The sequence below is a fragment of the Marinomonas flavescens genome, assembly GCF_004352835.1.
GTDB lineage: Bacteria > Pseudomonadota > Gammaproteobacteria > Pseudomonadales > Marinomonadaceae > Marinomonas > Marinomonas flavescens.
The window spans coordinates 57672-115342 of record NZ_SJSB01000002.1 but is presented as its reverse complement, the minus strand read 5'-3'; the positions used below and the strand labels follow the sequence as shown (position 1 = coordinate 115342).

Annotated in this window: 53 protein-coding genes (2 of these 53 cut by a window edge); 16 read left to right on the top strand and 37 right to left on the bottom strand. The window is 44.0% G+C overall.

What is annotated here, in order from left to right; genetic code table 11:
- The 3 genes from E0D70_RS02655 to E0D70_RS02645 all read right to left on the bottom strand — a co-directional run.
- Positions 1-146, bottom strand: partial view of a hypothetical protein gene (locus E0D70_RS02655; protein WP_133010729.1) — the start only. It extends 205 nt beyond the left edge of the window; only the first 146 of its 351 coding nucleotides appear in the window; the start codon lies at positions 144-146; its stop codon lies beyond the left edge, outside the window.
- 276 nt (positions 147-422) lie between these two features.
- A complete protein-coding gene (locus E0D70_RS02650; protein WP_133010728.1) occupies positions 423-803 on the bottom strand; it encodes a hypothetical protein in 381 nt (126 codons plus the stop codon).
- A gap of 110 nt (positions 804-913) precedes the next feature.
- Positions 914-1231 (bottom strand): antibiotic biosynthesis monooxygenase family protein, encoded by a 318-nt coding sequence (locus E0D70_RS02645; RefSeq protein ID WP_133010727.1) that lies wholly within the window; start codon positions 1229-1231, stop codon positions 914-916.
- Positions 1232-1727: 496 nt separating this feature from the next.
- Between E0D70_RS02645 and E0D70_RS02640 the strand changes: the two genes are divergently transcribed.
- Positions 1728-2126: a VF530 family protein gene (locus E0D70_RS02640; RefSeq protein WP_133010726.1), complete on the top strand. Its 399-nt coding sequence runs from the start codon at positions 1728-1730 to the stop codon at positions 2124-2126.
- 233 nt (positions 2127-2359) lie between these two features.
- On the opposite strand, the gene E0D70_RS02635 is transcribed toward E0D70_RS02640, so the two are convergent.
- A complete protein-coding gene (locus E0D70_RS02635) occupies positions 2360-3091 on the bottom strand; it encodes a DUF6969 family protein (RefSeq protein WP_133010725.1) in 732 nt (243 codons plus the stop codon).
- 182 nt (positions 3092-3273) lie between these two features.
- Here E0D70_RS02635 and E0D70_RS17470 point away from each other — a divergent pair, with 182 nt between their 5' ends.
- Entirely contained in the window at positions 3274-3447 is a 174-nt protein-coding gene (locus E0D70_RS17470) for a hypothetical protein (protein WP_165942853.1), read from the top strand.
- 1075 nt (positions 3448-4522) lie between these two features.
- Here the strand turns inward: E0D70_RS17470 and E0D70_RS02625 are convergent.
- From E0D70_RS02625 to E0D70_RS02605, 5 genes are all read right to left on the bottom strand, one after another.
- Positions 4523-4786, bottom strand: a complete 264-nt coding sequence (locus tag E0D70_RS02625) for a type II toxin-antitoxin system RelE family toxin (protein ID WP_133010723.1) — start codon at positions 4784-4786, stop codon at positions 4523-4525.
- Positions 4773-5006: a ribbon-helix-helix domain-containing protein gene (locus E0D70_RS02620; protein WP_133010722.1), complete on the bottom strand. Its 234-nt coding sequence runs from the start codon at positions 5004-5006 to the stop codon at positions 4773-4775. Before E0D70_RS02620 ends, E0D70_RS02625 begins: the two co-directional genes overlap by 14 nt.
- Before the next feature lie 323 nt (positions 5007-5329).
- On the bottom strand, positions 5330-6022 hold the full coding sequence (locus tag E0D70_RS02615) for a transglycosylase domain-containing protein (protein ID WP_133010721.1): 693 nt from the start codon (positions 6020-6022) through the stop codon (positions 5330-5332).
- Positions 6001-6495, bottom strand: a complete 495-nt coding sequence (locus E0D70_RS02610; RefSeq protein ID WP_133010720.1) for a hypothetical protein — start codon at positions 6493-6495, stop codon at positions 6001-6003. Before E0D70_RS02610 ends, E0D70_RS02615 begins: the two co-directional genes overlap by 22 nt.
- Before the next feature lie 1258 nt (positions 6496-7753).
- Entirely contained in the window at positions 7754-8095 is a 342-nt protein-coding gene (locus E0D70_RS02605) for a zinc ribbon domain-containing protein YjdM (protein WP_115897478.1), read from the bottom strand.
- 73 nt (positions 8096-8168) lie between these two features.
- On the opposite strand from E0D70_RS02605, the gene E0D70_RS17685 reads away from it, so the two are divergent.
- Entirely contained in the window at positions 8169-8300 is a 132-nt protein-coding gene (locus E0D70_RS17685) for a hypothetical protein (RefSeq protein ID WP_276312838.1), read from the top strand.
- A 12-nt stretch (positions 8301-8312) separates the two neighbouring features.
- Here E0D70_RS17685 and E0D70_RS02600 read toward each other — a convergent pair whose 3' ends face one another.
- The gene (locus E0D70_RS02600; RefSeq protein WP_133010719.1) at positions 8313-9812 is read right to left on the bottom strand and encodes a mannitol dehydrogenase family protein; all 1500 of its coding nucleotides are present in this window, start codon (positions 9810-9812) and stop codon (positions 8313-8315) included.
- A 21-nt stretch (positions 9813-9833) separates the two neighbouring features.
- Positions 9834-11537: a purine-cytosine permease family protein gene (locus E0D70_RS02595; RefSeq protein ID WP_133010718.1), complete on the bottom strand. Its 1704-nt coding sequence runs from the start codon at positions 11535-11537 to the stop codon at positions 9834-9836.
- Positions 11538-12293: 756 nt separating this feature from the next.
- Here E0D70_RS02595 and E0D70_RS02590 point away from each other — a divergent pair.
- The gene (locus tag E0D70_RS02590; protein WP_165942852.1) at positions 12294-13328 is read left to right on the top strand and encodes a family 16 glycosylhydrolase; all 1035 of its coding nucleotides are present in this window, start codon (positions 12294-12296) and stop codon (positions 13326-13328) included.
- Between the two features lie 172 nt (positions 13329-13500).
- Here the strand turns inward: E0D70_RS02590 and E0D70_RS02585 are convergent, their stop codons facing one another.
- The 3 genes from E0D70_RS02585 to E0D70_RS02575 are packed head-to-tail and all read right to left on the bottom strand — an operon-like array spanning position 13501 to position 16592.
- Complete coding sequence (locus E0D70_RS02585) at positions 13501-14715, bottom strand: MFS transporter (protein WP_133010716.1); 1215 nt, start codon at positions 14713-14715, stop codon at positions 13501-13503.
- 33 nt (positions 14716-14748) lie between these two features.
- The gene (locus tag E0D70_RS02580) at positions 14749-15534 is read right to left on the bottom strand and encodes an ABC transporter ATP-binding protein (protein WP_133010715.1); all 786 of its coding nucleotides are present in this window, start codon (positions 15532-15534) and stop codon (positions 14749-14751) included.
- A gap of 2 nt (positions 15535-15536) precedes the next feature.
- A complete protein-coding gene (locus tag E0D70_RS02575) occupies positions 15537-16592 on the bottom strand; it encodes a FecCD family ABC transporter permease (protein ID WP_165942851.1) in 1056 nt (351 codons plus the stop codon).
- A 231-nt stretch (positions 16593-16823) separates the two neighbouring features.
- On the opposite strand from E0D70_RS02575, the gene E0D70_RS02570 reads away from it, so the two are divergent.
- The gene (locus E0D70_RS02570) at positions 16824-17906 is read left to right on the top strand and encodes an ABC transporter substrate-binding protein (protein ID WP_133010714.1); all 1083 of its coding nucleotides are present in this window, start codon (positions 16824-16826) and stop codon (positions 17904-17906) included.
- A 94-nt stretch (positions 17907-18000) separates the two neighbouring features.
- Here the strand turns inward: E0D70_RS02570 and E0D70_RS02565 are convergent, their stop codons facing one another.
- The 15 genes from E0D70_RS02565 to E0D70_RS02495 form a co-directional block, all read right to left on the bottom strand.
- Positions 18001-19236 carry an MFS transporter gene (locus tag E0D70_RS02565; RefSeq protein WP_133010713.1) on the bottom strand — a complete coding sequence of 412 codons (1236 nt, stop codon included), beginning with the start codon at positions 19234-19236 and terminating at the stop codon, positions 18001-18003.
- Between the two features lie 9 nt (positions 19237-19245).
- Entirely contained in the window at positions 19246-19680 is a 435-nt protein-coding gene (locus E0D70_RS02560; RefSeq protein ID WP_133010712.1) for a MarR family winged helix-turn-helix transcriptional regulator, read from the bottom strand.
- Between the two features lie 177 nt (positions 19681-19857).
- Positions 19858-20370, bottom strand: a complete 513-nt coding sequence (locus tag E0D70_RS02555; protein WP_133010711.1) for a glycine cleavage system transcriptional repressor — start codon at positions 20368-20370, stop codon at positions 19858-19860.
- Between the two features lie 161 nt (positions 20371-20531).
- Positions 20532-21581 carry a class I SAM-dependent methyltransferase gene (locus E0D70_RS02550; RefSeq protein WP_240536944.1) on the bottom strand — a complete coding sequence of 350 codons (1050 nt, stop codon included), beginning with the start codon at positions 21579-21581 and terminating at the stop codon, positions 20532-20534.
- 1 nt (position 21582) lies between these two features.
- On the bottom strand, positions 21583-22191 hold the full coding sequence (locus E0D70_RS02545) for a gamma-glutamylcyclotransferase family protein (RefSeq protein ID WP_133010709.1): 609 nt from the start codon (positions 22189-22191) through the stop codon (positions 21583-21585).
- A 177-nt stretch (positions 22192-22368) separates the two neighbouring features.
- Positions 22369-23889 carry a DHA2 family efflux MFS transporter permease subunit gene (locus E0D70_RS02540; protein WP_207923185.1) on the bottom strand — a complete coding sequence of 507 codons (1521 nt, stop codon included), beginning with the start codon at positions 23887-23889 and terminating at the stop codon, positions 22369-22371.
- A 9-nt stretch (positions 23890-23898) separates the two neighbouring features.
- Positions 23899-24963, bottom strand: a complete 1065-nt coding sequence (locus tag E0D70_RS02535) for an HlyD family secretion protein (RefSeq protein WP_133010708.1) — start codon at positions 24961-24963, stop codon at positions 23899-23901.
- 61 nt (positions 24964-25024) lie between these two features.
- Positions 25025-25444 (bottom strand): MarR family winged helix-turn-helix transcriptional regulator, encoded by a 420-nt coding sequence (locus tag E0D70_RS02530; protein ID WP_133010707.1) that lies wholly within the window; start codon positions 25442-25444, stop codon positions 25025-25027.
- A gap of 224 nt (positions 25445-25668) precedes the next feature.
- Positions 25669-27303, bottom strand: a complete 1635-nt coding sequence (locus tag E0D70_RS02525) for a tannase/feruloyl esterase family alpha/beta hydrolase (RefSeq protein ID WP_133010706.1) — start codon at positions 27301-27303, stop codon at positions 25669-25671.
- 207 nt (positions 27304-27510) lie between these two features.
- Positions 27511-28401, bottom strand: coding sequence for a heme o synthase (gene cyoE, locus E0D70_RS02520; RefSeq protein ID WP_133010705.1), 891 nt, complete (start codon positions 28399-28401; stop codon positions 27511-27513).
- A gap of 57 nt (positions 28402-28458) precedes the next feature.
- Positions 28459-28779, bottom strand: a complete 321-nt coding sequence (gene cyoD, locus E0D70_RS02515) for a cytochrome o ubiquinol oxidase subunit IV (protein ID WP_133010704.1) — start codon at positions 28777-28779, stop codon at positions 28459-28461.
- Positions 28780-29391, bottom strand: coding sequence for a cytochrome o ubiquinol oxidase subunit III (cyoC, locus tag E0D70_RS02510; RefSeq protein WP_133010703.1), 612 nt, complete (start codon positions 29389-29391; stop codon positions 28780-28782).
- A 2-nt stretch (positions 29392-29393) separates the two neighbouring features.
- The gene (gene cyoB / locus E0D70_RS02505) at positions 29394-31373 is read right to left on the bottom strand and encodes a cytochrome o ubiquinol oxidase subunit I (protein ID WP_133010702.1); all 1980 of its coding nucleotides are present in this window, start codon (positions 31371-31373) and stop codon (positions 29394-29396) included.
- Positions 31373-32362, bottom strand: a complete 990-nt coding sequence (cyoA, locus tag E0D70_RS02500) for a ubiquinol oxidase subunit II (RefSeq protein WP_133010701.1) — start codon at positions 32360-32362, stop codon at positions 31373-31375. Before cyoA ends, cyoB begins: the two co-directional genes overlap by 1 nt.
- Positions 32363-33322: 960 nt before the next feature.
- Positions 33323-36187 (bottom strand): FAD-binding and (Fe-S)-binding domain-containing protein, encoded by a 2865-nt coding sequence (locus tag E0D70_RS02495; protein WP_133010700.1) that lies wholly within the window; start codon positions 36185-36187, stop codon positions 33323-33325.
- A gap of 331 nt (positions 36188-36518) precedes the next feature.
- On the opposite strand from E0D70_RS02495, the gene E0D70_RS02490 reads away from it, so the two are divergent.
- Positions 36519-37295, top strand: a complete 777-nt coding sequence (locus E0D70_RS02490; protein ID WP_133010699.1) for an FCD domain-containing protein — start codon at positions 36519-36521, stop codon at positions 37293-37295.
- A gap of 69 nt (positions 37296-37364) precedes the next feature.
- Here the strand turns inward: E0D70_RS02490 and E0D70_RS02485 are convergent, their stop codons facing one another.
- Positions 37365-38675 (bottom strand): MATE family efflux transporter, encoded by a 1311-nt coding sequence (locus E0D70_RS02485; protein WP_133010937.1) that lies wholly within the window; start codon positions 38673-38675, stop codon positions 37365-37367.
- A 406-nt stretch (positions 38676-39081) separates the two neighbouring features.
- Here E0D70_RS02485 and E0D70_RS02480 point away from each other — a divergent pair, with 406 nt between their 5' ends.
- Together E0D70_RS02480 and E0D70_RS02475 are read left to right on the top strand one after the other, a co-directional pair.
- Positions 39082-39285 carry a hypothetical protein gene (locus tag E0D70_RS02480; RefSeq protein ID WP_133010698.1) on the top strand — a complete coding sequence of 68 codons (204 nt, stop codon included), beginning with the start codon at positions 39082-39084 and terminating at the stop codon, positions 39283-39285.
- Entirely contained in the window at positions 39286-39720 is a 435-nt protein-coding gene (locus E0D70_RS02475; RefSeq protein ID WP_133010697.1) for a group II truncated hemoglobin, read from the top strand. It begins immediately after the preceding gene.
- Here the strand turns inward: E0D70_RS02475 and norR are convergent.
- Positions 39717-41303, bottom strand: coding sequence for a nitric oxide reductase transcriptional regulator NorR (gene norR, locus E0D70_RS02470; RefSeq protein ID WP_133010696.1), 1587 nt, complete (start codon positions 41301-41303; stop codon positions 39717-39719). The genes E0D70_RS02475 and norR overlap by 4 nt on opposite strands.
- Before the next feature lie 210 nt (positions 41304-41513).
- Here norR and hmpA point away from each other — a divergent pair, with 210 nt between their 5' ends.
- Positions 41514-42707, top strand: a complete 1194-nt coding sequence (gene hmpA, locus E0D70_RS02465; RefSeq protein ID WP_133010695.1) for an NO-inducible flavohemoprotein — start codon at positions 41514-41516, stop codon at positions 42705-42707.
- Between the two features lie 47 nt (positions 42708-42754).
- Here the strand turns inward: hmpA and E0D70_RS02460 are convergent, their stop codons facing one another.
- From E0D70_RS02460 to E0D70_RS02440, 5 genes are all read right to left on the bottom strand, one after another.
- Positions 42755-43930, bottom strand: a complete 1176-nt coding sequence (locus tag E0D70_RS02460) for a GNAT family N-acetyltransferase (protein WP_133010694.1) — start codon at positions 43928-43930, stop codon at positions 42755-42757.
- Positions 43931-43932: 2 nt separating this feature from the next.
- Positions 43933-44739, bottom strand: coding sequence for a shikimate dehydrogenase (gene aroE / locus E0D70_RS02455; protein WP_133010693.1), 807 nt, complete (start codon positions 44737-44739; stop codon positions 43933-43935).
- 67 nt (positions 44740-44806) lie between these two features.
- The gene (gene hemF / locus E0D70_RS02450) at positions 44807-45748 is read right to left on the bottom strand and encodes an oxygen-dependent coproporphyrinogen oxidase (protein ID WP_133010692.1); all 942 of its coding nucleotides are present in this window, start codon (positions 45746-45748) and stop codon (positions 44807-44809) included.
- A gap of 185 nt (positions 45749-45933) precedes the next feature.
- Positions 45934-46872, bottom strand: coding sequence for a lauroyl-Kdo(2)-lipid IV(A) myristoyltransferase (lpxM, locus tag E0D70_RS02445; RefSeq protein WP_133010691.1), 939 nt, complete (start codon positions 46870-46872; stop codon positions 45934-45936).
- Between the two features lie 132 nt (positions 46873-47004).
- Positions 47005-47595 carry a TetR/AcrR family transcriptional regulator gene (locus E0D70_RS02440; RefSeq protein WP_133010690.1) on the bottom strand — a complete coding sequence of 197 codons (591 nt, stop codon included), beginning with the start codon at positions 47593-47595 and terminating at the stop codon, positions 47005-47007.
- Positions 47596-47741: 146 nt separating this feature from the next.
- Here E0D70_RS02440 and lpdA point away from each other — a divergent pair, with 146 nt between their 5' ends.
- Positions 47742-49142 (top strand): dihydrolipoyl dehydrogenase, encoded by a 1401-nt coding sequence (gene lpdA / locus E0D70_RS02435; protein ID WP_133010689.1) that lies wholly within the window; start codon positions 47742-47744, stop codon positions 49140-49142.
- A gap of 239 nt (positions 49143-49381) precedes the next feature.
- Entirely contained in the window at positions 49382-50794 is a 1413-nt protein-coding gene (locus tag E0D70_RS02430) for a diguanylate cyclase (protein ID WP_240536942.1), read from the top strand.
- Positions 50795-50839: 45 nt separating this feature from the next.
- Here the strand turns inward: E0D70_RS02430 and E0D70_RS02425 are convergent, their stop codons facing one another.
- Positions 50840-51172, bottom strand: coding sequence for a hypothetical protein (locus E0D70_RS02425; protein WP_133010688.1), 333 nt, complete (start codon positions 51170-51172; stop codon positions 50840-50842).
- 174 nt (positions 51173-51346) lie between these two features.
- On the opposite strand from E0D70_RS02425, the gene E0D70_RS02420 reads away from it, so the two are divergent.
- The 5 genes from E0D70_RS02420 to E0D70_RS02400 form a co-directional block, all read left to right on the top strand.
- Entirely contained in the window at positions 51347-52363 is a 1017-nt protein-coding gene (locus E0D70_RS02420) for an Ldh family oxidoreductase (RefSeq protein ID WP_133010687.1), read from the top strand.
- A 528-nt stretch (positions 52364-52891) separates the two neighbouring features.
- Complete coding sequence (locus E0D70_RS02415; protein ID WP_133010686.1) at positions 52892-54355, top strand: NAD-dependent succinate-semialdehyde dehydrogenase; 1464 nt, start codon at positions 52892-52894, stop codon at positions 54353-54355.
- A 104-nt stretch (positions 54356-54459) separates the two neighbouring features.
- Complete coding sequence (gabT, locus tag E0D70_RS02410) at positions 54460-55737, top strand: 4-aminobutyrate--2-oxoglutarate transaminase (RefSeq protein ID WP_133010685.1); 1278 nt, start codon at positions 54460-54462, stop codon at positions 55735-55737.
- A gap of 332 nt (positions 55738-56069) precedes the next feature.
- Positions 56070-56360 carry a DUF3413 domain-containing protein gene (locus E0D70_RS02405; RefSeq protein ID WP_133010684.1) on the top strand — a complete coding sequence of 97 codons (291 nt, stop codon included), beginning with the start codon at positions 56070-56072 and terminating at the stop codon, positions 56358-56360.
- On the top strand, positions 56347-57671 hold the 5' portion of the coding sequence (locus E0D70_RS02400) for a sulfatase-like hydrolase/transferase (protein ID WP_133010683.1). 64 nt of this gene lie beyond the right edge of the window; 1325 of the gene's 1389 nt are visible here — the first part of the coding sequence; the start codon lies at positions 56347-56349; its stop codon lies beyond the right edge, outside the window. Before E0D70_RS02405 ends, E0D70_RS02400 begins: the two co-directional genes overlap by 14 nt.

Below are 57671 nucleotides of genomic sequence, written 5' to 3'. Positions count from 1 at the left end.
ACACCTTCATAAGTAACATCACGACATGAAACATGGCCTTCACTGCAATTTACATTAACAGTAATCCTATAATTATCAGTCGTTAATGTTGCTGCTGTCGCACTCACGCCAAATAACAATAAGCACAAGAATAAGATTTTTTTCACTCTATTTTCCATGGTTTATACCGCCTCATTTCGAGATAAAAAATGGTTGGCTAGCATTAGCCACGAAGGAGCGAATTGGATAAGTTCCATGGCGGCTGCCTGTAATGATCACGCGCCAATTATTACTCGCAAAAAAATGCTAGAAACCTTTTAAAGTCTATTATCGAACTTGAAATAGGCAATGGAACTGAAGAGAACTCGATTTTAATTGCACGGCTCCGGTATCCTTACGGCATGTTACGAGGCAGTAGAGCTTCTCATTCTCAACCAATCCAATTAATGCCGCATATTATTACTTATGGGGGCGTTTTCAACATTTAAGCGAGCATCACAACCAAAAATAATTTCTCCGTTACTTTCTCGGATCCAGTGCTTCCCGACAGCTCGCGGATCATTCGCAAACTTAGATTTTTTACGTTTAATAAGGCGCTTTATTTCTAGCTTGGCCGGTTTAGGCATTGTTTCCGTAAGTTCCAGCAACTCCATTTCAAATGTTGAATCTTTTTTCCAAGAATCCATTACAACAGCATTCCAAACCGTTATAACCGTTTTCATTACTGCCTCAAATTCTTCTTTTGTATGGCCAGTAGGTAAACCTGCAATGATGCTTTTTCCAAACTCTAGGAGAGTTTGAGATATTTTGTTATTCGGAATCATAATACCCACATTGATTAAATTGCTAACGCTACGTTAAGCGACTAATAATTGTTGGCTAAAACCAATAGGAACGAATGGAGCCAACTATTTTTTCTTGATTGAAACGCTTCTTATATACCGTAATCTCGCTCAACTTTTGAAATTCGAACTTTAAAAGATTCATACCATAACTTACGACCAGTTTTTTGAGCTTCTAAATGCTCTGCATTAGCCTTCCAAGCTTTAATTGCGCCTAAATCAGACCAATAAGAAACGGTTATGCCAACCTCTTCTCGTGCTGACTCCACACCCAAAAAACCTGGTTGTTGTTCTGCTAATTCAACCATTCTATTTGCCATGTCTCCATAGCCATTGTCACCTTCAGTTCGTGTCGAAGTGAATATCACAGCATAATATGGTGGTTTAGGCGTATTCGCGATCACTGACATTGGTGCTCCTAGGCATCATGCCCTGTGAAAAGGTAAAAAATGGTTGGTTAAAACTAGCAACAAATCGGAACCTAGCCAACTATTTTTGTTCCGTTTAAAGTCCTTATATACGGGCTGACACCACGAAATATTCAAGTCTATTCAGTACTTTTTTCCATTACCACGGCATAAATCATTGCGCCCTCGTTTACCTACTTTCTGATTCCTCAACTTTTTAAAATCATTCGATTACCAATTTAGAGGCGTCATTTACTGCTAGCATAGGCGAGCGAAAGTATTCCAAAAAATTTTCATTGCGAGGAAAACATGACTCCTGCCAACAAAATACTGTTAACTTGATATCGCCATATGGTGAAAGTAGAAATAGATTTTATAGAGGCTCGTCTTGCATGGTTCTTTGCCCAAAAGAGCACTCTGCTATGTTTTGTATAGGCAGTGACAGGTATGATAGCCATAACAATCCCTATTAGATTTTTAGACTTTTCCGGACGCGACCATGACTGATGAGATAAATTACGAAAACAACCCACTACACGGTCTGGGTTTAAAAGACTTGTTAACACAAATAGTCGATCATTATGGCTTTGATCTTCTTTACGCCTACCTGAATATAAATTGCTTCAAAACGAATCCGAGCATTGAATCCAGCGTAAAATTTCTCAAGAAGAGCGACTGGGCGCGTGAGAAAGTGGAAACTTTCTATCTGTATAAATTTAAAAACTTGCCTCGTGTTTCATCTGAGCAGTTTGCCATCTCCCCTAGATACCGAGTTATCCCTGAAGGACAGACTCCTCGCGAACCTGCTGAATTGAGTTTGGAAGACGCTGAGCGCATGCGAGAAAGACAAGCACAAAAAGCAGCTGAATACGGTAAAACGAAAAACTATCGCAGATAGTTAAATAGTGGCTGACTGAATATATGACGCCTCAATAGAGGCTAAGAAGAGTTGGTTAACGTCGGTGACGAAGGAGTAAAAACTAACTGTTTTTGCTCTTTACACGACCTATTATGTTTTTTTCTATCTGTCTTTTTAGCTAGCAAGAACCTAATGCTTCTTCCAAATACACTGAAAAAATCAAAATTACGCCTCGATCAGACTCTTTGTTAACGAGCTCTGTAACCTTGTGCCTAAAAAAGCTGCTTCACCCATTCTTCAGGTGTAATTGAAAAAGCACCGGTAATCTCTAATTCTCTATTTTCTAGTATGTCGTCATTCGGATTCTTTTTTTCTGCTGCGGCAATTATTTTGTCTCTGTGTTCCAGTAGCGCAACGATGTGTGGACGGAACAGAACAAAAAAAGCGGTTATCCACTGATTTACCACTAGATTGGGAAAAGCGTGATCGATACAAAAGTTGTCCAGCAAGGCAATCGTGTCTTCTGCGCTATACCATGTTTGATCTGTTACCCAACGATTAGTGGCAAACAGGCCAATGGGAAAGCCTTCATCGTCCATCGAAATTCCAATAAAATGCGCCAGTGCATTATCCCCTAAAGGCCACGGCTCAGAACGTTGGTAGCCTTCCATTGGTTTAATGTGATCTGGAATGGATTGGGCTCGAAGAAACGTATGGAAATGGCCGTGTTCTTGATCCATGCCTCTATGGTTATGATAGTAATATTGGCTGTGCGTTTCAGAGTCATAAACATCATCTTGAGGATAGTGACTCATTTGGTAAAAAGTCCCTTGTCCTTTTAATATTTCACCAACAATATTTTGACCACCTTTATTTAATAATCGATAACATTCTTTTATTTTTTTTGATGCACTCTCTAATTCATCAATATTTTTTATCTTATTGATATTTGGGCTTTCAAGAGGAATCTCATTTTCAAGGGCAGACCAAGAAGATACATTCATAATAAGTTTTTTATATTATAGATAATAAATAAAACACAGACTTTTATTAAAAGACTGTGTTTCTTGAGTAAGGTAATTATATTAAATACTTTTTATAAAGTAAAAGAGCCTATTTTTTTGCTGCGCAAGGATTTTTAGCGGCACATGGGTTAGCTGAACAAGGGTTTTTAGCGGCACATGGATTGGCTGAACAAGGGTTTTTAGCGGCACATGGGTTAGCTGAACAAGGGTTTTTAGCGGCACATGGGTTAGCTGAACAAGGGTTTTTAGCGGCACATGGGTTAGCTGAACAAGGGTTTTTAGCGGCACATGGATTGGCTGAACAAGGGTTTTTAGCGGCGCAAGGATTAACGTAAGATGATTTTGCTTTTGCGCTACATGGAGAGCAAGAAGCGTAAACAGGAGCTCCGCTTAGAAATGCACATGCTACACCGACAGCAACAACAGCTTTTTTATTCTTTAGTATGTTTTTCATTTTCGTTACCTTATTAAAAATTAATGATGTTTTTTATTAAAATATTCAGTTTCAGAAATTCTGACTTGCCTGGTTTTATTAAGTTCAAATTATTTTTTATTTAATTGTCATTAGCCATCAGCTAAATGTCATATAATTTTCATAAAAAAAGCAAACAATGTGCATTACCTTTTATCTTATTTTCTTTTCAAAAAATATGACTTTGAGTGTTTTATTAAGTTCAAAATATTTTATATTAATTTTATTTAATATATTTAAAGGTAAATCATTTCCATTTTTTATAGAGAATAGAGTGTGTAAATCTAAGTGGTTTTCCTCATGTGAGAAAGCTAGACGATACGATGAATCACAGCTAAATCAATGGCGGTTTCGTTGGATTTTAGAGCGATATTGCTTGGTGCTGTGCAAGCTAAGCTCCTCAGCCTCAGCCTCAGCCTCAGCCTTCCAGAGTGGCACTTGTGCCTTAACCGATATGATGCTGATAACAACAAAGCCTAGCGTTACTCACCAGCTCACGCGGCTTCAATCGAAGTTGTTAATGCTAATAAATAGGTTCGCTCAGAAATACCTAAAATAACAGCCTATACAGAAGCTATTTTGTCAGAACACCCAGATACCGAGTTATTCCTGAAGGCCAGATCCCCTGCGAAACGGATGAATTGAGTTTGGAAGACGCTGAGCGCATGCGAGAAAGACAGGCAAAAGCGACTGAATACAGCAGAACGAAAAATTATCGCAGATAGTTAAAAAGCGCGTATTTAAATGTACAGAGGATAATTTGTTGTGCGGTATTAATCAGAATCAATTTACTTTAGCAGGATAAAGCAGGTTTGACTCTTTGCATAAAAAAGAGCCATCTGGCTCCGCTGTAGAGAATAATAATGATTAGAAAAGAAATAAACGGCAGACACGAGGATATTGGTACTAACTGTTATAAATCCGGTGGCGGGCTCTTGTTAGTCTTTTTTATAAACGCTTGAGCGGTGGGCTACTTTGATGACATTCACGACTAAAACCTTATCTCGGATTTCATAGATAATACGGTAAAGGCCTTGTCGTACTCTATAGTTTTCTTGCCCAGATAATTTTATACAGCCTTCTGCTCTAGGGTTCTCAGCCAAAGACTCAATACAGTGAAGTATTTTAGTTACTTCTTTGTTTGGAATACTTCGCAAATCTTTAGCAACTGATTTTTTGAAGGTGATTTTATATTTTGCCATGTTTCTTCAGATCGTTAAGCAAGGCTTCGTAGCTAATTTCTTCTTCTGCAACACGGCTTGAAACGGCGTTCAAATCCTCTTGATCTTCTTTCATCAGCAGACGCACCGCTTCATCAATCAACTCGGATACAGATACATTCGTAGAAGCTGCACGCATTTTTAATGCTTGGTGAATTTGTGGTTCAAAGTAGACCGTTGAACGTTTCGATAAGTTACTCATTAGCACTCTCCTCTATCAAGAACAACATTATAGCACTATAACGTTGTGACGCTACTTCAGATCAGACAACTAACAACGACTTGAGTGGGTGTAGTAGGTAAACCACCTTTAGCCTACGGCTGCTTTTATGCCCAGAGTTGAATGACTTTTTTTCTAGTAAGGCTAAGTTTTTGGATTTGATGGCTTTTATAGACGCCTCTCTTGGTTAGATCTTTGTTAAATGACGAGCGTTAGCGAGTCCGGTGGAGACCACACCTAAAAGGCACCTGACCTCTTATATTTTAGAGAGTCATAGGAACTAAAAAATAGCTAAGAGACTGTATTTATTCGCTTTTATAGATGCCTGTCTTGGATGAGCGATACTTACTCCCAAAGCCTGGCTCCGTCTTAAGCTCTTTGTTAGTAGACTTATATTGACGCATAATCCATGTTGTTCTATTAAGGTGCTTTGTAGCCCAAACTTGAGATTTCCTTTTCGGTTGCGGGTATTTGAGCCGTGCAATAACACCAGCATAAAAACTTAAATCATAAGAAGTTGGAGCTAACCGGTCAAATAGCGCGGGGACTCCTTGCATGTTAGCACCAAAGAAACCGATCGACAGGTAGCTTTCTGCAACTTGACGCTTAGTAAGCCTTAAACACACTAAATGGGAAAGTAATTGCTCAAGCCATTTCCTTGTCAGAGTTCTTTCATAGCGCCCAACAACAGTGCGTACAAACTGTTGTTCAATGGTGCTAGCTCCTTGAAGTTGGCCTCTTAAAATAGACAAAATTGCTCTAAAAATACCTATATAATCTACACCAAGATGGCTCAGACCTCTTTTATCTTCGCCAATATAAAGGCATTGAATTAATTCTTGTGAATACGTTTTATTGTTTGCGTGAACGGCATTAATACATTGTTTGTAATAAGTCCGTACGTTTCCGAAATTAAACAAGTAGCATAATATCGCTACAGCAATCATCGGGAGAGACATTAACAAATACACCAGTCTTAAAACGGTTCTCTTTGCCAACTGGAAGCCCCTTCTTGATCTGCTACAAACGAGCAGAATTGACCACCTAATAATCGCTTGTTTACAGTCAATGTAAAATAGTTCGTTGACTCACGACCAGCGCCTTGTTCGCTAACATGCATATGGACTCGGTCTTTGCTGAAATAGTTTTTCTCATATGCACCTGTCAATGTTCCTCTTGAACGACTTTTTCCTACGTATTCACGTTCACCCGTACTAGATTTTTCGTAAACTTTTTCAACAGTACCGTAAAGGTGGTTACCCTCTCGCCAAACAACACAAATGTAACGTAACTCCATATCTTTATAGGGATTGTAAGCTGTTTTTTCAGTAATCATTTTGAAATGCCACTTGCCGGTTACATCAGCAACTCCAAAAAAACTCTCACGTACCCAAAAGAAGAATACGGCTAAAAAAATACCACCAACAAATGTTGAGGCAGTCCCAACTAAGAAGCTTTCTAAAATGTCCATATTTCTCCATTCTACTAACACCTAAATAAGGTGCGCCGTTCGTGTACTCGGTTTTAACAGGGAATAAAAAGAGGGTGTTATGTGAGGCTTAACCATCTGTTAGTCGCTTTTCTTTCATTCCTTTGTCTAGAAAATGTAACCTGTGTCTATTGAGATTACCAGCGTGCTTTATGGCTTTTTGATTGTTTGGTTCTGGCTATCCAGTCCGAGGTGGAAGTCAGGTCAAAGCCCTTTTTGAAACAGTGTTTATGGCCGTAGGAAGCTTGTGAGGGCAAAAAGGGGTTCGACCCTTGAGTGTTGGTGTCGAGCAGAAAAAAGGGCATTTGTGATCTAAAAGGGGTCAGATCCCTTTTATCTTTAAATACGTGAAGCGTAATAACGTCACCGATCATTTCGACTTTAACCGATGATTGGCTTTAGATAATCTCCAGTTATTGGCCTAAAGGCCAACCCACAAGTAAATCGCATTCATTGAGTTTTGTGGCCACCAGCCGAGGTATTTATAAAGCTTCATAACATCGCCGATCATTTCAACTTTAACCGATGATTGGCTTTAGATAATCTCCAGTTATTGGCTGCTCTTTTTTAGGTATTCCAACAACAAGAGCTAGTTCCAGTGCACCCCATCCTAGCCTTCCCCTTGGAAGAAAAAGGGGAAGGGACAGTACAAGCCAGTAGCATCAAGTGAGGCGGTTTATACAAATGAGACCATCACAGCGATAAATAAGTCCATTCGATGCAACGAAGTTGCGCGACTTGATGACGTTTCCGAGGCAGTGTTTGATACTTTACCTCCAAGCTAATTAAGCTTCTAAACACCTTCCTTAAATGATCGACGTACAAGCATTTTAATATGCCACGTAAATCATACGCTAAAGGTCTTAAAGAGATTTTTTGGTTACTTTTTTATCAATTGAAAAAAGTTACACGCTCAGCAGAGCGGAATAAAAGTCGGGAAAACAAAGCATTAGAATGGAATCCATAAAACCAACAACCTAATCCTAGCCTTGGAAAAGAAAGGGGAAGGGACAGTGCAAGCCAGTAGCATCATGTTAAGTGGTTTACATGAAATACCGAGGTGGAAGTCAGGGTCAAAGCCCTTTTTGTCGCGGTGTTTATGGTTGTAGAAAGTGAAGAGGGCAAAAAGGGGTTCGACCCTTGGTTATCAAGTTGTTCTGCAAGTAGCCTGCGCTAAGGTCAGACCTAAAAGGGGTCAGATCCCTTTTAGGTCTGGATAAAAGGGATCTGACCCCTTTTATCAAGCTGAGGCTTTTTTGACGAATTGAGATTTCAGCATCATGTCACCTGCGCCGTCTACTTTGCAGTCGATGTCGTGGTCGCCGTCGACTAGACGTTTGATGGTCGCTTTGGTGCCGATTTTAAGCACTTGTGAAGAACCTTTTACTTTAAGGTCTTTCGCCAAGGTAACTTTGTCGCCTTCTTGAAGCAGTTTGCCGCTCATGTCTTTGATGACTAATGCGTCTTCGTCTACTTCCACTTCGTTCGGGTTCCACTCGTGTGCGCATTCCGGACAGATCAGCATGGCTTGATCTTCGTATACGTATTCTGAGTTACATTTAGGGCAATTTGGAAGACTCATTGTTGTCACTACCTCGAGGTTGGCTGTAAAAATTTCGCGCATTATACCCTTATTTTCACTATGGTTTTTCATCTTGCCGAAAAAATTATTTCTCGATGCGATTTTGCTGAAAATGGAAGGGCGGTTAGAGATAGAAAAACCGACCCCAGCTGACGCCAAAGATCGGTTTTCTGAACGCGCTATTTACGCGGTATTCACGCTCTAATTACTGCATTGTTTAGGCAACTAAGGCGTCTTTTTCAAGCATGGTTTGCATTTGCTCGGCAATGTTTGGGTTGGCGTAAAGCCCATCCAACATGGCAACGTAGACGTCGGTAAACGCTGTGCTCTGAGCAAGGTCACCAAACACATCTGTTAGTTTAAGGAAGGACAATTTGTCTTCCTGTGAGCCCGCTGCGGCAGTGTGTAGCTCTGCTTTCATGTCGTCGACAATATCCAGCGCTGCGCCGTTTTTGTTAACACCTTTGTCTGAGTAGTAACACCACGCGGCGATGACCAAGGCCGCAAATTTGATGCTGCCGCCTTTTGCCATGTTTTCTGTGATGGTCGGGATCAAGAACTTAGGCAGTTTAGACGAGCTTTCTAGGCAGATACGCGCCAAGTTGTCTTTCACGTTCGGGTTACCGAAACGCTCGATCAGGGCGCTTTTGTAGTTTTCTAGATTAATACCTTCAACGGGCGCTAGAACGGGGGTGGCTTCTACGTCCATGAAACGACGTAAATAAGTCGCGAATAATGGATCAGCAACACAACCATCAATGGTTTGATGACCGTGAATAGAACCTAATAAACCCAATACAGAGTGACCAGCGTTCAGCAGACGGATCTTCATGGTTTCGTAGGGCGTGACGTCTGGCACAAATTGCACGCCAACGTTTTCCCATGCTGGACGACCATTGGAGAAGGTGTCTTCGATAACCCATTGGGCAAACGGTTCACACACTACTGGCCACGCATCGTCTACGCCAGACGCTTGCAGTGTGGCAATGTCTTCCGGTGTTGTGACGGGCGTAATACGGTCTACCATGGCATTTGGGAAGCGAACTTCTTGTTCAATCCATTTAGCCAAGTCTGCGTCTTGTTTCTCAGCGAACGCTAGCAGCATTTTGCGCGTCATGTTGCCGTTATGCTGGATGTTGTCACAAGACTGTATTGTAAACGCTGGTAAGCCTGCTGCTCGGCGTTTTCTAAGCGCTTCTGTTAGAAATCCAAACACCATTTTTGGATCTTGTGGATTTTCTAAATCGTGCTGAACATCTGGGTTGGTAAAATCAAATTCATTGGTCGCAGGGTTAAAGTTGTAGCCCCCTTCGGTGATGGTCAAAGAGACAATTTTGGTGTCTGCACTGGCCATTTTGTCGGTTACCGCTGCGGCGTCATCCACACTCAACATGAAGTCGATGATGGAGCCAATAACGCGATTTTCGATTTTGCCATCTGGGTGCTTAACAACCAAGGTGTAAAGGTAGTCTTGCTGCTTAAGAATATCACCGATTTTACGATCCGCTTCGCGCAGACCAACGCCACAAATACCCCATTCGGTGGTGCCTGTTGTGGCTAATAATTCATCGGTGTAAAACGCCTCATGCGAACGGTGAAAGCCACCGATACCAATGTGTACAATCCCTGCTTTTAGCTTGCTACGGTCATACGTCGGTGTAACAAACGAGTTAGGCAAGCTTGCTAGGTTGCCTTGGTTCAATGGTAATAATGTCATTAAGAAATCTCGCAATATTAGTTAAGCTTGAAGTGCTTTTTGGCGTCTTAAGACCCAATAGGCTGCTGTGAAATAAATGACTGTGCAGACAAAACCGTAGGTATAAAATATTTCGCGGTTCGCTAAATAGGCGGTCATGTTTTGGCTGCCAAACATGGTGAAGAAAGCCAACCCTAATGTGACGGCTAAGCTGATCCACGTAATCGTTCCCAGCGTTTTAGACAACAAGGAGGTATCTTCTACGATGGGGCTGGCAATGCTCGCTTGATGCTCATGGTAGGCTTCAACAAGTTTATCGTGCTTATCCATGGCGGCTTTTTCTTCTGTGTAATCTTTGTCCGCTCCGTAACGCTTTGCGAGCAATGTATAAACAATGATAGTGACGACCCAAGTTGGTAAAAATAGGTAGTAAAATGACATGACATTTAGCGTATTTAAGCCAAAACCAAACACCAAGCCAATCCCCCACGATGCGATCGCTGGCGTGCTGTGTGTCAATTTTTGGAAACTTACCCAATAGCGGCTAAAACCAATTTTTGGGAAAATAACGTGCTCTGCAAATACGATCGCACCCACTGGAACAACCAGCAAACCCGCGTAAGTCAGTAGCGGCAACATTTGGCTAAATACGAAAGGGAAACAAGCCACAACCATAGTCACAAGCCCAACTGCCAACGTGGCTTGTTTTCTTGAGTAGCGTGTGAAAATTGCCTGAGCGGCCAATCCTGCTCGATACAAATTGGCATTGGCGGTTGTCCAACCCGCAATAATCACAATAACGAAACCAGAAAGACCCAACGCCTGAAACGCCACATCACCTGGGTCCAATGCAATAATACTTTTCTTAACCAGTACTGCTGTGCCAGCGCCCATGATGCCAGCTGAGATCCAAGCAAGGTAATGACCAAACAGCATTCCAGAGCTCGTCGCCATACCGTATATGGGTTTTTTGGCATAGCGTAACAACGCCATATCGATTAGACCAAAATGGGTGATCGTGTTCGCCGCCCATGCAAAACCAATGACTTCTAGCAAACCAATACCCGGTTTCCCAAACGCATTTACGCCCGTCCAAATAGACTTGTCACCAATGGTAAGAAAGTCTGAAAAGCTATGCAGCAAGGTCGTCCCTAATACCGACTGAGCCAATGCAGGCATAATAACGAGAGCACCAGAGCCAAACATCACAAACAGCCAAGGGCCACAGATACCAGAAAACTCCGACACGGCTTTAAAACCATACATGGCGACAAACACCACGACCGCACCCACAGCCAATACCACCAGCACAAACAAGGAATTGGTTGGGTACCAGTTAAGTTGAGCGGGAATATTAAATAAATACCTGACAGCGGTACTCGATACGGTAATCATCGCCGCCGATATGACGGTGAATATGATGACGTTTGCCCAGTTGTAGAGCTTGGTCATCGACTTGCCAGCGATTTTTTCTAAATAGGTATAAAGGCTAAGGCGTGTTTGAGTCGCAATAGGAGAGGTAATTAACGTCCAGCTTAAAATAGCAAGAATGTTACCGATCAAGAGACCTACGAGAATGTCCATCGTCTTCGCGCCCAACGCAACGAAGGTGGCTCCAATAACAAATTCTGTCGCGGCTACATGCTCACCGGCATACAGCCCTAAAAAATGTTTCCAACCATGTAGGTTGTGTTTTGCGATAGGCAATTGCTCTTCGCTAACACCGTCTAATTTTTCAAAATTCATCTTTTATCTCATTATTTTTTTAATTTAGATTAGCAAAAGATACGAGGCCATCAGCCGGAGCGAAGCGGCTTTCACGTCATGTCTTTTGTTGATAAATAGCGCTACATCGACCTCAATCTGGTTTGGTACTTACGCTGTGAATGGCAAAAAAAATTGGCTTTATAAGCCGGTCAGACAAACGTTAAAAAAACGTAGGTTGAATTATTGAGAAGGGGAGAAAATAGATAAATACAACAATAACTTACAAAAAAAACGCCGTATTTATGCCGTCAAAGAAGAGTATTGCTATCGTCTTTTCATGCTTACTGCTAGCTCGTAAGCCCCCATCAGAGAAAACCATTTCTAAACCAACCGTTCTGAGGGTAGGGAGTTTAAAAAGTAGTCTTGAAGTAAACAAATACAATAAATAGGAAATAGTAATACTATATTGACTAAAAATACTAATTTACTAAATAAGTAGTACTTTTATGACACTAAAATTTAATATTTTTAATTAAAGGTACTTTTTAGTAACAGTGTGAGCTTGTAAAGATTAAAAATAGATCATTATGGTCAATTTTTAATCTTCTCTGCGTGTTTTTCCTAAAAAAATTGATTATTAATTAATCTATTGCCTCTTAAAAGTAACGTTATTCTATTGTTTTGATCGCTAAATTAGCCCGTTTTTCGACATGAAAAAGTGTATTTTATTCGACACAAACATATGAATATAATAAACATCATATGTTTACAAAATATAACAAAATGAGGCTATCAATGAAAACAAATATAAAATGCGCAATTTCCCTCAAGACAATGGCACTCATCATGGTGCCTATTGGAGTATCAGGGTGTGCAGTCGATCAATATTCAGGCACACCGGTTGCAAACTCTCATAGCCCAGAACAAGTTCAGGGCAACGTGCCTAACGGCAGTCCTAAAGATTGGGTCCTAGTTCCTAGCCTATCTGACGAGTTCAACGGCACTAAGGTGAATACTTCTAAATGGGATATCAGCCCTCAATCTTGGGGCGCTTGGACTTGGAAAGCAGATAACACGAAAGTAAATAGTGGCAATCTTGACATCACGATGCGCTACGACGACAACCCTAATGCGACATTACGGACATCGCTTTATACGCCGTTCCATGCCCACACTTACTTCTCATCGGGTATTCTTAAGTCTAAAGCAACGCAAGTGTTTGGATACTACGAAGCTCGTATCAAGGGTGTGGCTAAATTCCCTGGATCTTCTCCTGCGTTCTGGCTATACAGTAACAACGTCACTGACGAAGCGGCAGGATTTTTAAAACACGATGATAACGAACAAGCGTATTCAGAAGTAGATATCGTCGAAATGCAGCAACACGCTCAAGACTCACATATCCTTGATATGCATGCCCCATACCAAGTCATGAAAGATGGTAAGGCAACTTGGGTTCGTAATGCTCAGCAGCTACCGTATCTCGATCATCCACATGTTAATGGTAATTTCGACCCAGCCGCGGCATTTCATGTTTATGGCGCTATGGTTGAGCCCGATCGAATTACTTACTACCTAGACGGTAAAGAAGTAAATAGCTTGGCGAATACGAATTGGAACCGCCTGCCTATGAATCTCGCTTTGTCTTTAGGTCTACGAGCGCCAAACTTACGCTATAGCACAGCAAGTAACCCTTGCCCTAATAACCAGCGTCGATGCGGTAGACCACCAAAGCTTAACGCTAATGGCGGTGTAGACGGTTACCCAACAACAATGCAAGTTGACTGGGTACGTGTTTATAAGAAAAAACCTGGAACTAGCCCTTACTAAGCATTTCGTATTGATTTGACTAATACGCAATCGATAAAGAGGAGCCCAGTCGTTATTGATGGGTTCCTCTCATTCAGACAGATTACATTGTCTATGCCATCGGAAAAAGTATGGCGCACGGCTAGTTATTCGCGATACCTCGCATGGTAACGCCTTAGCATTCTTAACGCGCTTAGCCAGTAAGCCGACGCACCTGACGATACAATCCCAGTCCTGCGCACACGCCGATGATGGCCAGACCAATCCACATCCATTGGCGATTCAGGCTCTCAATCGACAGCAACCAACCAATGCCAACATTCCCCCCGAATGCCGCAATGCCACCGATGCAAGAATATAAGCCGTAGTAGCTGCCTAACTCGGATTTATCACAAAAACGCGGCACAAAAGAGCCCAGCAACGGCAACACCAACATAGAGCCCAAACTGAACATCACACCATAAGCGATGAAGTTTAACCAAGGGGCGCCATCAAAGGAGATCAGAAACCAAAGAAACGAGCCACCCATTAAGACCAGCCCAAGTCCCATTGCCTTGGCGTTGCCAATCGACTGAGACACCCATCGACTGATCGGCATTTGCAGTGTGATACCCAGAATAGACGTGGTCATAAACACCCATGTAATGACATACGATTCCAGTCCACGGGCGTCGACTTCATTTGGCAATGATAAATACAGCTGATGAAAGAACAGATGAAAGGCACAGGCAAACAGAATAAATTGCATGAAGGCGCGGTTTCGCAGCATGCTTTTCCATTGCTGCCAAAAACCTTGCTGAGCAGAAGTGCGCTTAGGTTGATCAGCCAATACAGGCAGATAACGCCATTGAATCAGGAATAAGCCGAAAAACAATAGCGCCGCACTCAAACCCACCCACATAAAACTCACGGCCACCAGCGAAATGCCCAATAGAGGGCCAAGAAACATCCCCGCTTCACTGGTCCAGTTTTGCATTGCAAAAATACGATCGCGGCGAACTTGATCCGGTGCTTCGTAGGCCAAATAGGCATTGCTTGAAGGGGTAAATAACGCCCCAGCAAAACCGGTAAAAAAAGCGCCAAGCAAGAGCAGTGGCAAGCTTTGCGCGAGACCCAACAAGACAAACCCGACCACTCGAACCAAGCAGCCCAGCAAAATCAAGCGCTTATAACCTAGGTAATCGCCCAGCGTACCACCGACCAAAAACAGCCCTTGCTGACTCAAGACACGCAAACCAATTACCAAGCCAACGTACCATGGGGTGAGTCCCAATACGCGCTGAAGATGGTCCGCGAGATACGGCAACAGCATGTAAAAGCCAAGATTAAAGCTAAAACCATTAATAACTAAGACACGGCTCGCTGCGGATAACTGACGCCAATCGGTCAGAAAGTAATTTGCCTTCATAGCAGTGCGCTTACCGTTTTAGAGTCGTTAAAATCATTTGAGAGCCGCATGATGTCCGTTGCGCTGAGTACGAACAAACGGCACACCGGCGCTGTCCAGCATCACCTCAGCGGTCACACCGTAAACCTCATGCACCAATTCAGGCGTAAGAATGTCTTTTGGGGCACCTTGAGCGACCAGCTTTCCGTCTTTTAACACCAATAAATTATCAGCGTATTGGGCCGCTAGGTTCAGATCATGCAAAATCATAATCGATACCCAGCCATGCTGTTTGGTGTTCTTATCCAAATGATCCAATAGGACCTGCTGGAAATGCAGATCGAGCGCACTGACGGGTTCATCCAACATCAATATTTTTGGTTGGCGCATCAAGGCTTGAGCAAAGAGCACCATTTGGCACTGACCACCACTGAGTGTCCTGACATCGCGATTCGCCAAATGCAGCAAGCCGATTTGATCCAATGCCTGCAAAGCGGCTTCTAATAAGCGATTACCAAGCTTCAACGACAAGGCATCAAGCTGCCCAAGTAGCACCACTTCCAACACACTCAAGCCTACGTCTAACCGAATGTCTTGGGGCATGTAGCCAAAGCGCCGACGCCATTTACTTAACTGCTTGCGGTTTAATGGCTCACCATCAAAATACACATCGCCTTGTTGTGGCTGCACATCGCCAAACAAGGTTTTTAGCAGGGTGCTTTTGCCGGTGCCATTGGGGCCAATGATCACATGGGTTTGTCCTGCCTTTAGGGAAAAACTGATGTCATTCGCCAGCACAAGGTCATCAAACGCTAAGTGTAAATTTCGAATTTCTAACATGACTAACGTTTCTTCCCGATGATCAACCAAAAGAAAAACGGCACGCCAATAATCGCGGTAACAATACCGATAGGGAACAAAGAGCCAGGCACAATGGCTTTAGACAACACAGACGCACTGGACAATAAAAAGGCGCCGACTAAAAAGGACAGCGGCAAAAAGTAGCGTTGGTCTTCACCCACCAGCATGCGTGCGATATTGGGTGCAACGATACCAATAAAGCCAATAATGCCGACAAAACTGGTCGCGGTGGCCGTCATAATAGCCACTATGATTAAGGTTTTCAGGCGTAACCGCGTGACATTAACTCCCAGACTTTTGGCGCGTTCTTCACCTAGGCGCAATGCCGTTAGCTTCCATGCATCTTTCAGCAAGACCAAGACACAAACCAAGGTAACACCCGCGGTGATAGCCACATTCGACCAAGTGGCTTTGGTTAGGCTACCAAACAACCAAAACAAGATCTGCTGGCTTAACTCTGGCGACGACACAAACTGCACAAGAGACAGCAAAGACTGGAACAAAAAGAGCAGGGCAATACCCGCGAGAATCAACTGACCAGACGTAATATGACGCATCATGGCAAGGCCAAACAATAAGCTAGCCGACAACATACAACACACGAAAGCACCGATCGGAACGGCAATTTGCGAGCTCATACCAAGAGAACCCAAGTACAGCATTAAAGCCGCACCAAAACCCGCCGCGGCGGCCATTCCTAAAGTATACGGACTCGCCATTGGGTTATTCAGCAGGGTCTGCATTTCCGCCCCGCCAACACCTAGAGAACCTCCGACGATCACGGCCATCAGGGCAATAGGGAGGCGCAAATTGATCACAATCATTTCTGTGATATGCGATACCTCAACAGGAAAACCAAACAGGCTGGCTAGGGCATTCGATACCTGCGAAATACCAAGCAAAGAAGGACCTGTGGCGATATCAAATACAAAAGAAAACAGTAACAGCATTAAGAGACAAGCAATGACAAACCAACGTCGTTTTTCATAACGGCGCTGAGCATTAACGGCCTCGGTAACAAGAGTGGTATTGATCATTATTTTGTCATCTGCATTACGAAAATGTCGCTTAAGAAAATCAGGGGGCTAGCGATATAAGGTAAATATTAATCGCCCTTATTTTGTAAGGTCTTTATAAACAAACAACAAAAACAAATGATAATTGTTTGCATCTCTATTGTAATTCAATATAAACTCCGCACAAGCTTTCATTCATATTTTTAATCAATTCTATCTTTTAAAATTGAATAACTAATCGAGAATTCTTTCATGATCCAGATAATGCTTAGCCTTTTTGTCCTTATGTTCGCATCATTAAGCCTTGCGCAAACAACGACAATTACCGATGTACTTGATCGAAAAGTCACCTTTAACGCACCAGCACAACGGGTCATTGTGGGATTTTATCCTGAAGATTACATGGCCATTGGCACCGAAGCGGCTTATGACAAGGTGGTCGGTATGTCTAAATATATTTGGCAGGCACGCCCAGCAAATTGGGATATGTATGTGAAACATCGCCCTTCGTTGGCGACTATCCCTGGCATTGGTCGGGTGGATACTAAGACCTTCTCGATTGAAAAAGTCATCAGCCTTAATCCCGATCTTATCATGCTGGCAGATTGGCAGTTTAAAGGCTTAGGCAGTGATATACAGCGTTTGGAAAGTGCGGGGATTCCGATCGTTGTCGTTGATTACAACGCACAAACATTAGCTCGACATATGAAAAGCACACACATCATTGGAGTCATCACCGGTCAACAAAAACGCGCAGCAATGATTGCCGAAGAGTACTCAAAAAATCTTAAAATGGTGACCGAACGATTGGAAAAAGCCAACTTACCTAAGCCAAGGATCTATACCGAATTCGGCGCTTCAGGTGTCAATGAAATCGGCTACACCTTTGGTAAAAATATGTGGGGAGCGATTGCCACTATGGCCGGCGGAGACAATATTTCTGCGCCTTATGTTGAATGGTGGGGAAAACTTAACCCTGAGCAAATACTTGCTTCTGACCCTCAAGTTATCGTGATCACAGGCTATGAAAAAGGCAATGGAGACGATGCGATGATAATGGGGCAAGGCGTAGATGAAGCGGTGGCTAAAGCACGCCTTGAGGGTTTTAAACGTCGTACTGGTTGGTCTAGTTTATCGGCTATTAAAAACAATCGCATGTTTGCCGCATACCATGGTGCCTGCCGTACTATTCTAGATGGCGCCATGATTCAGTTCTATGCCAAAGCCATGTACCCAAAATTGTTTAGCGATTTGAATCCTGAAGCCGCCTATAAAGACTTCTACAAGAAGTACCTTCCGGTTACTCCTGAAGGCACCTTTATGATCTCGCTATAAACCATAGCGGCGATTTACGAATCATAAATAAAACCGATTAAGTTCAGTTACTTAATCGGTTTTTATTTGATCAAAAAATAAATAAGATGGCGTTTTATCGCGCTTCAGCCGCCTTTTCTTGGCTTTGTTTGCGCATAAACCAAAACCCTAATGCTGCTGCCGCAAAGCCGAACACGCTGCCAATACCAATCCCCCAACGGGCTCCTAAAAAGTCCGATATTGCCCCCACTACAGGGCCACCTATCGCGGTGCTACCCATGGCTGTTGCTAACACTACAGACATAACACGACCACGGTATCGGCGCTCAGTAGACAGTTGCATCAGCGTATTACTTGATGTCATAAACATCTGTAAGCTCAGACCTAGGAATACCAGTGCGACAATAAAACTCATGAAATTTGGACTTAACGCGGCAAAAGCACTACTGACGGCAAAGCCAGCAGCGGCTAATGTCAAAAGAAACATTGTCGGTTTTGTTCGGCTTGCTGTGACCATAGCGCCCGTTATTGAACCTATCGCCATGGTTGAAATCAACATGCCATATTGTGCCGCATGGCCTTTAAATACATGCACAGTCATGGACGATAAATACACCGCAAAATTCATTCCCAAGCTGCAGATCAAAAAAGTCATGATGAGCTGAATTCGCATCGTGGGATGAGCAGAAATATAACGAAATCCATCCAGAAAACTGGATGCCGATCTCGTTTTTCCCACTGAAATTTCTTCTTCCTTAACCGGTAAGCGCGCTTTTAATAAATGTAAGGCGACTAGCATTGGAATAAAAGAGACGGCATTCAATAGGAACACCCAGCCAGCGCCTATCCAAGCAATCAGCAAGCCCGCGATAGCAGGGCCAACCAAACGAGCAGTGTTAAAAGACAAAGAATTTAGCGAGACCGCATTGGTTAACTCATCTTCACTGACCACATCTGAGACGAAGACTTGTCGCGCGGGGGCATCAAAGGCGGCAACACAACCTAGACCGAACGCACAAACACACACTTGCCAGAGCTCAACATGATTACTCAATACCAAAAAGCCCAACACGAGTGCCAACATGGACATTAGGCATTGAGTAATAAACAGGAGTTTACGTCGGTCCACCCGATCTACCGTCCAGCCAGTAATGGGCAATAAAAGAATTTGCGGTGCAAATTGTAAAAATACCACCAAGCCTACCGCAGAAGCATTCTTATCAGAGAGCTGAGAAATAACAATCCAATCTTGAGCGGTACGCTGTAGCCAAGTTCCAACATTAGAAAGAACGGCCCCACTGAACCACAGTCGGTAATTGGGATTCGATAATGAACGAAACGTATTAATCAATCATTCCACCTAGTCTTCTGACACTAATTTTTTCAACGCGGGGAGCGCTAACTGAAGGGCTTTAATTTCTTGTGCGTTAAGGTGTTCAGCAATGCGTTGCTGCAACCACTCTTCTTTTATTAACAGTTTCTTTTCTACTTTTTCCTGAAAAATATTGGTTAAAGACAGCAGAGTTTTACGCCCATCTTTAGGATCAGGATGACCGGTGATATAACCGGCTTCTTTTAAAGACTGTACTGTGGCGCCCATTGATTGGGTACGAACACCTTCTAGCGCGGCTAATTCAGAAACCGTCGAGACAGAGTGTCGATATAAGTATCTCAGCACATGTTTTTGGGACCAGTTCAGGTCAGCATCATTAGACTTTTCTTTGAGCTTGCGATGAATTAACCCAACAATTTGGTGTAAATCCATTGCCAAGGGGGAATGTGCTTCTTGAGGCATTAGAAAACAGCTCCAGTAATTAAGCAGCTAAACTACCAAGTTTGGCTGCTTAATTAAAGTCCCAGAAGGGCAAAGCACAGATGTTTCCACAGATGGGATAACTATGAGTAAAACGTGGTTTTTCAAAGACAGCTTTTCAAAGAAAACTATTTTCCAAGAAGCTATTTTCCACGAAAGCTAGAGACTTTCTTCTAGCTCAATCATCAGGTCACTACCAATGCCTTCCAATGCTTCTTCGAGATCCAAGAACGCAAGGTCCGCTGGAATATGCAGCACCATATCCGCTTTAAAAAGCATTTCTGAGCTCATCGGAGCTGGCTCACACGTACTGGAAAGTTCTTTGATATTAATCATCAGAGAATGGAGAATTTGAGTCACTTCTTTCACTATGCCCGGCTTATCATTACCCACGACAGACAAGCTAATGATTTTCCCTTTTTCTGCTACCACCTTGGCGCTTTCCACAATCACATTCAAACCGAGCTGATCAAATGTTTGTAAGGCGCTTATCAAACTCGCTTCATGCTCTTCTGAAACAGACACGGTTAAGATGCCAGCAAACTTGTCCGCTAAATGCGCCATACGGCTTTCTAGCCAGTTGCCATGATGCTCTCGCACCGCTTCTGAAAGGCGTTCTACTAAACCGGGTTTGTCTTCACCAATAAAGGTCAGTACTAATTGCTTAGTCATAATCTGCTCCCGTTACTTATTTGTATTCTGTTGGAATGCATGCATGGTGTGAATATCTAAAGTCTAGACTACTGCCTTTGAGAAAGAATGCAAAAAAAACCGCATAAAAAGGCGACCGAAGTCGCCTTGTGTTGTCATTTTTCTGAAGATCGTTTTTTCAATTAGCGTTTCTTCGGCTGTCTACCGTGATAAATAGAGTAACCTTTATCGCGCAATAAACGCGTATGGGAACCTAGAGCGGCGTCTAGTATTGGCGGGTAACGCAAAAAGTCGTTAGCCACAACAAACAACTCACCGTTCAAAGTTAGGTGTTGTTTTACCGTCATAAAGAACTGTTCGGCAATACTATAATCCGTATTAACACCGCTATGGAATGGCGGATTAGTGACCACATAATTAAAGCGCCCTTTCACCTCTTTTAAACCATTAGAGGCGATCAAGGTCAGTGCATCAGATGCGTCGTTGGCGGCAAATGTTAACTCGGTCGCTTTCAGTGCAAAAGCACTGTCGTCTAGCGCGGTGATATTCACACCCGTTTTGTTAAACAACCACAAGGCAATAATGCCATCGCCACAGCCAAAATCGAGCAATCGAGCGTGTGCTATATCACTCATAAAACGATGCTGATCCAGTTGGTTAAGCAGCAGCTCAGTGCCTTTATCTAGTTTGCCATGACCGAATACACCTGGAATGCTGCATAGGTTAAGCGTTTGACCCGCTACGTCTTGCTGCCACGTGGTAATCCATTTTTCAAATACAAACGGTTTGGCTTCTTCACGCTTGTAACCTTGATACAACAAGCAATGTTTTGCACCTTCCACTTTACCGACGTCTTCTAGGCCGTTTTCTAGACGCTTCATGGACGATTTGACGCCACTTTTATTGTCGCCCACTAGCCAAACCTTTCCGCCCATTTTAACCAGCGGCAATATGGCGGCAATAAGGTAATCTAGCAGTTCTTTGGCTTTTGGCTGATAAATCACTACATTGTCGAAATCAGACGCGATTAACTCAGACCATTGCTCAGAAAAAACCAGTTTCTCTTCAGGAAATCCAACTTGCTGCAACGCATCACATTGCGTCTTAGATTGGCTCCAAGCATAGACATCTGCTTTACGGCTCAAATCCAGCGGATAGGTGTCTTCTGGGTTAGCAAACAAAATCTTGCCAGTAAGAGATTCTTCATTGCGCGCCAATAATTGGCTCGTCATATTAAGGTTCATAGGTTACGGATAGCTCTTTAATAGAAAGGGTAGATACAGGCGCAAGCAATATGTTTAAACGCTCTGTGGATAAGTCAGGTTGCACTCGCGGATAACGAGGCTGTTGTCTGTCGTTCAATAATGGCGCTTGCCAACCTTTAGTGAGCGCCAAAAAATCTTGAGCAAACGCATCTCCATGCTCTAAGCAACCAGACAAGATGACATCCACATAGCTTAACGCAATAGGGCAATTATCATCCGGCTCAACCACGTTGTGGGTGTGATAAACCCAGTAAGTGCCTTGTGGTAGCTCGTGTTCAAGATATGTTGTTAGCTGTTCTCGTGCAATTTGAGAGCGTTGGTAGCCTTGCTCTCGCTGATCGAAGAGTGGAAACTGATCATACGGGACTTCCACCAAAACACCATTACAAGCGCATTCAGATGCCTTAACAACGGCAACAGAACTCATACCATATTCAGAAGACATCACCGACCAATGACGCTCAAAACCATGTAATTTTACTGGCCAGACGTCACCTGTTTCGCCTGTTTTAGAACGGCTTTCACCATTAATTAGACTACCGTAGCCTAAAATAAAGTGTCGGTCTTGTGAACTCATCTCAGTCTCCTAAACAGGGTTTCAGCACAACAACATTTTTATGGTATGCATAATAACGTGCGGCCTATCACATCGCTAGGCTTGAAGAGAAATCTCCCAAATGATGCCGTTAGGAGAGAGCATAAAAAAAGGGCAATGCGACAAGCATTACCCTTTTTTTAGACGCTTTTCTCTACGCTAAGCTTTTCTTCTCTTATGCTGAATCAAGAACACCATAGGTATCGCACAAATGGTTACCCACATCATCATTCGAAAATCCTGCAGGTAACCCAATGTGGCGGCCTGTTGATTGACTAGGTTATCCAATACCACTAGACCTTTTGTGGAATGTATTGAGAGTGCGGCTTTTTCCTCTGCCAGCTTCAAACCAAGGCTAAACGGAGTAATGTATTCGGAAAAAACGGCATGGTTAATTTGAATCCGTTGCGCTAGATACGTTGTCACAACAGAAATGCCAATACTACTGCCAATATTTCGCAACAAGCTAAACATCGCGGTGCCTTCGTTTCGATATTTAGGGTCAATCGTAGAAAAAGTCACAGCGGATATGGGTACAAATAAGAAGCCTAAACCAGAGCCTTGCACCATCCCTGTCCAGATAATATCGAACGAGGTGCTGTCTGTGGTGAACTGCGTCATTTTCCACAAAGAGAACGTAACAAGAGACAAGCCAAAGGCAATTAAATAGCGCGGGTCTACTTTGCCGGACAAGCGCCCAACGATCAACATCGCGCCCATGGTACCAAATCCACGCGGTGCCAATACGCTCCCCACACTGATAACAGGATAGCCCATTAAACTTTGCATAAAGGGTGGCAGCAACGACATGGTCGTCAGCAAAATAACCCCAACAATAAAGATAAAAATCATTCCCACACTAAAATTTCGGTCTTTAAACATGTGTGGGTCGATGAATGGATGACTGTGGTTAAAGATATGCACCAAAAACATATACCCACCCAAGACCGCTAGCATGCCTTCAATGACGATTTCGGGGCTATCAAACCAGTTTTGTGACTGCCCTCGGTCTAACATCATTTGCAACCCGCCAATGGCCGCGGCCAATAAGGCAAAACCATAGAGATCAAACTTACGGGCTTTATCAATTTTGGTTTCTTCTAAGAAGGTCCCAATACCAAACCAAGCAATAATGCCAAACGGCACGTTAATATAGAACACCCAGCGCCAACTGTAATACTCCGTTAAGATACCACCAAGATAGGGCCCTAAAATCGGCCCAACCATGACACCAACGCCCCACATTGCCATTGCAGAACCGTGCTTTTCTTTTGGGTAAGTATCCAGTAACACGGACTGAGACAAGGGCACTAAGCTGGCACCGAACACCCCTTGCAACAAACGAAATAGCACAATTTGATTCAAAGATTGAGCGGCACCACATAAAATTGAGGCCACGGTAAAACCCACCACAGACCACATAAATAGACGTTTTCGTCCAATTCGAGAAGCAACGAAACCCGTCAGTGGCATACAGATAGCCGCCGCGACGATATAGGAGGTTAACACCCAAGAAATCTGATCTTGAGTGGTTCCCATCGCGCCTTTCATGTGCGGTAAGGCGACATTGGCAATAGTGGTATCCAAGGCCTGCATGATCGTCGCTAGCATCACGGATAGCGTGATCATCACATAGTTGGTCGTTTTGCTACCTGAGTTACTAATGGTAGTAGTTGTCATAAAACGGCCTTACAGCGTGATGCCAAATAGGCTTCGATGATGCTTAGTATCAATAGAAACCTGTGCGCTCATACCCGAACGAAGTTCTGGCTCGCCGGATTCATGGTCAATTTTTATGCGAACGGCAAGGCGTTGGGCTACTTTCACCCAATTACCCGTCGCGTTTTCTGCTGGAATCACGGAGAACTCAGAACCAGTCGCAGGGCTAATACTTTCAACCTTGCCTTTCCAAGTGTAATTTGGGTAAGTATCTACGTCGATTTCAACACGTTGACCAGGCTTAACGTAGGTAAGGTCTTTTTCGGTAAAGTTCGCTTTAATTCGTGTGTCTTGATCGGCAACGAGCACCATAGTGGTCGCCCCTTTCGCTGTGTATTCACCTAGCTTAGGCAACTTAGACACAATGCCGCTAGCGGGTGCACGAACCTGTGTATAGCCTAAATTCAAACGCGCAGTGTCGAGTGCAGATTGCAGTGATTTATAGCTAGAATACTCTTCTGCTGGCATGCTTGGATTGCCTTCTAACATGGCTTTTAAGGCATTTAAGTTTTCTTGCAATGCCACCACGTTCATCTTACTTTCGCGGGTATTTTCTTGAGCTTGATCAAAGTCAGAATTCGAGGCGTAATGTTTTACCAACAAATCTTTTTGACGCTTTTCTTCTCGTTCGTAAAAGGCCAGCTTTGTATCTGCTAGTTTTAGCTGTACGGCTTTTTCGCGATACGTCGCTTGTTGTGCAAGTATATTACTGCGCATCACAGACAACTGAGCTGCGGCCTTATCTTCGGCAAACTTGAATGGTTGTGGGTCGATCACATACAAAAGCTGACCTTTAGATACCACTTCATTTTCTTTCACGTCGATAGCAGAAATAGAACCAGAAACTTGATTAGTGATAGAGGTAATGTCTGCTTGAACATAGGCATTGTCTGTTTCAATGTAACGTCCACTCAGCATATAGATCAACGTCGACACAACCACAATAACAACGGGGACGCCGACCAGTAGCAGGCGTCGCTTTCCACGATTGGCAACTTGTTTCGTCGGCTCTAGGGTATTTTCTTGTTCACTCATATCGGATATTTCTCCAGAAAAATTCTGTATCAATAAAATTATTTTTTAGAGGATTTAACTATCAAAGTTCACTGGACAAGTTGGTATGCATTAGCTGCAATGCTTCTACTACCGTGGCAATTTGATCTTCATTCAAACCGTTTAATGTTTTATCTCTCACCTCATCTTTGATCGCGTTGATGATTTTCAAACGCTCTAAAGCAGGCTCTTTAAGATACAAGCAGTAGGCACGACGATCAGTAGGGTCCTGACGACGCTCGACTAAACCATCCTCTGAAAGTTGATCGATTAAACGGGCAAGTGTAATTGGCTGGATTTCTAATAGCTCGGCTAACGCGACTTGGCGCATGCCTTCAGAGCGCTGCACGCAAAGTAACGCTCGTGCTTGCATATATGTCAGAGACATTTCTCTTTGCTGGTATTCACGACGCATTAGCCTAATGATATCTACCATTAGGAAGCTGATGTTTTCCGTGCTCATATTGATTCATCACTATTAATATAGAATGAACATTATATATATTGCTTATCATTTACAATGCGTTACAAAGAATGTACACAATCTATCCTCAATACCCGTATAGACTGGGCTGAAGAGGCTATCTAGGCACTGATTTTTTTATATAAGGTATAAATAAAAATACATATCTAAGTCTTCATTTAGTCTGTGAGGCAATATGAAACTCGCGAGAGAAAATAACTATGCTATTCGCTTCGGCAAACAAATGAGCTGGCTAAATTCACGCTTCCTCGTTGGTAAATAGCCGTCCTAGGATAAGGACAAAGAGGGCGCTCTAACCCTTGCATGCGGTTCGTGAGCTCTGGATTATTCGGCCGTGCTGTCGCAATAACAGTATTAGGCGCCTGTTTACGCTCCACCCATTCCATCAAGGGCAATAGCATATCAAAGCGGTCCAGCGACGGGCCTCCTTCTCCATGAGGCATTCCGGGGATACGATACAAGCGCACAAAACTGTCCGCCTTACCTTCTTGATTAAAGTTCAAATCGTTATACCAGCGGATAGTATTTTTAACCGAAAATACGGGATCGCTGTTACCGTGGAAAATGACCATTTTTCCGCCATTTTGTTTAAATTGCTGTAATTTTGGTCCATTCGCGCCAGGTGATGTCATGAAATTCATTGCAGATTCTGGAAATTGACTATTTTTAGCATAAATTTTGGGGGCATCTTTATCAAAATTGAACGCTAACAAAAATGCTTCTAATAACCCTGGAGTGCTGCCTGTGTGTACCGGTGGTGTCATAAAAATATTGGCTAGAGCTGCTGCGCCAAGGACGTTAGAAATAGGTTTAAACTGCCAAACATTGACCGTGCTTTGGATTTTCCAACGACGCCAATTTTCTGAACGTATGCCGGTGTCGTAGACCCAATCCGAATATAACGCCTGTCCTTTTGAATTTTTCGGACCTTGTTGCATTCGCATAAGGGCCGCTACTTTTTCTGGAGCAAGACAGTAACGATCAAATTCCCCTTTACACGCCAGTAAACTCGGTTTAAATCGTTGCTGACAAGAATCTGATGCAAAGATCAAATCGTCTTTAATCCCGTCCAAACCATCGCATTGATCCAGCAGGCTTTTGGTAAACATAACGAGATCACGTTTGGTTAACGCGACTCGATGAAGTGCTTGTGCGTCCCAAGCAAACTGAAGCGCCGCTTTTGGAAGGTCGAGTCCGGGGTAGCCAACCAGCAAGCCGTCGAACATACGTGGGTAGCGAGCAGCGGCGACGATTGCCATACGACCGCCATTTGAGCTTCCTATGCCATAACTATAGCGAATCGGAGCACCATAATAATTCTGTATCAGCATTCTCGCCACAGGATAGAGTTTACGCACAGCATCGTAGCCATAATCTCGGCGTGCTTGAGGGTCTCGTCCAAATAATGCGGAACCATCGAGTCCTGCTTGTGAAATGGGCTCGGCATCATGCCCTCCGTTGCTAGACACTACGGCAAAACCTCGGTTAATCGCATATTGCGCAGGGAGCAATCCGGTCACATTCCCTAATGCAGGCTTTACTTCGCCATCGTTCCCACTATTGAATTGATACGCAAACCGCCCTTGCCAATAGTCAGGTAAACGCAATTCAAATTTAAGCGAGTAGGGTTTGCCATCGATGCCAATTCGATGATCCATTTGCCCTCTCACAAGACAAAATGAAACCAAGGCCTTACCATCAGGATAATAACGGGTAGCACTAATCTGTATGCCTTCTGGGGCTATTTTTTTTAGCTCGCTACAGGCCATAGCATTCGCAAAACTACTAGTAACAAGTAGAAAGCAAAACAAGGGGACTAGGAAAAGTGCCTTCATCATATCGTCCTTAATGTCGATAGCACAAAAATAACAGACTAGAATAATCAAGGATATAAAGTAGTCACTGTAAACAACATAGCGAATTATGAAGGTGCAGGGAAGAGGCTTATTTAGAAATAATCAGGAGAGAGATAGAAATGAAAAACGAGTCAAAAGACCCGTTTTTATAAACAATTACTTATAGAGACGTCAGTAATAAAGACTGCATTAGTGTGCCGAAGCAAAAACTAAAAGATCAGCGGGTGTTTTGAAGTCTACCGCCATAGTAACGCTCAGAGCAGTTACTGTGATGATAGAGAAGAAAAACACTTGGCGTGCCCAACCGTTTATATCAATGTCCTTGCGATAGCCTCTTAACGCCATCGCTAGCCACCAAAGGCTGGTAGATAAAGCCACAATCATAAAGCCCACACCAACGTAGCCAGTTAATGGCAGCAGTGCGGTCACAATCGCAAACGCGGCGATATAAAGGACAATATGACGTTTCGCTTTGGCAATGCCTTCCGCAACCGGCAATACAGGGATATTAGCCGCGGCGTAATCTTTGTAACGAAAAATGGCAATCGCATAAGAGTGCGGCATCTGCCAAATACAAAACATCGCAAGAAGAATCGCAGCGCCTGCATCAAATTGACCTGCAGCGGCACAATAGCCAACTACTGGAGGTACAGCACCAGATAAGCTACCAATCGCAGTTCCGTATACGGATTTTCGCTTAAAGTACATGGTGTATAAGCCAACATAAACAAAGTAGCCAAAACCTGCGAAGGAAACAGCAACCCAGTTAGTGAAGTAAGCCAATAAGGCAAACCCGATTAGACCTAATACAACACCGTGAACAAAAGCGGCTTTACCAGACATTTCACCCGTGACCGTTACCCGGTTACGCGTACGTTGCATTTTTGCATCTATGTCTCTGTCTATATAGTTGTTAATGGCACAGCCAGAAGCAACGACTAACGACAAGCCAATGACTGTCGCTAGCATAAGAATCCAGTCGATCTCGCCACGAGAGGCTAAAAGAAAGCCTCCCGCAACTGAGATGAGGTTGCCCATAATGATGCCAGGTTTAGTCACCTGGAGATAACGCTTAAACATCTTTATAGACTCCCATCGACGCGGTTTTTATTCCGCATATTTATCAAGTTATTCAGCTTACATCATCATCGCGTTAGACGCGTAGATGATCCAAACAGACAATGCTACAACCATTACTATAATCATAAGAGCAAACAAGAAAGAATAAGTATCTAACTTGCCATTTTCAGAGAAGTTCAAGTGAAGGAAATACTTCAAGTGAACAAAAATCTGAACAATTGCGAGTGCTACAATTGATATATAGGTTGTTTCATTATCAAACGCGTGCGTCATCACCATCCAGAATGGAATTGCTGTCAAGATAACAGACAATACAAAACCAGTGACGTAAGACCCAACGCTGCCGTGTGAATTAGCTTCAGAAGAATGATTGCTCATTTATACTTTCCCCATCAGGTAAACAACGGTGAAAACACAGATCCAGATAACATCCAAGAAATGCCAGAACAAACTTAAGCAGCTTAGACGAGTTATCGTGCGACCACCAAGACCCGTTTTTGCAACTTCAACCATCATGATGAACATCCAGATCAAACCAGCTGTTACATGCAAGCCGTGAGTACCAACAAGGGTAAAGAAGGCTGTCAAGAAAGCACTAGTCTGAGGTCCATGTCCCGCAACGATTAGATGATGAAACTCGTATATTTCCATGCTGATGAACACAACACCCATCGCAAACGTCACTAGCAACCACGCAAGGGTGCCACCTTTGTTTTTGTTGTGTGCGCATAACAACGCGAAACCGTAAGTGATACTTGAAATAAGTAGCGCTGCCGTTTCCACTAGAACAAAGTCTAGTTCGAAAATATCTTTACCTGATACACCACCGGCTGTGTTCATGAAGAGCACAGCGTAGGTAGCGAAGACAGATGCGAATAACAAGCAATCCGTCATTAGGTATAACCAGAATCCAAACACGTTATACGGTGCTGGTTCGTGGTCGTGATGCTCATCGTGAGCTGAATGTGTATTCATATGTGTTGTACTCATGATTACCCCTTAGCCACGTTATCTAGATGTTCATTCTCAATACGAGCGACCTCATCAGGCTGAACATAGTAATCAACGTCTGTTGTGTAAACACGTACTATCAAAGATACAAACGCGCCAAACAAGCCTAGAGCAGCTAACCACCAAATGTGCCAAATCAATGCAAAGCCCATAACAGTGATACAACCCGCGATTGCGATACCAGAAGAAGTGTTCTTAGGCATGTGAATCGGAGCGTAGCTGTCTTTACGAACGTAAGCTTCACCTTTTTCTTTCATGTCAGTGAACGCATCGATATCAGACACTACAGGTGTTTCTGCAAAGTTGTAGTACTGCGGTGGAGAAGCAGTCGACCATTCAAGAGTGTGGCCATTCCATGGATCACCAGTGGTATCCAGGTTTTGCGCACGATCTCGGAAGCTGACATACAGCTGAAGTAACTGGAATACGATACCGGCTAAGATGACAAAGGCACCCACTAACGCGATATATAACCAGATATTCCACTCAGGGTTGTTCGTGTGGTTTAGACGACGAGTCATTCCCAAGAAGCCAAGTACATACAAAGGCATAAAGGCTAAGAAGAAACCAATCAACCAGCACCAAAAAGCTGCTTTACCTAACTTAACGTTAAGGTGGAAGCCCATTGCTTTAGGGAACCAATAAGCAAAACCTGCAAGATAACCAAATACCGCACCACCAATGATGGTGTTATGGAAATGGGCAATCAAGAACAAGCTGTTATGCAACACATAGTCAGCACCTGGTACCGCTAGAAGTACACCAGTCATACCACCGATAGTGAAAGTCACCATGAAACCAAGCGACCAAAGTACCGGAACGGTAATGCGAAGACGACCACGATAAATAGTAAAGATCCAGTTGAATAGCTTCAAACCCGTCGGTACAGCAATAACCATGGTTGCCATACCAAAGAAGGCGTTAACGTTCGCACTTGAACCCATGGTAAAGAAATGGTGTAGCCATACGATGAAACCAAGAACAGCAATTGCACCACTCGCATAAATCATAGACTTATGACCAAACAAGCGCTTACCTGTAAAGGTAGAAAGAACCTCAGAGAATACACCAAATGCTGGAAGAACAAGGATATACACCTCAGGGTGACCCCATGCCCAGAACAAGTTGATATACATCATTGGGTTACCGCCACCAGAAATCGTAAAGAAGTGGAAATCTAGGTAACGGTCAAGCGTTAGCATTGCCAAAACAGCAGTCAAAATTGGGAAAGATGCAGCGATCAAAATATTGGCCCAAGTACAGGTCCAAGTAAAGATCGGCATATCCATCAATTTCATTCCAGGGGCACGCATTTTAAACACAGTCGCTAAGAAGTTAACGGCGGTTAATGTCGTACCAATCCCGGATATCTGCAGTGCCCATATATAATAATCAACCCCGACATCCGGACTGAACTTCAAACCGGCTAATGGCGGATACGCCACCCAACCTGTTTTTGCAAATTCACCCACAAAAAGAGAGATGTTGATTAGAATCGCACCACCAGCCGTTAGCCAAAAACTAAGGTTGTTTAGGAACGGGAAGGCAACATCACGAGCACCAATCTGTAATGGAAGCACAATGTTCATCAAACCAATCATGAATGGCATAGCCATAAAGATGATCATGATGGTGCCGTGCGCTGTAAAGATTTGGTCATAGTGATGGGGTGGCAAATAGCCTGGATCGCCATTTGTTGCCAAAGCAAGCTGCAAACGCATCATAATTGCGTCTGAGAAGCCTCGGATCAACATAACAAGAGCCAGTACTATGTACATCACGCCTAAGCGTTTATGGTCAACCGAGGTTAACCAGTCATTCCAAAGCACGCCTAACTTATTATAACGAATCACAAGAAAAGCAATGGCAAGAACCAATGCAACTACAACTGAGAACGTTACAACAAGAATCGGTTCGTGGTAAGGAATAGATTCTAAAGATAATTTGCCTAATATCGACATTACTTATCTGCCTCCATTTTCATCTCATCAGACGGATGTTCAGATGACTCATGTGTCATCTTACTATGATCCATCTCACCGCTTTTCATATCACCCATCATTGGAGGATCGAAAGTTGTCCCTTTCAGCATTTCTACACGACCGTAATCTTTCATGAATTTCATGACATTGTCGTGGAAAATACCAGGTTTAACGGTTCCGAAGTATTCAACTGGATTGTTTTCAGAGTTTTTAGCAAGTTCTGCATAAACTTCTGGTGTTAGAGATTTATTTGATGCTCTAACTTTTGCAACCCAAGCGTCGAATCCTGCTTCAGTAGGCGTAGCAATGGCATTAAACTTCATACCAGAGAAACCCGCACCACTGTAGTTTGCAGAATAGCCTTTAAATGTACCTGGCTCATTTGCAATCAAATGCAGTTTAGTCACCATGCCTGCCATTGAGTAAATTTGACTACCCAATTGAGGAATGAAGAAAGAGTTCATGACACCTTCAGAAGATATTTTGAATGCAACAGGAACATTAGCTGGAAACGCTAATTCGTTCACTGTAGCAATGCCTAGATCTGGATAAATAAACACCCATTTCCAGTTCATCGACACAACTTCAACCGTGATATGGTCTTTATCAGATTTCAACGGTTTATAAGGGTCTAATTCATGAGTTGAGACCCATGTAATCACACCAAGAATGATGACGATTATAATTGGAACAGTCCAACACATAACTTCAATTTTAGTGGAGTGTGACCACTTAGGTTCGTAGATCTCATCACGACCTTCACGATATTTCCAAGCGAAATAAAGTGTCATAAAGATCACTGGGATTACTACAAGCAGCATTAAAACAGTTGATACAATAATCAAATGTTTCTCATCAATACCTACTTGTCCTTTTGGATCAAGCACGCCACCTTGGCAACCAGCAAGCAAGCCTACTGCAATAGCCAAAGCGATTTTACTTAGGATACGAGTTAACAAAAGAATCATCCTCTAACCCTGAGGTTCACAACACTGCATCTTTAACATTAAAGAAGCAGAACGAAAAAACCGGCCAAACCGGCGTTTTCAGCAAAGATGCTCCGCATGCTGACATCAGCACTACAAGAACACTTACTGCGTAACTATTACATTAACGAAGTAATTGTCTTGATGGATCACCTAAATCTGAAAAAGGGTGCTCTATATCATCCTGTCGTGGGCTGTGTCTCGACACGAACCAACTGCTCTATATAAAGAGTCATCACGATGTAAAAAGGAGGCCATTTTTTGGCGAGCAAGGTTGATATCCGCATTTTCATGCCAATATCTTACCAATAGGTATGTCACTCCCGTGCTCATTAAAAGCACAGAAGCAAGAATAGGGGAGCTTAGAAGGTGTTCAGGTATTAAGAAAAGAGGAGTAAAGGACGTAAAATAAAACGCGCTAGCGAAAATAGACAGACACAACAAAACGGTCAGCCATGTAGGCGACATTTGCAGAGAAAGAAGCACTCTCTTATACAAAATAGTTTGTAATGAATTCAATTTTTGCGTCCAGTTTTGTCAAGTAATAGTGGCGTAAATTGCGCATTCACAGCAATCCGCGAGTTCCGGTGCGCGAAATATATCAAAATATATACAATCACACAAAGTGTAGTTTAGCGTTTGTCGGCATTTCCTTCACGATCTTTTTAGTAAAACTTACACTATTAATCATAACGGACGCTTATACCTATCATTCAAGTCGCGTTATACCGGTAGTTTCTTTACATTAGGCCGTCAATATTCATAAATTATGATTTTTCAAAATTTTTAATATTAGCTGCTTTACCCATGTAATCAATGCCTATTCTCAATACTGATTAATAATAGATATCGAGAATAGACATTGATTGATAACGCAGGTAGTTGATGAGAGCAACATTCAGTGTCACCTGAATATGCCCTATTTATATAGAAAACCGCTTTTTAAAGAGAATGGCTCAGTTCATCGACCAAATACACAATAGATTGATAATCTAAACCGCTGTGTTCACTCAAGCCAATTTCACAAGTTCGGCTATTCGAATAGCCAGCCTCACACCCTTCAACCGCTTTTGATAATGTTTTCAGCGCACTGGCATTAAGTTCTGGTGTCGAGAAGCCCTTGTCTCCAGCGAAACCACAGCATGTGATGTCTGGAGGAAACACTACGTCATCTGCTAATTGATTCGCCAAAGCAACAAAACTGTCTGCTAAGCCCATTCTCGTTGTACTGCAGGTAACATGAACGGCAATACGAGCCGTTTTTTTAGTGATTTTTAGGTGCGGCAGCACAAACTCACTAATGAAGGATACTTGTTCGTACAAATTTAGTTTGGCATCCAATGTTTCTTTCATTCGCAACACACAAGGGCTGGTATCACACACAATAGGGTACTTTCCGTTCTCACTGGCCTCAAGTAATAACGCATTAAGATCATTAGCCTTTTTCTCAGCAACAGCGAACTGACCTTTGCTTTGAAAAGCCAAACCACAACAAGTACTTTCCACTCCTTTTGGAATAATGACCTTGTATCCAGATTTTCTAAGCACGCTAAGCATCACTTCCATGACAGATCGTTGATCCTTAGAATTAGGACTACTGCCCATGACGCGTGTCGCACAGCTCGGCAAATACACGACGGAACCTTGATCGGTTTGCGCAACAGCACAATCGTTGTCGTTTTCGAGCAAGGTTTTCAAGGGGATAGAGGCCTTGGGCATCGTTGAACGCCATTTCGGAACCACTCCACCTGTTACTTTATTGGCCGCGCCTGTTAGCAAATCCATACCACTATCGCCAACGATGTTCTTCATGACTGATGCTGAAGCGAGCCCTAAGCGCGCTGTTTTTGTGACCCCTTCAAAGTGATCTCCGATCCAATATCCCACCTTGCTATCAGGGATACGATCGTGTCGCAACTCTCGAGTTAAGTCGCCTGTGTTGATACCAACCGGACATTGCATAGAACACAGACCACAACCAGCGCAAGTATCAACGCCTTGGTAATCATAATCTTTCTTCAGAAGCGCTAAACGCTCAGGCTGATCTCCAGCAGCAACCAAGCGCTGGATTTCTCGCCAGATGACGATGCGTTGACGTGGCGTTAAAGTAAGTGACTTAGAAGGACAAGACGATTCGCAGAAACCACACTCGATACAGGTGTCCACTTTATCGTTCGCTTTAGGTAACGGTTTTAGATTTTGTACATGCAAATTGGCATTGTGAGTCAAAATCACATCGGGGTTGAGCAAAAAGTCAGGGTCAAACGCACGTTTAATGTCCCACATGATCTCATAAGCTTGTTCACCCCATTCTAAAGACACATAAGGCGCCATGTTACGGCCAGTGCCATGCTCCGCTTTTAGAGAGCCTTTGTATTTCACGGCAACTAAATGTGCGACTTCATCCATTAGCTTTTCATAACGCACAACTTCCGCTGGTGCATCAAAGCCTTGGGTAAAGACAAAATGAAGGTTACCTTCCAAAGCATGACCAAACAAAATAACTTCATCATATCCATGCTTATGGAAAACGCCTTGGAGCTCTAAAACGCCTTCGGCTAATTGCTCAACGGGGAAGGCGACATCTTCGATGATAACGGTAGTTCCAACGGGGCGAACAGCACCCACTGCAGGAAATAACCCTTTACGGATTTTCCAGTAAGAGTCGTATACGGCTTTTTCTTGTGTGAATTCAATGGGATTAAGTGTTTTTAAACCGTCGAGAGAACTCGACACCAATTCAAGATGACTGGCTAACTCGTCTTCGTCCGATGCCCTGACATCAATCAGTAAACCAGCGGCATTCTCACCCAGAGATGACAGCATATCTGGCATACCAGGCTTGCCTTCTACTGCACGCAATCCGGCACGGTCAATTAGCTCTACGGCAGAGACTGGCGCGCTTTTTAAGGCAGTAACCGCATGACAAGTCGCTTCCATGTCTTCAAAAAAGATCATGGTTGCCGCTTTAATAGGGTGGTCTACCACTGTTTCATAGGTTATCTCACTGATGAAGCCTAGCGTTCCTTCTGAACCAATCATCAAATGTAGCAATATATCAAACGGGTCTTGATAATCTACCAGACTATTCAAGCTGTACCCTGTTGTATTTTTAAGTCTATATTTGTGTCTTATTTTATCTGCTAACTCAGTATTTCCACGTGTTTTCTCGCCTAGTAGCGTCAGCGTATCTAATAAATCACCATGGGTTTCTGAAAATCGCTTTTTACTGGTTTCGTCTGCCGTATCTAACAAAGTGCCATCGGCCAATAAAATTCGAGCACTTTTTACGGTGTTGTAACTGTTTTGCGCCGTGCCACAGCACATTCCGCTGGCATTGTTAGCTGCTATGCCACCAATCATACAAGCATTAATAGACGCTGGATCTGGGCCGATTTTACGCTGAAAAGGCGCCAATAATTGGTTAGCTCGGGCACCTATGATGCCAGGCTGTAGGGAAATAACATGCCCATGCTGATGAATGGTGTGACCTTTCCACTGATCAGATAACTGGATTAAGATCGAGTTCGTCACGGCTTGGCCCGACAAGCTCGTGCCAGCCGCTCTAAATGTCACTGGAAGCTTTCTCGACTTCGCTTCTTTTAAAACCAAACGTACTTCTTCTTCATCATTAACGCGAACCACCAGCTGGGGAATTAAGCGATAAAAACTGGCGTCCGTTCCATACGCTAAAGTGCGAAGAGGATCACGAATCAGCCGGCTATCATCTATAACATTTTTTAATACGTTATAAAGATCCTGATAATGAGGATTGGTATTTGGTGAAGCTAAGAGCGGAGAAGTCATAACAATACATCCCAAGGCGCAAAGGCCTGCTTACTTTTATTGTTTTGGTAGTCTAAAAAAATAAACAACTAGACAGAGATTGAATAAAGCAATAAATTGGTCATACCAATTTACCCTATAATTCTGAGCTACAATAGAAACCCTTAGATAATTTGTCAACCTATACGATAGTAGATAGTTAGAGGATTTTAACGACATTTAGAAGTGGTTTTACCACTTTTGCCTTTATTAACAACCGTTACTACTATCGTGTAGATAAACCATAAATTTAGCATTTAATAATACTAATATCTAAAACCAGTAAAAACATAGAGTTGAAAGAGAGACAACAATGGAACCCAATCGCTTTGCGCCAGTTAAACAACCAAAAATATCAGATATTATTATGCAGCAGTTAGAAAGCATGATTTTAGAAGGAAGTTTTAAGCCTGGCCAAAAACTCCTTTCTGAAAGAGAGCTGGCAGCTCGCTTTGAAGTCTCTCGACCATCACTAAGAGAAGCCATTCAAAAGTTGATTGCCCGCGGCATTCTTTATAGTCAACATGGCGGCGGCACTTATGTGTCAAAGCAAATAGGCAGCTCATTTGCCGACCCCTTGCATGACTTACTCAGTGCTCATGATGAATTTTTGTATGATCAACTAGAATTTCGAGATGGTTTAGAAAGCTTATCAGCCTATTATGCGGCATTACGAAGTACCGACGCAGATAAAGCAAGACTGACTCAGTGCTTTAATAAACTCGTCGATGCGAACCAAAACCACGACTTTTCGCTAGAAGCCAGTTTAGACGCAGAATTTCATATGATTATCGCCGAATCTGCGCATAACGTTGTACTACTCCATACTTTGCGCAGTTTATTTACTATTCTGGCCAGCAGTATCTCTGCAAACTTAAACAATCTATTTAAAAAGAAAGTAGCACGTAAAACTATTATGGATCAGCACAGAGCCATGTATAGCGCCATCATGGCAGGCAATGCAGAAGGGGCGCGAGATGCCGTGCATGCACACCTTGTCTTTGTAGAAGAAAATTTACTAAAAATGCGCCAAGAAGAAACCCGTATTCAACGATCACTAAGGCGTAATGAAAGCCTTAGTCCTCAGTAAATGGGACGGTTAAGCCTCGATAAAATAAAACCGAAAAAACAGCCTCACAAGATCACAGCGACGAAATACTCACTCGTCACTGTATGTCTTGGCTTCATTGGTAAACCACACCCCTTTTTTCATATTTTGTAAATAACACCAATACAAGGTGAGACCACGGGCGATAAATAACAGCGCTTGGCTAAGCCACAAACCGTGATTGCCCAAGCCTTGAGTCAGATACCAGGCAGGAAAAAATACGCCGACAACACACACTATCATGGTGTTTTGCATCTGCTTTACACTGGTGGTACCAATGAAGACACCATCCAACATAAAAGACCAAATACCCAACAGAGGAAAGATAATAAGCCAGGGTAGGTACAGAGCCGCGTCGTCGCGAACCGATTGCACACTGGTTAATAACCCTATGATTCCATTACCGAAAATCCAAAAAACAACCACCAGAATCAAGGCCGCTAGGCACGCCCAATAGGTAGAAAGACGCAATACCTTTTGAAACGAGGCTTTATCTTTACGTCCGTAATATTCGCCGCAAAGCGCTTCAACAGAAAAGGCAAAGCCGTCTAGACCATTGGAAATGATCATTAAAAATGTCAGTAAAACAGCATTGGCCGCGAGCACTGAGTCCCCTTGACGGGCACCTTGTGCGGTAAAAAACAGCATCACCAGCAACAAGAGAATGGTGCGCACAAACAGATAGCGATTGACTCGAATCAGCGCCATGTATTCACGCCATTTTACCAACGCTTTAAGAGGCACATGACCGTTGAAACCCTTTAGTTTATGCCACGCTAAAAAGCCTGCTACCGTGACACCCGCATATTGAGCAACAACAGTCGCCCAAGCGACGCCATCACTGGCCATTCCTAATCCATAGACAGCCGTGTAATCCAATATCATATTGACGACATTGATCACTAATAGCATCCATAATGGGCCTTTTGAATACTGCACACCGAAGAACCATCCCATAAGCGCGTAACCTGCCAATACTGCCGGCGCGCTAAAGATTCGAGCTTCGCAATACAAGCGCGCCCAAGGCTCTACATCGGCGCTTGGCGCCATTAAGGTGATCGCTAAATCGATAATGGGATGACGAAAGAGAATCAGCATTAAGCCAATAAATACACCCATCAAAATAGACTGCAATAGCAACTCTCGGACCCGACGCTCATCACCTTGGCCTAATGCTTGCGCTGTCAGACCTGTCGACCCCATTCGCAAAAAGCCAAATGCCCAAAACAGAAAGCTAAAAATACTCGCGCCAATCGCAACCGCAGCAAGATGGGTTGCGGTACCTAAATGACCAACGACCGCGGTATCCACCAGTCCTAATAACGGCGTAGTAATGTTGGATACCATAGGCGGCCAAGCCATGCGCCAAATTTTTCGATGCAAAGCGACATCGCTTTTATAAGAGTGGATAACTTGTTGAAAACTAAATAAAGGCACCAGAATCACAACCTTGTGGATACTTTTTGTATTGTGGATAAAAAGCCGTCTGATTCACATCGCCGGTTTCATTTTTAATGTGGGTAATTTGCCTACTTATACACAAATAACCCCTTTTTTAGGGAAATAAAACCGTATTTTAACGATAATTTTGTTTTATGGGAGGCTTTTTTCCTTATTTTTGGGAATAAGTCATTTTTACTCACCAATCAGTTTACCGTTTTATTATTCGCTTATTTCTGGGATAAGTGATGCTTTTTTCCACAGCGAGCGCTACAAGGCGTGAAAACTTTGCTAAACTCGCGCTTATTTTTTATGCACCGGAGACTCTATGAAAAAGCAACTTAGACCTTTATTAGAAGGATTGGCCGTAGGTTGTGTGTTTATCAGCATCACCATGCTGTTTCAAATTCCACTTTATATGAGCTTTATTATTGGTGCTTTAGCTGCGCTTGGCGGTTACCGTAATTCGATCAAGATGGATCGCGCTAAAAACAAGAAAAAATCCGACACCAACACACAGGATCACGATTAAATGAATGACTCTTTTCGTCCACCTTATGGCGAAGGCGATGGCACTTTACAAGCGGTCGGTGGCTTATCAGGATTACAAACATTAGTCGAAACCTTCTACCGACTAATGGCGGAGACACCTGAGTACCGTCCGTTGTTTGACATGCACCCAAAAAACCTTTCACTGACGATCGAAAAGTTAGTGGCATTTTTATCCGGTTGGATGGGGGGAGAGCGTTTATTTTCGCAGAAATTTGGCCCTATTAGCTTGCCCCAAGCCCATGCGCACTTGGTCATTACCGAGAAGGAAAAGGCCATGTGGCTTAATTGCATGGAAGCCGCGTTAATTGAGCTGGGGTATCAAGAAGACCTGCGAGCTTATTTGCTCACCAAACTTGAGTTTCCCGCAGAGCGAATCCACCAAGTCAGTGCGGCACGCCATGGTCATAGCGACTAGCTTTTTATTGCTTTGCCAACACTGATACCCAAACGCTTCGCTAATCGCATTAAGTTGGCCCGATCCATCGATAAATGACGCGCGGCTTGCGACCAATTACCGTTTGCTGCTTCCAATGCGTGACGAATTCTATCCTTTTGATATCGCTCGGTTTCTAGTCGTAAATCAATGGATTCAAAAGCGCTCTCTTGAGGCTCTTCCAATACAGCTTCGTCTGTTTGTACCTTTTCTTTTTTTAACTTACTTATCTGTAACCCAGTAAGATGCTGCGGTGTAATAACGGTAATGCCAGTGGGAGTGTCCGCTTTAGCAAATAAAGCCGCTCGAGAAATAACATGCTCTAGCTCTCGAACATTGCCCGGCCAGTGATACGCTTCTAGCAAAGAGATCGCGGCGGCCGATAAAGTAAGCTGTTGAAGCCCTAATTTACGACGAAAGCCTTCCGCAAAAAATCCCGCCAATAGAGGTATATCACCTTGTCTCTCTTTCAGTGCAGGCACTTGGATAGGAAACACACTAAGGCGATGGAAAAGATCTGATCGAAAGCGATGTTCAGCAACTTCTTGTTCCAAGCGTCGATTGGTCGCGGCAATTATCCGCACATCGACTTTGCGAATTTCATCCTTACCCACGGCTTGGATCTCTTGATTTTGAATCGCTCTTAGCAAACTACCTTGTACTTCTAACGGCAGCTCACCAATTTCATCCAAAAAGAGGGTGCCGCCATCGGCTAGGACAAACTTTCCTTCGCGGTCACGATCGGCGCCAGTAAAAGCCCCTTTTACATGACCAAATAACTCACTTTCAATCAAGTTTTGTGGAATCGCCGCGCAATTTACATACACCATAGGTGATTGGCTACGATTGGAGGCATGATGGAGAGAACGTGCGACCAGCTCTTTACCCACACCGGTTTCGCCTTCTATTAAAATTGCAAAATCGGAAGGCGCTACCAGCTTAATTGCTTGATGAAGCGCTTTCATCACATCACTTTGACCAATCATCTCATAGCCGTCTTTGACTCTTGCCTCTTCGCTCATGACCTGCAACGCATGTTCCGCTCGCTGAGATTTTGTCTCCAACTGCTCCATTAACATCGCGGTATTTAGTGTCATCGCCGCCATGGTTCCAATGATCTCAAGCGCTCTGGTGTCGATATTATCAAATACGTTGGGCGTAATGCTGTCTAGCGTCACCACACCAATCAACTTGCCATCCAAATACAAGGGCACGCCCATGCAAGAATGAACGCGCAAATGCTCATCATGACCTAGCACCATGCCGTCGTAAGGGTCAGGTAAAGAAGAATCAGACGGGAATCGAACGGGGTAGTGGCCCGCACAGATTTCGCTCAGCCGTGGGTGCTCGGTAATGGTAAAGCGTCGTCCCATTAGGTCTTCAGACAAACCGCGCTGAGCAATCGGCGTCAACACACCGTGATGATGTATCAGCAATACCACCGCATCACAATTAATGGTCGCTCGAACCGCGTAGACCAATTGCTCAAAGCGGTTGGTTTGCGTTACCGCACTCGCCAAATCCAGCGCAAAACTCAGTAAGGCATTGTTTGAAACCTGATTCATTCTCTTCAACCTATGAAATAGCTAAGATAGAGTCATTCTGACACATAAGAAACATAAAGACCTATTTTTATTTGTGTCTAAATGACTCTATTTTAATTTATTTATTTTTAAGTAATTGAAAAATAAGAATTTATTTTATTGGCACGACTTTCGCAATAGAAAGACTAATAGAGATTCAATTACGATACTTTAGTAGAAAGGAGCACCACCATGCTATCCCAAACACATATAGATACAGTAAAAGCGACTATCCCATTGTTGGCTTCAGCCGGCCCTGCTATTACTGAATACTTCTACAAACGCATGTTTACTCACAACCCAGAGTTGAGTGACATCTTCAACATGACAAACCAAAAAACAGGTCGCCAACCAGCGGCTTTGTTTAATGCCATTGCGGCTTACGCGACTCATATTGATAACTTAGAAGTCTTAACCAGCGCTGTAATGCGCATTGCTCATAAGCACACTAGTTTTAACATCCAGCCTGATCAATACGACATTGTTGGCCATCACTTGATTGAAACCCTGCGTGAACTTGCGCCAGAGGCTTTCACTCCTGATGTAGAAGAAGCTTGGGTAGCGGCTTACGCTCAATTGGCCGAAATCTTTATCAAGGTCGAAGGTGATCTATACGCGAAAAATGCGGCCGAAACCGGTGGCTGGAAAGATTTCCGTGAATTCCGTGTGGCGTCTAAAACACCAGAATCTGAATTAGTCACTAGCTTCGTTCTAGAGCCGGTAGATGGTAATCCTGTAATTGACTACATTCCTGGTCAATACCTAGGTGTTAAAGTACATCCTAAAGGTAACCAGTACGACGAAATCCGTCAGTATTCTTTATCTACCACAGCCAATGGCAAAAACTACCGCATCAGTGTCAAACGTGAAGGAAATGATGAGATGGCGGGCGTGATGTCTAACTATCTACATGATCACATCAATGTCGGTGACATTGTCGAAGCGATGCCACCAGCGGGTGACTTTATCTTCGAAGACAAAGCAAAACCTGTTGTGCTTATTTCTGGCGGCGTTGGCTTAACACCGATGCAAGCTATGCTGGATACCTTTGCTAAGCAAGGTTACAGCCAGCCAATTAGTTACTTACATGCTTGTGCTCACGAAGGTCAGCATTCCTTTAAAGCACACGTAAACAGCGTAAAAGCACAATTACCTCAACTGTCTGTTCATACTTGGTATGAGCGCGCTAACGAAACAGAAGAGGGTGTTTATGAAGGTAATATGCAACTGGCAGACATCAAGGACGCTTTGCCTTTGACAGATGGGGATTTTTACCTATGTGGTCCAGTCGGTTTCATGATGTTTGTGAAACAGCAATTACTGACATTAGGCGTTGAAGCGGACCGTGTTCATTACGAATTATTCGGCCCACATCAAGACGTTTAAGCCATCTTTATCGTGGCATCTTAATCATCAGTCTGGCTGGCGTAGCGCTAGCTAGGCTCTTGTTTAAAAGGCAATAACGCGTGGGTATCTTGATGATACTCGCGCACCGCTTGTGCTTCTTCCTCACAGAAATTCCCAATCGCCTCTCGAAATCCTTGATGAGCAATGTAATGCACGCTGTGGCTAAAAACAGGTTCAAAGCCACGAGCAATCTTGTGTTCCCCTTGTGTACCCGGATCGAAATGCTGTAACCCTTTTTCGAGACAAAACTCGATTCCTTGGTAATAACAAGCTTCAAAATGCAGGCAATCTACTTCTTCCATACAGCCCCAATAACGCCCATATAGTGAATGATCATCAAAGAAACACCACGACGCGGCGATCGCTTCGCCTTCTCTGTACGCTTGTACTAAAAGGATTTGCTCCCCCATGGTCGCGGCCAACAAGCCAAAGAACTCTCGTGTGAGATAACCTTGCTGACCACGCTTTGCATAGGTGGATTGGTAACACAGATAAAAGAAGTCAATCTCAGCGGCCGTCAGTTCATTACCAAGGGTACGCGTCAGAGTCACGCCTTGCTTAACCACCTTGTCGCGCTCTTTGCGTGCCGCTTTTCGCTTACGGCTTGAAAAGTGCGAGAAGTAATCGTCCATGTCACAATAATCACGATTAAACCAATGAAACTGACAGGAAACACGCTGTACTAGGGTTTTATCATGGCGAAACAAATCCGCGTGCTCAGGCTTGGTAAACAACAAATGCCAGCTTGAGAAATGACGTTCCTGATTGGCTTCGGTCATCAGCTTCGCCAGTGCAGGGTACAGATTCGCAAAGTCTGCATCGTCGCCATTGGGGTCCAAATGAGAGAATATGCGCAGCCCAGTGACTGGAGAGAATGGAATCGCCCAAACACGCTTAGGATAGTATTCCATACCATGACGCTGGTAGGCATCGGCCCAAGCCCAGTCAAATACAAACTCACCTTGAGAATGTGTTTTGAGATAGGTCGGGGCGATGGCTAATGGTCGATCAACGCCCATTTCATCTGCATCAGTAATCAGCAAATATTCTGGGTACCAACCTGTGCCTTCACCAATACTGCGGCTTTGTTCTAACGCTAGGTGAAACGCGTATTGCGCAAAGGGATAACGAGTGTTGCCAATAGCCGCTTGCCAGTTGGCTTCACCGATCTGATCAACACGATTAAACCACTGCGCCTTCATGGTTAGGCTTCCATTTCTTGGCGCATTTTAGCGACTAGAGAGCGGGTCTCTGGGCGGACTTGGCGCCATAAATAAAACGACTCAGCCGCTTGGCACACCAGCATACCTAAGCCATCCACACCTTGTGCTCCGTGTTGTTCTGCCCAGTTTAAAAACAACGTCTGTTCTTTACTGTAGGCCATGTCATAGCACCAGGTATTAGCATCAATAATGCTGTCTTTTAACGGTGGTAAACTACCTGAAATACTGCTGGCAGAGCCATTGATAATAATATCGAACGGCCCTTCTAGTGCGTCAAAAGAAGACGCTAGACAGCCATATTGCTCAGCCAATGCTTCGGCTTTTGACACGGTTCGGTTGACCACAGTGACCGAAGCTGGTTGTTCGGCTAATAATGGCTCTAGCACGCCACGTACCGCGCCACCTGCGCCAATCACCAGTACGCGTTTACCCTGCAATGATTGAGCGTGATTTTTGGTAATGTCGTTAACCATACCGACGCCATCTGTGGTGTCGCCAAACAGATCGCCATTTCGGCCCATCATTAGGGTGTTAACCGCACCTGCTTGTTTGGCTCGCTTGCTCAACACATCACACATATCATAAGCGCGACCTTTGAACGGCATAGTGACATTAAGCCCCTTGCCACCGTTTTTAAAAAACTCTGTAACTTGTTCTTCAAAACGCTCTTCGTCGCCTAACAGCGTCGTATAGTGCAGATCTTGCTGAGTTTGGTTAGCAAAATAAGTATGAATGCTCGGCGACTTACTGTGTGCGATAGGGTTACCAACAACGGCGTATGAATCCACGGTTTAGCCTCTTAATATCAATCTTGTTAGCCACCAGACCACTGTCTAATGGCGCTATGCTATGTGCTTAGCCGTTAAGCCAGTCTTTGGAGGTCAAATAATAATCGGTCAATTTGGCTTCTTCACTGCCGGGCTCGACTTGATAGTCATAAGTCCAACGAACTTCTGGCGGCAAGGACATTAAAATCGACTCAGTTCGACCCGCTCCGCTTTGCAAACCAAAATGTGTGCCTCGGTCAAACACCAAGTTAAATTCCACATAACGACCACGACGATGCAGCTGGAAATCACGCTGCTGCTCAGTAAAAGGCAGGTGCTTACGACGCTCCAAAATAGGCACATACGCTTTACTATAAGCATCGCCCACCGCACGCATCATACCGAAACCGTGCTCGAAGCTACCTTCGTTAAAATCATCGTAAAACAAACCACCGATGCCACGTGGCTCGCCACGGTGCTTAAGGTAAAAGTACTCATCGCACCATGTTTTAAAGCGCTGATAATAGCCTTCACCAAATGGTTCCACAGCGTCAAAAGCCGCTTGGTGCCAATCTACACAGTCTTCATCAAAACCGTAATAAGGGGTTAAATCAAAGCCGCCACCAAACCACCAAACTGGCTCCATGCCTTCTTTATGTACGATAAACAAACGCACATTGGCGTGGGAAGTCGGGGCCATTGGATTTTTAGGGTGAATCACCAGCGATACGCCCATGGCTTCAAAGCTTCCGCCGGCCAATTCTGGGCGATCCGCGGTCGCTGATGGCGGCAAATGATCTCCCATCACATGGGAAAAATTCACGCCGCCTTTTTCAATCACCTGACCATCGGCGATCACTCGCGTACGACCACCGCCACCGTTAGGACGATCCCATGCATCTTCGCTGAAACGACGTTCAGGCTCAACGCCTTCTAACGCTTGGCAAATCTGATCTTGCAAGGAGAGCAGGTAGGTTTTAACCGCCGCAATGTCAAGGCGGGTAAGGGAAGCGTTTGTATTGTCTGACATGAAGAACTCCATCACGTTTGGTTCGGCCTACTACTCTAGAACAGGCAATCGATGAGCCGCAGTTCATCATTGATGAATAAAATATTATGAAGAAGAGAAGAGGTTTCTCGATAAAAAAACCTCTTATACAACAACGTTATTTTTGAATTTGTTTTTTAGCTTATGGTTTAAGCTACTTTCTTAATCTAGTAAAGCTTAGTGCCGTCAGGTCGGCTGCGCAGCAGATTGAGAATCCACATGTATTGCTCAGGGTGCTCAACAATCAGCGCTTCCATGGCTTGGTTCATGGTAATAGCATCTTGCTCTTCATCTCCTGTGGGGAAATTTTCTAACGCGGGCAAAATAAACAGTTCATATTTGCCGTTTTTCGCGTTGTACGTCGGCAACATAGGTACCACAACCCCTTTTGTCAGCTTGGCAAATTTGCCTAGCCCTTTCATGGTCGCTTTGGTTTCGCCAAAGAAAGGCACAAAGACAGAATGTTGTGGCCCTAGGTCTTCGTCCGGCAAGTAATACCCCAAATAGCCCTCTTTAACGGACTTCAAAAAAGGCTTAATACCGGCCGATCTAGGGTAAATTTTTCCACCAAATTGCATCCGTTGTTTGTGAATTAGCCAGTCAGCAATCTCATTTTTCTGCGGTTTCATCATGGTCGAGACTTGATAGCCTTTTGCGGCAATCATCACCGCGGCATAATCAATCGCCCAACAATGGGGAACCAAGGCGATGATTTTTTCACCGCGATCCAATAAGGGCAATAAATGCTCTTCGCCAATCATCACACCTTTCGCTTGGTTGTGCTTCTTGCTGCGCACCAACAAACCCGCATAGCCAAGAAAGTACTGCACGGCGGTTTCAAAGCAGCGAGTCAAAATGTCTTCGCGCTCTTCAAGTGATTTTTCTGGAAAGCAGTGTTGTAAATTAAGGCGAGCACGCTTTAATGCACTGTTGTTTCGTTTCACCAAAATATGAGCGATCTTAGTGCCAACTTTATCGCGCAGACGAAAAGGAACAAACGCTATCAAGGCGGCAAAAAAAAGACCGACCCAAGTCAACCAGTGTTGAGGAAGAAGAAAGCGCCACTTAAAAGTAGGGTTATGTAAATGTTTATCTGTTGTGCTCATATTGAACAATGTCTTACTTAAATGAAATTAGCCCACATAGTACAACAAGCCTGTATTAGCCTCAAAATAACCACGCTATTTAAATCATCAAATTGCTCATGATAAGACATCATTTGCCATTTTTCAGCCTGCTTATTCGCTTGGCTGACGCCACGGAGAAGCCACTTTTTCATACCAAGCTAACTCACCCGTCGCCTGCACAAGCACAGATGCACCATGCAAGGTGGCGACAAATTGACCCGCGCGATCACGAGCGGCGTCTTCTGGTAAATTTTCTAGGCGCATAAATACTTTTGTCAGCCAGCCTAATTTTACTTGATAGAAGTCTGCCAATGATTGGCTCACCGCCTCGGACAGTAGATGTTTATCCGCCGTCAGCATGGTGCAGATACTCATACTGTGACGTTCGACATTTTTCGATCTAAAGCCATCAATAAAATGATTAAGCGTTGTTCTAGCGTCAAAATCATCCACTTCAGGGTCCGCTAGAATGGCTTGAAATTCATCGGTAAAACGCATCATCACAGCGACCACAAGGTCCGCCTTTGTCGGGTAGTGATAATGAACGCTAGCGCTTTTGATGCCGACCTCTTCGGCAATATCTCGAAAGCTAAACGCGCTATAGCCACCTCTAACAATCGCGGCCTCGGCGGCGTTCATGATTTTATTTTTCGTGTCCGTACTAGAGGGACGCTTGTTTAAAAAAATATTTTTCGCAGTCATTAGTAATATTCACTTTTATTCACCTATCTATAGGTAGGTATTCTATTGACCTTGGTGAAAGTAACAAGTTATATTTGCACCTATCTTGTGATAGGTAGATATTTACCTTGCATCCTTTTTTACCCTCAACCCATAGGGGACATGTAATGAAATACGATCTTTTGGTTCTAGGTAGTGGTCCTGGTGGTTATGCTGCCGCCTTTCGTGCAGCTGATCTTGGACTGTCTGTTGCAATGGTCGAGCGTCATGATCGAATTGGTGGCGTTTGTTTGAACGTTGGTTGTATCCCATCAAAGGCGCTGTTGCACATTGCCGGTAAAATCCGCATCGCTGACGAGCCAAGCCACGGAGTTGAATACCCTAAACCAAAAATCGATTTAGAGGCCGTTCGTCATCACCGCCAATCCACGGTCGATACACTCACCGGAAACTTGGCGCTTATGGCAAAAGGCCGAAAAGTAGCGGTGCTTCAAGGGGAAGGGGTATTTGACTCAACGCATTCCATCGTCGTTAGTAAAGATGGCAAAGACGAGAAAGTTGAATTCGAAAACGCCATTATTGCAGTTGGCTCTCGCGCCATTCGCTTGCCTTTCGTACCTTACGATGACCCACGTATTTTAGACGCCACCAGCGCGTTGCAATTAGAACGCATTCCTGAACATTTATTGGTACTGGGCGGCGGTATCATTGGCTTGGAAATGGCCACTGTCTACCAATCTCTCGGTGCAAAAATCACCGTCGCAGAGTTAGGTGATCAGATCATGACTGGGGCAGATAAAGACCTAGTACGTGTTTTTGAGCAAGCCAACAAAGATCGCATGACGTTTTTGACACAAACTCAAGTAACCAATATTGAAGCAACGCCTGAAGCGCTGAACATCACCTTGCAAGACAAAGACGGCGCTCGTAACCTCGCCGTGGATGCCGTGCTTGTGGCGGTAGGCCGTTCTCCTAATGGTCGCAAAGCTGGTATTCCAGAAATCGGTGTTGAGCTAGACGAGCGCGGTTTTGTGCTAACGGATACTCAATGTAAAACCTCTGTGGCAAATATTTTTGCCATTGGCGATGTCACTCATGGCCCTATGCTTGCGCATAAAGCGTCGCATCAAGGTCATGTTGCCGCTGAAGTGATTGCTGGGCATAAAGTCGATTTCCAGCCGCTTGCCATCCCTTCCATTGCGTATACTTTCCCAGAAGTCGCTTGGGTGGGTTTAACGGAAACAGAAGCGAAAAAGCAAAAAATTGCGGTTAAATCAGCCGTTTTTCCATGGACTGCAAGCGGTCGAGCTATTGCCTCTGGCGTAACCCAAGGTAAAACCAAGCTGATTTATGATGAAGACAGCCAACGCGTTCTCGGTGCTGGTATTGTTGGCTCTCATGCTGGTGAGCTATTGGGTGAATTAACCTTGGCGATCGAATTTGGCGCTACATTAGAAGACATAGCCTTAACCATCCACGCTCACCCAAGCTTACACGAAAGTGTTGGTTTAGCCGCTGAGTTAGGGGCGGGGACTATTACTGACTTGCCAAATAAGAAACGTCGTTAATTTCTTTTGCAACGAACCCATCGAGTATTTTCATGGGTTCGTTTTTGTCTCAGCCTTCACAAAAACGCCTCCGCTTACAATTTTATGACAATAAGCGGCATCTAAAAACGCAATACTCAATACCTCAGCCTATCGTTTGTTGTATATTTAATATGCAATTAGATTGCTCCAATCAATCCCTCAGCTAAACAATACAAGGCGAGGATCATCAATTGGGCAGGATTTACGGGGAACATGGCATGATGAAAATAGCAGAGAATAATCAGGTAGCGCAGTTAGAAAGCTTGTTAGAAGGTGCGCCTGTGGCAATCGCGGTCTTCGATACTGACTCAAACCAAACCCTGCTACTCAATGACGCTTTTCGCCAATCGTTCGGCTATACAAAAACGGATATTCCAGACATTAATAGCTGGTACACCAAGTCCTTTTCTCTTCCCCATGCAAAAGAACACATCCTGCAACCATGGTTAGCGCAAATCGCGCTTGATAACGCATCGAATAGACCTGCTACCCGCATAGAAACAAGTCTACGCGACAAAAATAACCGAGTTCGACAGGTTAGCTTGTCATTAACCTTGTTCGAAGGAAAAAAGGTTTTTTATGTACAGGACATCACGGATCACTTAGTCATTGAACAACGCTTAAAAGTACGCAGTAATATGCTCGAAATGGTGGCCAAAAGCTCGTCCCTTAAAGATGTCCTCACCGTCATAGTCCAACAAGTACAAAGAGAAAGTCCACCGTCGCTGTGCAGCGTTTTATTATTCGACAAACAAGGACAATGCCTGTCATTAGGGGCGGCGCCAGACCTCCCTGGATTTTACAGCCAAGCGATCAATGGTATTAAAATAGGCCCTGCCATTGGCTCTTGTGGTGCCGCGGCTTACCATGAACAACGCATCATTGTTGAAGACATTAGCACGCATTTGAATTGGCACAAGTTTACCGATCTTGCGCGGGCGGCAGAGCTAAACTCCTGCTGGTCGGAGCCTATTTTTTCTTCAGATGGCTTATTACTTGGCACCTTTGCCATTTATAACAGTCCGTCGCCCACACCAAGATTAAAAGACATTGAACAAATTCAGTTCGCCAGTAACTTGGCAAGCATTGCCATAGAAAACCACAACGCGCACCAAGAGCTGGAACACCGGGCGTATTTTGATTATTTAACCGGCCTCGCCAATCGCCGCTCCTTTTTTGAGCTCAGTAGCTCAATGCTACAACAAGCCTCGGCGTTAAAAGAAAATTGTGCGCTTTTGATGATGGACGTCGATCACTTTAAAAAAATAAACGACATTCATGGTCATGACCACGGCGATCTAGTATTACAGCATCTGGCTCGAAACAGCCTTGTTAACCTGCCAGAGAGTGCGGTATTAGGGCGTATTGGTGGTGAAGAATTCGCTATTTTATTACCCGATACCGACCGAGCAACCACCCTAGAAGTTGCAGAATCTCTACGCGAGTCACTCGCGGCAGACGGCTTAACCAGCCATGATAAACAAACGATTTATTACACGGTGTCTCTTGGAGTGACTTTCAGCTGCGGGATGCATTGTTATATTGATGAATTGCTCCGAGAAGCCGACACTGCGCTTTACAAAGCCAAACAGACCGGCCGAAATCGCGTCTGTACGTTCAATGACTGCTAGAGACGTTTCTTAGCCTTCTCACCAGCCTCTACTCGCTCTTTGATGCTAGCTCACATAGATAATATGCTGCTCGTTATCGTAACTAAAATTCAGACGGATCAGGATTTGGGGCGCTTCAATATGCAACTTAGAAACAAGGCTAGACGTGCCGATCTCGGCCTTCTTCGCCAGCGCCTTTAACTGCTTCTCAAGCATGACCCAAGCAAGCTCATCCCGTGATTCATCCATGTTAAAGATGGATTGAGAGGTCGTCCGTAAACAAGCAAAATAAGTCAACGAATTCGCTTTAATATCCAGCTGATCATCACCTTCTACTTCGACATAACTCAACCCGAAACCTTCAAGCTGTTGCTTTAAATGTACTTTCCACTGCCGCATAAATTGTTCTAAGTAAGAAAAAGACACCGCTCCACCCTAATCACAAAATATTAATACTAGCCATTCTAACGATTACCCGTGTCAGTCGTAATCTGCTATCTTGCAAGAAAACGATAAATGGATTTTTAATAATAAGCGCCATTCAATAAACATTCATCATTAATGGAGAAAGGCATGAGCGATACCATCACTCTGAGCTTGGCAGAAGTACGTGAACTAAGCGAAAGCATTCTAATGGACAACGGTTTCAGTGACGATCACGCTAAGTCTATTACCGATGTCATCGCGGCTTGCCAGCAAGACGACTGTCATTCTCATGGCCTATTTCGTCTTCTCATGTGTACCCAAAGTATGAAAATCGGCCGTATTAGTGGCTCGGCCAAACCAACGATCGTGGATGCCGCGCCATCTGTCGTAAAAGCTGATGCAAACGGTGGTATTTCATTATTGGCGCTGGATGCCGCCTTGCCATTATTGATTGAAAAAGCGAAAAAGAATGGGATTGCGGCGTTGGCGATTAACCATTGCTTCCACTTCTCTGCCTTATGGCCTGAAGTCGAGAAACTGTCAGCCGTTGGGTTAGCCGGTTTGGCGATGGTACCTAGCCATGCATGGGTCGCACCCGCAGGCGGAAAACGCGGTACGCTTGGCACCAATCCGCTGGCCTTTAGTTGGCCGCGCCAAGGAACGAATCCATTTACGTTTGATTTTGCCACCAGCCAATTCGCACGCGGTGAAATAGAACTTTATCGCCGAGCTGGAAAACCACTTCCTGAGGGCGTAGCGATTGATAAAGACGGTAATCCAACCACAGACGCACAAGCCGCGATGGATGGCTCCATGCTGACGTTTGGGGATTATAAAGGCTCGGCGTTGTCGATTATGATCGAGCTGCTCGCCGGCCCTTTAATTGATGATTTAACCAGTAAAGAGAGCATGGAAGCCGCTAACGGACAACCTGAGGCGCCGTATCATGGAGAAATTATTATCGCTTTTGACCCTAATCTATTAAGCGGCGGTAATGTCCCAGCCAACAATGATAGAGCGGAGCGTTTGTTTGCCGATATTATTGAACAAGGTGCTCGTCTACCATCACAACGTCGCTATCAAGCACGTGAGCGGAACCTAGCTAGAAATGCCGTAGACATTCCAAAAACACTTTATAATGATCTTTTAAAACTTAAGAATTAGATTAAGTAACAATCACTTAATCATCAAAACTAAAACCCATGTCTGGCAAGAAGTCCTCATGCTGAGGGTTTAGTCTTTTCTAAAGGTAAGCGTACTTTACCAGCAACCACGGCTATTGCACCTTAGTGAGTCAATTCAAAACCTACTCACTAAGGTCTACAAAGCAGACCTATTATTCAATTAATCCTCTCCAGAATTTTATCCATCATTGTTGTTTTCATCAGATTCCTCGCGATATTTGGCGACGATATAAACCAGTTGATTCACATTAAAACCAGAAAGATACGTCTACAACCACTTTTGTAGTATTGGGCTTTGAACGGATACTTTTAGTAAAAAGTCATCAAAAACAAAGAAGACCACTTATGTTTGATTGTTTTTTGATCACAATGTTTGAGAAACTTCAAACATTGCGTTGATAGCTTTTCATTTTTCTATTCCAGCGCTTTATCTACTATCAAAGAACGCGGTTATTACTACCTTAACGGCACTTTACAACAATTCTCCGCAGCGAGTTTGGAGTCATTTATGTCAGTACAGTTAACACAGCCAACTCTTCTTAAAAGCCAGTCTTATATTGGTGGCGAATGGGTGTCTTCGGCATCAGGTAAGACCTTTGCAATTACCAATCCATCAAATGGCGAACACCTGATTGATGTGCAAGATTTGGGCGCGCAAGAGACAACGCAAGCGGTTGAAGTCGCTGCCGTGGCTCAAAAAGAATGGCAAGCTCGTACGGCTAAAGAAAGAGCGACATTAATGCGCCGTTGGAATCAACTGATTCTAGACAATCAAGACGACCTCGCCACGCTCATGACATTAGAACAAGGTAAGCCCTTTGCAGAAGCAAAAGGCGAAGTATTGTACGGCGCGTCCTTCATTGACTGGTTCGCCGACGAAGCCCGTCGTCTAAATGGCGATACTATTCCTACCTTTGCCAAAGACAAACGCGTATTGACTATCAAACAACCTATTGGTGTGGTTGCGGCGATTACGCCGTGGAACTTTCCAATAGCAATGATCACTCGTAAAGCAGGGCCAGCCTTGGCTGCGGGTTGTGCGATCATCATCAAACCGTCTGATGAAACGCCTTTATCCGCGCTTGCTTTAGCGGAACTTGCGCATCAAGCAGGCATTCCAGCCGGTGTGCTAAACGTTGTTGTGGGTACCGATGCGAAAGCCATTGGTGGCGTCCTAACAGGTCATCCTACGGTGCGTAAATTGTCTTTTACAGGCTCAACACCAGTAGGGAAGTTACTGCTTTCTCAATGCGCACAAACGGTAAAACGCACGTCGATGGAACTCGGTGGCAACGCACCTTTTATCGTTTTCGATGACGCTGATCTAGACGCAGCAGTAGAAGGGGCGATTGCTTCTAAATACCGTAATGCAGGTCAAACCTGTGTATGTGCAAACCGCTTATTGATCCAAGAAGGTGTTTACGATGCCTTTGCTGAGAAATTAGCGAAGCGAGTGGCGGAGTTCAAAACAGGAGATGGCTTTTCAGAGGGCGTAGCTATCGGCCCATTAATCAATAATGCGGCCATCGGAAAAGTCGAAACACTCGTCAACGATGCGATCGAAAAAGGGGCGAAGGCGATTATTGGTGGGGCTAAATCCAGCGTCGGCGAACGCTTTTTTGAGCCAACCATTTTGACCGGCGTCACTGACAAGATGGACATTTTCTCTAATGAGATTTTTGGTCCGGTTGCGCCATTATTTAAGTTTAAAACGGAAGAAGAAGCCGTTGCTATGGCAAACAATACCCCTTTTGGTTTGGCTTCGTACTTCTATTCCCAAAATATCGCGCGTATTTGGCGTGTTTCTGAAGCCTTGGAATACGGCATGGTCGGTATTAATGAAGGTCTTATTTCCACTGAAGTTGCGCCATTTGGTGGTGTAAAAGAGTCTGGTAGTGGTCGTGAAGGTTCTTCATACGGTATCGATGAATACGTTGAAATTAAATACATGTGCATGGGCGGTTTGGCTTAAGCCATTCCATTAGTACCACTAATTTATCCTATTTAATAAGTAGAGGCCGCGTATCACACGCCGCGTTTCGATTATTGAGCATACTCTAAAAGGTGAAAGTTAAAATGAACAACGCAGATTTACAAAAACGCAAAGACAGTGCGATCGCTCGTGGTCAAGGCAACATGGCTCCTATTTATATTGACCATGCTCTAAATTCGGAAATTTGGGATGTTGAAGGCAAGCGCCATATTGATTTTGGTGCCGGTATTGCCGTCGTCAACACAGGTCATAACCATCCTAAAGTAAAAGCGGCGGTGCAAGCACAGCTTGAACGCTTCACTCACACCTGCTTAACAATTACGCCTTATGAGTCAGCTGTGATTTTGGCTGAAAAGTTAAATGCAGTGGCTCCTGGTGATACACCGAAAAAGTCCATGTTTGTCACTACTGGTGCAGAAGCGGTAGAGAACTGCGTGAAAATCGCTCGCGCTTACACGGGACGTCCTGGTGTGATTGCGTTTAATGGTGGCTTTCATGGTCGTACTAATATGACCATGGGTCTAACAGGAAAAGTGAATCCATATAAAATTGGCTTTGGACCTTTTCCAAGCGATATTTATCATATTCCTTATCCAAATGACTACCTTGGAATCACTGAAGAGCAAGCACTTACTGACCTAGAAGAACGCTTTCTTTGTGATATTGAGCCTGCCCGTGTTGCTGCCATCATCATCGAGCCAGTGCAGGGTGAGGGTGGTTTCTACCAAGCGTCTGCAAGCTTCTTACAAACGCTTCGTAAACTGTGTGATAAACATGGCATATTATTAATTCTAGATGAAATACAGTCTGGTTTTGCACGAACTGGGACTATGTTCTGCCACGAGCAAGCAGGCATCGAAGCGGATCTGATGACAACAGCAAAAGGTATTGCTGGAGGCTACCCTCTCGCCGCGGTTGTTGGTAAAGCAGACATAATGGATGCGCCAATTCCTGGAGGTTTAGGAGGTACTTATGGTGGTTCTCCTGTCGGCTGTGCCGCTGCTTTGGCTGTTTTTGATATCATCGAAGAAGCACAGCTGTGCACTCGAGCAACACAAATAGGCAATCAATTTGTAGAGCATTTACAAGGTCTTCAAGCGGAATACCCACACATTATTGGCGATATTCGTAATGCTGGAGCCATGATCGCTGTCGAATTTGTACACGATGGAGATGTGAATAAACCTTATCCAGAGATGGCCAAGAAGCTATCTGCTAAAGCCGCTGAAAATGGTTTGGTGTTACTGTCTTGTGGTATTCGTGGCAACGTCATTCGTTTCTTGCCAGCACTGACCATCGAAACTGACATTATTGAAGAAGGCATGGCGATCTTTAAACGTTGCTTTGCTGAACTTGCTTAAACAAAATATCGAGTGACTACCCACATGATAAGCCACTTAACAGGCTTAGTTTAAAGCAATGCAATTACCTCCCTTTTGCCGCCGTGCCCCATAGCACGGCGGTTTTTTTATGCTTAAAAAGCATACAACAAATCAGTACGCTGCATTTTCAGCGCCGTTTCGTGCTTTCTATTCGTTCCTTCTATAAAAACCCAATCAAACGCTTAACTGTTTTCGGCGTCGATATGAGAACATACCGTACAGAACGACACTTTTATGCATACTTATTCAGAAGTTTGTGTCTTTTATCTATGTTATGATTTGCCGGAAAATCACCTAAGAATGGCATTTATATGACGGCTATCGATTACCAACCTAAAAAAACATTACGCTGGAGCCTAAAAATGAGCAGCGTTGTGCTGCTGATTATTTATGCGATTGGAACCCGTTACTACACCAATGTTCCCTTACCTACCGACCTATTAGGGTACAGTTATTTTCTGTCTGCTTATGTAGGGCACTTTGGCTTTCTTGCCATTGCCGCTTGGCTGTTAATAGCGCTGCCTATTAGTCTTGTCATTCCCAACCAATGGCTTGCCCGGACGTTAATTACGCTGGCGTCCATTTTTATTGTGGCGTCATAATAACAAGCCGGTTCCAGCGAAAAGAACCATGGCGGGCATTATCTTTTTGTATTTGATTGCCAATTTTATTCATATTTGGGCCTCTGCACAGAATCTACAAAGTTTGACTCGTTACGATGCAGGCTTACCTATTTTTTACCCTGCCACAGCCAATGGCTTTATGGCACGACACGGCTGGATCAATCACGAGGCGCAAAAAGCCAACGCAGCGATCAAACTGAAGCACAATCAATCAACCATTAGCTACCCATTGAGACCGCTAGCGATTACACCACCAATACAGCCGATGAACATTCTTATCATTGCTCTAGATTGCTGGCGCAGCGATGATATGAACGCACGTAATACACCAAATATGTGGGCCATGGCACAACAATCCACCGTGTACGAAAACCATTACAGCGGCGGTAATGCGACCCAAACTGGGATTTTCTCGCTTTTCTATGGTCTACCCGGTAAATATTGGAACGCCATGCTGGGAAACAAGAAATCCCCCGTGTTGATGGACGTTATGAAAGAGCAAGGCTATGACTTTGGTATTTTTGGTAGCGCCGGCTTAACTAGCCCCGCTTTCAACGAAACCGTGTTTCGTAACGTAGATAATTTGCGCCTTTACTCAACAGGGAATTCTCCAATTTCTCGTGATACAAACACGACTCAAGATTACCTTAATTGGATGCAGCAGCATCAAACAAACAAGCCAAACACACCGTTCTTCAGTTTTATTTTCTACGATGCGCCACATGGTTATTCCGTCGATAAAAGTCAGCCTATGCCTTTCCAGCCAGACGAAGACATGGACTACCTAACACTGACTAATAACACCGACCCAACGCCGTATCATAACCGTTACCGTAACGCCGTGTACCAAGACGATCTTCTGGTAGGAAAAGTTATGGCTGACCTTAAAAAGCGTGGTCTATTAGACAATACTATTGTGGTTTTCACTGGCGATCATGGACAAGAGTTTAACGACAACAAACACAACTTTTGGGGCCACTCAAGTAACTTTACTGCGGCGCAAACGCACGTTCCTTTCATTATGTATTGGCCAAACAAACCGGCCAAAATCGTTGAAAAGACCACTACGCACTTTGGACTCGCTCCAACCTTGCTTAAATATGCCCTAGGGGTAACAAACGATGAGCGCGATTACTCAATAGGAGGAGATCTAATCGACGTGCAGCCAAAGCCGTGGCGATTAGTAAGCAGTTATCATAATTTCGCTATCATCGATAACAACCAAATCATTCTTTCGGATTACAACAGCAAACTGCAGGTCTATGACATGCATATGAACAAAGTAGAAAA

Coding starts and splice junctions, on each gene's coding strand:
- E0D70_RS02650 (WP_133010728.1), bottom strand. CDS start 803: ATGATTCCGAATAACAAAATATCTCAAACTCTCCTAGAGTTTGGAAAA.
- E0D70_RS02645 (WP_133010727.1), bottom strand. CDS start 1,231: ATGTCAGTGATCGCGAATACGCCTAAACCACCATATTATGCTGTGATA.
- E0D70_RS02640 (WP_133010726.1), top strand. CDS start 1,728: ATGACTGATGAGATAAATTACGAAAACAACCCACTACACGGTCTGGGT.
- E0D70_RS02635 (WP_133010725.1), bottom strand. CDS start 3,091: ATGAATGTATCTTCTTGGTCTGCCCTTGAAAATGAGATTCCTCTTGAA.
- E0D70_RS02625 (WP_133010723.1), bottom strand. CDS start 4,786: ATGGCAAAATATAAAATCACCTTCAAAAAATCAGTTGCTAAAGATTTG.
- E0D70_RS02620 (WP_133010722.1), bottom strand. CDS start 5,006: ATGAGTAACTTATCGAAACGTTCAACGGTCTACTTTGAACCACAAATT.
- E0D70_RS02610 (WP_133010720.1), bottom strand. CDS start 6,495: ATGGACATTTTAGAAAGCTTCTTAGTTGGGACTGCCTCAACATTTGTT.
- E0D70_RS02605 (WP_115897478.1), bottom strand. CDS start 8,095: ATGAGTCTTCCAAATTGCCCTAAATGTAACTCAGAATACGTATACGAA.
- E0D70_RS02600 (WP_133010719.1), bottom strand. CDS start 9,812: ATGACATTATTACCATTGAACCAAGGCAACCTAGCAAGCTTGCCTAAC.
- E0D70_RS02595 (WP_133010718.1), bottom strand. CDS start 11,537: ATGAATTTTGAAAAATTAGACGGTGTTAGCGAAGAGCAATTGCCTATC.
- E0D70_RS02590 (WP_165942852.1), top strand. CDS start 12,294: ATGAAAACAAATATAAAATGCGCAATTTCCCTCAAGACAATGGCACTC.
- E0D70_RS02585 (WP_133010716.1), bottom strand. CDS start 14,715: ATGAAGGCAAATTACTTTCTGACCGATTGGCGTCAGTTATCCGCAGCG.
- E0D70_RS02580 (WP_133010715.1), bottom strand. CDS start 15,534: ATGTTAGAAATTCGAAATTTACACTTAGCGTTTGATGACCTTGTGCTG.
- E0D70_RS02575 (WP_165942851.1), bottom strand. CDS start 16,592: ATGATCAATACCACTCTTGTTACCGAGGCCGTTAATGCTCAGCGCCGT.
- E0D70_RS02570 (WP_133010714.1), top strand. CDS start 16,824: ATGATCCAGATAATGCTTAGCCTTTTTGTCCTTATGTTCGCATCATTA.
- E0D70_RS02560 (WP_133010712.1), bottom strand. CDS start 19,680: ATGCCTCAAGAAGCACATTCCCCCTTGGCAATGGATTTACACCAAATT.
- E0D70_RS02555 (WP_133010711.1), bottom strand. CDS start 20,370: ATGACTAAGCAATTAGTACTGACCTTTATTGGTGAAGACAAACCCGGT.
- E0D70_RS02550 (WP_240536944.1), bottom strand. CDS start 21,581: ATGACGAGCCAATTATTGGCGCGCAATGAAGAATCTCTTACTGGCAAG.
- E0D70_RS02545 (WP_133010709.1), bottom strand. CDS start 22,191: ATGAGTTCACAAGACCGACACTTTATTTTAGGCTACGGTAGTCTAATT.
- E0D70_RS02540 (WP_207923185.1), bottom strand. CDS start 23,889: ATGACAACTACTACCATTAGTAACTCAGGTAGCAAAACGACCAACTAT.
- E0D70_RS02535 (WP_133010708.1), bottom strand. CDS start 24,963: ATGAGTGAACAAGAAAATACCCTAGAGCCGACGAAACAAGTTGCCAAT.
- E0D70_RS02530 (WP_133010707.1), bottom strand. CDS start 25,444: ATGAGCACGGAAAACATCAGCTTCCTAATGGTAGATATCATTAGGCTA.
- E0D70_RS02525 (WP_133010706.1), bottom strand. CDS start 27,303: ATGATGAAGGCACTTTTCCTAGTCCCCTTGTTTTGCTTTCTACTTGTT.
- cyoE (WP_133010705.1), bottom strand. CDS start 28,401: ATGTTTAAGCGTTATCTCCAGGTGACTAAACCTGGCATCATTATGGGC.
- cyoD (WP_133010704.1), bottom strand. CDS start 28,779: ATGAGCAATCATTCTTCTGAAGCTAATTCACACGGCAGCGTTGGGTCT.
- cyoC (WP_133010703.1), bottom strand. CDS start 29,391: ATGAGTACAACACATATGAATACACATTCAGCTCACGATGAGCATCAC.
- cyoB (WP_133010702.1), bottom strand. CDS start 31,373: ATGTCGATATTAGGCAAATTATCTTTAGAATCTATTCCTTACCACGAA.
- cyoA (WP_133010701.1), bottom strand. CDS start 32,362: ATGATTCTTTTGTTAACTCGTATCCTAAGTAAAATCGCTTTGGCTATT.
- E0D70_RS02495 (WP_133010700.1), bottom strand. CDS start 36,187: ATGACTTCTCCGCTCTTAGCTTCACCAAATACCAATCCTCATTATCAG.
- E0D70_RS02490 (WP_133010699.1), top strand. CDS start 36,519: ATGGAACCCAATCGCTTTGCGCCAGTTAAACAACCAAAAATATCAGAT.
- E0D70_RS02485 (WP_133010937.1), bottom strand. CDS start 38,675: ATGGCTTGGCCGCCTATGGTATCCAACATTACTACGCCGTTATTAGGA.
- E0D70_RS02480 (WP_133010698.1), top strand. CDS start 39,082: ATGAAAAAGCAACTTAGACCTTTATTAGAAGGATTGGCCGTAGGTTGT.
- E0D70_RS02475 (WP_133010697.1), top strand. CDS start 39,286: ATGAATGACTCTTTTCGTCCACCTTATGGCGAAGGCGATGGCACTTTA.
- norR (WP_133010696.1), bottom strand. CDS start 41,303: ATGAATCAGGTTTCAAACAATGCCTTACTGAGTTTTGCGCTGGATTTG.
- hmpA (WP_133010695.1), top strand. CDS start 41,514: ATGCTATCCCAAACACATATAGATACAGTAAAAGCGACTATCCCATTG.
- E0D70_RS02460 (WP_133010694.1), bottom strand. CDS start 43,930: ATGAAGGCGCAGTGGTTTAATCGTGTTGATCAGATCGGTGAAGCCAAC.
- hemF (WP_133010692.1), bottom strand. CDS start 45,748: ATGTCAGACAATACAAACGCTTCCCTTACCCGCCTTGACATTGCGGCG.
- lpxM (WP_133010691.1), bottom strand. CDS start 46,872: ATGAGCACAACAGATAAACATTTACATAACCCTACTTTTAAGTGGCGC.
- E0D70_RS02440 (WP_133010690.1), bottom strand. CDS start 47,595: ATGACTGCGAAAAATATTTTTTTAAACAAGCGTCCCTCTAGTACGGAC.
- lpdA (WP_133010689.1), top strand. CDS start 47,742: ATGAAATACGATCTTTTGGTTCTAGGTAGTGGTCCTGGTGGTTATGCT.
- E0D70_RS02430 (WP_240536942.1), top strand. CDS start 49,382: ATGATGAAAATAGCAGAGAATAATCAGGTAGCGCAGTTAGAAAGCTTG.
- E0D70_RS02425 (WP_133010688.1), bottom strand. CDS start 51,172: ATGCGGCAGTGGAAAGTACATTTAAAGCAACAGCTTGAAGGTTTCGGG.
- E0D70_RS02420 (WP_133010687.1), top strand. CDS start 51,347: ATGAGCGATACCATCACTCTGAGCTTGGCAGAAGTACGTGAACTAAGC.
- E0D70_RS02415 (WP_133010686.1), top strand. CDS start 52,892: ATGTCAGTACAGTTAACACAGCCAACTCTTCTTAAAAGCCAGTCTTAT.
- gabT (WP_133010685.1), top strand. CDS start 54,460: ATGAACAACGCAGATTTACAAAAACGCAAAGACAGTGCGATCGCTCGT.
- E0D70_RS02405 (WP_133010684.1), top strand. CDS start 56,070: ATGACGGCTATCGATTACCAACCTAAAAAAACATTACGCTGGAGCCTA.